This window comes from Cupriavidus sp. GW823-FHT06D04, from assembly GCF_058795055.1.
Genome location: NZ_JBXAHL010000010.1, coordinates 1 through 54208, shown reverse-complemented (window position 1 = coordinate 54208; position 54208 = coordinate 1). Strand labels below are relative to the sequence as shown.

The 54208-nt window shown below is 68.7% G+C and carries 54 protein-coding genes and 1 tRNA gene (1 of these 55 cut by a window edge); 20 read left to right on the top strand and 35 right to left on the bottom strand.

Annotated elements, in window-relative coordinates; genetic code table 11:
- The 6 genes from soxA to AC1Q7H_RS14990 all read left to right on the top strand — a co-directional run.
- Positions 1 to 545, top strand: the 3' portion of a protein-coding gene (gene soxA, locus AC1Q7H_RS15015) for a sulfur oxidation c-type cytochrome SoxA (protein ID WP_013958316.1). It extends 283 nt beyond the left edge of the window; 545 of the gene's 828 nt are visible here — the last part of the coding sequence; its start codon lies off the left edge, out of view; it ends in the stop codon at positions 543 to 545.
- Positions 546 to 564: 19 nt separating this feature from the next.
- Positions 565 to 1227, top strand: coding sequence for a sulfur oxidation c-type cytochrome SoxX (gene soxX / locus AC1Q7H_RS15010; protein ID WP_013958315.1), 663 nt, complete (start codon positions 565 to 567; stop codon positions 1225 to 1227).
- A 5-nt stretch (positions 1228 to 1232) separates the two neighbouring features.
- Positions 1233 to 1727: a TlpA family protein disulfide reductase gene (locus AC1Q7H_RS15005; RefSeq protein ID WP_013958314.1), complete on the top strand. Its 495-nt coding sequence runs from the start codon at positions 1233 to 1235 to the stop codon at positions 1725 to 1727.
- A gap of 61 nt (positions 1728 to 1788) precedes the next feature.
- Positions 1789 to 3510, top strand: a complete 1722-nt coding sequence (gene soxB, locus AC1Q7H_RS15000) for a thiosulfohydrolase SoxB (RefSeq protein WP_492381421.1) — start codon at positions 1789 to 1791, stop codon at positions 3508 to 3510.
- A gap of 74 nt (positions 3511 to 3584) precedes the next feature.
- A tRNA-Ala gene (locus tag AC1Q7H_RS14995) sits at positions 3585 to 3660 on the top strand.
- A gap of 255 nt (positions 3661 to 3915) precedes the next feature.
- Positions 3916 to 4593, top strand: a complete 678-nt coding sequence (locus tag AC1Q7H_RS14990) for an aspartate/glutamate racemase family protein (protein WP_153954257.1) — start codon at positions 3916 to 3918, stop codon at positions 4591 to 4593.
- A 79-nt stretch (positions 4594 to 4672) separates the two neighbouring features.
- Here AC1Q7H_RS14990 and AC1Q7H_RS14985 read toward each other — a convergent pair whose 3' ends face one another.
- A complete protein-coding gene (locus tag AC1Q7H_RS14985) occupies positions 4673 to 4924 on the bottom strand; it encodes a hypothetical protein (protein ID WP_010813430.1) in 252 nt (83 codons plus the stop codon).
- 150 nt (positions 4925 to 5074) lie between these two features.
- Between AC1Q7H_RS14985 and AC1Q7H_RS14980 the strand changes: the two genes are divergently transcribed.
- Positions 5075 to 6043: a cation diffusion facilitator family transporter gene (locus tag AC1Q7H_RS14980; RefSeq protein ID WP_153954258.1), complete on the top strand. Its 969-nt coding sequence runs from the start codon at positions 5075 to 5077 to the stop codon at positions 6041 to 6043.
- A gap of 415 nt (positions 6044 to 6458) precedes the next feature.
- On the opposite strand, the gene AC1Q7H_RS14975 is transcribed toward AC1Q7H_RS14980, so the two are convergent.
- The gene (locus AC1Q7H_RS14975; RefSeq protein WP_153954259.1) at positions 6459 to 7076 is read right to left on the bottom strand and encodes a DNA-3-methyladenine glycosylase I; all 618 of its coding nucleotides are present in this window, start codon (positions 7074 to 7076) and stop codon (positions 6459 to 6461) included.
- A 105-nt stretch (positions 7077 to 7181) separates the two neighbouring features.
- Here AC1Q7H_RS14975 and AC1Q7H_RS14970 point away from each other — a divergent pair, with 105 nt between their 5' ends.
- Positions 7182 to 7538: a hypothetical protein gene (locus AC1Q7H_RS14970; RefSeq protein ID WP_013958309.1), complete on the top strand. Its 357-nt coding sequence runs from the start codon at positions 7182 to 7184 to the stop codon at positions 7536 to 7538.
- Between the two features lie 76 nt (positions 7539 to 7614).
- Here the strand turns inward: AC1Q7H_RS14970 and AC1Q7H_RS14965 are convergent, their stop codons facing one another.
- From AC1Q7H_RS14965 to AC1Q7H_RS14955, 3 genes are all read right to left on the bottom strand, one after another.
- Positions 7615 to 8925: an MFS transporter gene (locus AC1Q7H_RS14965; RefSeq protein WP_013958307.1), complete on the bottom strand. Its 1311-nt coding sequence runs from the start codon at positions 8923 to 8925 to the stop codon at positions 7615 to 7617.
- Between the two features lie 81 nt (positions 8926 to 9006).
- On the bottom strand, positions 9007 to 10023 hold the full coding sequence (locus tag AC1Q7H_RS14960; protein WP_249221210.1) for a hypothetical protein: 1017 nt from the start codon (positions 10021 to 10023) through the stop codon (positions 9007 to 9009).
- A gap of 152 nt (positions 10024 to 10175) precedes the next feature.
- Positions 10176 to 10559 (bottom strand): hypothetical protein, encoded by a 384-nt coding sequence (locus AC1Q7H_RS14955; protein WP_211980398.1) that lies wholly within the window; start codon positions 10557 to 10559, stop codon positions 10176 to 10178.
- 232 nt (positions 10560 to 10791) lie between these two features.
- On the opposite strand from AC1Q7H_RS14955, the gene AC1Q7H_RS14950 reads away from it, so the two are divergent.
- A complete protein-coding gene (locus AC1Q7H_RS14950) occupies positions 10792 to 11676 on the top strand; it encodes a DODA-type extradiol aromatic ring-opening family dioxygenase (RefSeq protein WP_013958304.1) in 885 nt (294 codons plus the stop codon).
- A gap of 4 nt (positions 11677 to 11680) precedes the next feature.
- Here the strand turns inward: AC1Q7H_RS14950 and AC1Q7H_RS14945 are convergent, their stop codons facing one another.
- From AC1Q7H_RS14945 to AC1Q7H_RS14925, 5 genes are all read right to left on the bottom strand, one after another.
- Positions 11681 to 12904: an MFS transporter gene (locus AC1Q7H_RS14945; protein WP_492381420.1), complete on the bottom strand. Its 1224-nt coding sequence runs from the start codon at positions 12902 to 12904 to the stop codon at positions 11681 to 11683.
- Positions 12905 to 12997: 93 nt separating this feature from the next.
- The gene (locus AC1Q7H_RS14940; RefSeq protein WP_371827380.1) at positions 12998 to 14314 is read right to left on the bottom strand and encodes an MFS transporter; all 1317 of its coding nucleotides are present in this window, start codon (positions 14312 to 14314) and stop codon (positions 12998 to 13000) included.
- Positions 14315 to 14396: 82 nt separating this feature from the next.
- Positions 14397 to 14816 carry a VOC family protein gene (locus AC1Q7H_RS14935; protein WP_013958301.1) on the bottom strand — a complete coding sequence of 140 codons (420 nt, stop codon included), beginning with the start codon at positions 14814 to 14816 and terminating at the stop codon, positions 14397 to 14399.
- A gap of 7 nt (positions 14817 to 14823) precedes the next feature.
- Complete coding sequence (locus tag AC1Q7H_RS14930) at positions 14824 to 15174, bottom strand: GFA family protein (RefSeq protein ID WP_013958300.1); 351 nt, start codon at positions 15172 to 15174, stop codon at positions 14824 to 14826.
- Between the two features lie 32 nt (positions 15175 to 15206).
- On the bottom strand, positions 15207 to 15626 hold the full coding sequence (locus AC1Q7H_RS14925; RefSeq protein ID WP_041228224.1) for a GNAT family acetyltransferase: 420 nt from the start codon (positions 15624 to 15626) through the stop codon (positions 15207 to 15209).
- Positions 15627 to 15764: 138 nt separating this feature from the next.
- Between AC1Q7H_RS14925 and AC1Q7H_RS14920 the strand changes: the two genes are divergently transcribed.
- Positions 15765 to 16376: an HD domain-containing protein gene (locus AC1Q7H_RS14920; protein WP_211980396.1), complete on the top strand. Its 612-nt coding sequence runs from the start codon at positions 15765 to 15767 to the stop codon at positions 16374 to 16376.
- A 56-nt stretch (positions 16377 to 16432) separates the two neighbouring features.
- On the opposite strand, the gene AC1Q7H_RS14915 is transcribed toward AC1Q7H_RS14920, so the two are convergent.
- The gene (locus AC1Q7H_RS14915) at positions 16433 to 20026 is read right to left on the bottom strand and encodes an indolepyruvate ferredoxin oxidoreductase family protein (protein WP_211980395.1); all 3594 of its coding nucleotides are present in this window, start codon (positions 20024 to 20026) and stop codon (positions 16433 to 16435) included.
- Positions 20027 to 20374: 348 nt separating this feature from the next.
- On the opposite strand from AC1Q7H_RS14915, the gene AC1Q7H_RS14910 reads away from it, so the two are divergent.
- On the top strand, positions 20375 to 21676 hold the full coding sequence (locus AC1Q7H_RS14910; RefSeq protein ID WP_211980394.1) for an NYN domain-containing protein: 1302 nt from the start codon (positions 20375 to 20377) through the stop codon (positions 21674 to 21676).
- Between the two features lie 83 nt (positions 21677 to 21759).
- On the opposite strand, the gene gspF is transcribed toward AC1Q7H_RS14910, so the two are convergent.
- From gspF to gspG, 11 genes are all read right to left on the bottom strand, one after another.
- Positions 21760 to 22977: a type II secretion system inner membrane protein GspF gene (gene gspF, locus AC1Q7H_RS14905; RefSeq protein ID WP_013958294.1), complete on the bottom strand. Its 1218-nt coding sequence runs from the start codon at positions 22975 to 22977 to the stop codon at positions 21760 to 21762.
- 15 nt (positions 22978 to 22992) lie between these two features.
- Positions 22993 to 24546: a type II secretion system ATPase GspE gene (gene gspE / locus AC1Q7H_RS14900; protein ID WP_492381419.1), complete on the bottom strand. Its 1554-nt coding sequence runs from the start codon at positions 24544 to 24546 to the stop codon at positions 22993 to 22995.
- 8 nt (positions 24547 to 24554) lie between these two features.
- Positions 24555 to 26993 carry a type II secretion system secretin GspD gene (gspD, locus tag AC1Q7H_RS14895; RefSeq protein ID WP_492381465.1) on the bottom strand — a complete coding sequence of 813 codons (2439 nt, stop codon included), beginning with the start codon at positions 26991 to 26993 and terminating at the stop codon, positions 24555 to 24557.
- A 34-nt stretch (positions 26994 to 27027) separates the two neighbouring features.
- On the bottom strand, positions 27028 to 27837 hold the full coding sequence (locus AC1Q7H_RS14890; protein WP_153954266.1) for a type II secretion system protein N: 810 nt from the start codon (positions 27835 to 27837) through the stop codon (positions 27028 to 27030).
- Positions 27837 to 28445 (bottom strand): type II secretion system protein M, encoded by a 609-nt coding sequence (locus AC1Q7H_RS14885; protein WP_013958290.1) that lies wholly within the window; start codon positions 28443 to 28445, stop codon positions 27837 to 27839. The genes AC1Q7H_RS14890 and AC1Q7H_RS14885 overlap by 1 nt, the downstream gene beginning before the upstream one ends.
- Positions 28446 to 28459: 14 nt before the next feature.
- Positions 28460 to 29887: a type II secretion system protein GspL gene (gspL, locus tag AC1Q7H_RS14880; protein WP_153954267.1), complete on the bottom strand. Its 1428-nt coding sequence runs from the start codon at positions 29885 to 29887 to the stop codon at positions 28460 to 28462.
- Positions 29888 to 30157: 270 nt separating this feature from the next.
- The gene (gspK, locus tag AC1Q7H_RS14875) at positions 30158 to 31198 is read right to left on the bottom strand and encodes a type II secretion system minor pseudopilin GspK (RefSeq protein WP_211980393.1); all 1041 of its coding nucleotides are present in this window, start codon (positions 31196 to 31198) and stop codon (positions 30158 to 30160) included.
- The gene (locus tag AC1Q7H_RS14870; protein ID WP_211980392.1) at positions 31195 to 31899 is read right to left on the bottom strand and encodes a PulJ/GspJ family protein; all 705 of its coding nucleotides are present in this window, start codon (positions 31897 to 31899) and stop codon (positions 31195 to 31197) included. The genes gspK and AC1Q7H_RS14870 overlap by 4 nt, the downstream gene beginning before the upstream one ends.
- A complete protein-coding gene (gspI, locus tag AC1Q7H_RS14865; RefSeq protein WP_013958286.1) occupies positions 31877 to 32299 on the bottom strand; it encodes a type II secretion system minor pseudopilin GspI in 423 nt (140 codons plus the stop codon). The genes AC1Q7H_RS14870 and gspI overlap by 23 nt, the downstream gene beginning before the upstream one ends.
- Positions 32296 to 32796 carry a GspH/FimT family pseudopilin gene (locus AC1Q7H_RS14860; RefSeq protein ID WP_153954269.1) on the bottom strand — a complete coding sequence of 167 codons (501 nt, stop codon included), beginning with the start codon at positions 32794 to 32796 and terminating at the stop codon, positions 32296 to 32298. The genes gspI and AC1Q7H_RS14860 overlap by 4 nt, the downstream gene beginning before the upstream one ends.
- A 29-nt stretch (positions 32797 to 32825) precedes the next feature.
- Positions 32826 to 33293: a type II secretion system major pseudopilin GspG gene (gene gspG, locus AC1Q7H_RS14855; protein ID WP_153954270.1), complete on the bottom strand. Its 468-nt coding sequence runs from the start codon at positions 33291 to 33293 to the stop codon at positions 32826 to 32828.
- A gap of 218 nt (positions 33294 to 33511) precedes the next feature.
- Between gspG and AC1Q7H_RS14850 the strand changes: the two genes are divergently transcribed.
- The 5 genes from AC1Q7H_RS14850 (at position 33512) to AC1Q7H_RS14830 (ending at position 37733) form a co-directional block, all read left to right on the top strand.
- Positions 33512 to 33964: an RrF2 family transcriptional regulator gene (locus AC1Q7H_RS14850; RefSeq protein ID WP_013958283.1), complete on the top strand. Its 453-nt coding sequence runs from the start codon at positions 33512 to 33514 to the stop codon at positions 33962 to 33964.
- 94 nt (positions 33965 to 34058) lie between these two features.
- A complete protein-coding gene (locus AC1Q7H_RS14845; protein ID WP_153954272.1) occupies positions 34059 to 35279 on the top strand; it encodes a globin domain-containing protein in 1221 nt (406 codons plus the stop codon).
- A 113-nt stretch (positions 35280 to 35392) separates the two neighbouring features.
- Positions 35393 to 36076: a type II secretion system protein N gene (locus tag AC1Q7H_RS14840; protein ID WP_013958281.1), complete on the top strand. Its 684-nt coding sequence runs from the start codon at positions 35393 to 35395 to the stop codon at positions 36074 to 36076.
- 152 nt (positions 36077 to 36228) lie between these two features.
- Positions 36229 to 36834 (top strand): EF-hand domain-containing protein, encoded by a 606-nt coding sequence (locus AC1Q7H_RS14835; protein WP_492381418.1) that lies wholly within the window; start codon positions 36229 to 36231, stop codon positions 36832 to 36834.
- Positions 36835 to 37238: 404 nt separating this feature from the next.
- Positions 37239 to 37733: an Lrp/AsnC family transcriptional regulator gene (locus tag AC1Q7H_RS14830; protein WP_010813460.1), complete on the top strand. Its 495-nt coding sequence runs from the start codon at positions 37239 to 37241 to the stop codon at positions 37731 to 37733.
- Between the two features lie 89 nt (positions 37734 to 37822).
- On the opposite strand, the gene AC1Q7H_RS14825 is transcribed toward AC1Q7H_RS14830, so the two are convergent.
- Positions 37823 to 38521, bottom strand: coding sequence for a GNAT family N-acetyltransferase (locus tag AC1Q7H_RS14825; RefSeq protein WP_013958279.1), 699 nt, complete (start codon positions 38519 to 38521; stop codon positions 37823 to 37825).
- 331 nt (positions 38522 to 38852) lie between these two features.
- On the opposite strand from AC1Q7H_RS14825, the gene kefF reads away from it, so the two are divergent.
- A complete protein-coding gene (gene kefF / locus AC1Q7H_RS14820) occupies positions 38853 to 39407 on the top strand; it encodes a glutathione-regulated potassium-efflux system oxidoreductase KefF (protein WP_013958278.1) in 555 nt (184 codons plus the stop codon).
- Positions 39404 to 41218 carry a glutathione-regulated potassium-efflux system protein KefC gene (gene kefC / locus AC1Q7H_RS14815; RefSeq protein ID WP_153954274.1) on the top strand — a complete coding sequence of 605 codons (1815 nt, stop codon included), beginning with the start codon at positions 39404 to 39406 and terminating at the stop codon, positions 41216 to 41218. Before kefF ends, kefC begins: the two co-directional genes overlap by 4 nt.
- A gap of 27 nt (positions 41219 to 41245) precedes the next feature.
- Here the strand turns inward: kefC and AC1Q7H_RS14810 are convergent, their stop codons facing one another.
- The 7 genes from AC1Q7H_RS14810 to paaA all read right to left on the bottom strand — a co-directional run bounded on the left by AC1Q7H_RS14810 (position 41246) and on the right by paaA (position 46779).
- Positions 41246 to 41863 carry a TetR/AcrR family transcriptional regulator gene (locus AC1Q7H_RS14810; protein WP_013958276.1) on the bottom strand — a complete coding sequence of 206 codons (618 nt, stop codon included), beginning with the start codon at positions 41861 to 41863 and terminating at the stop codon, positions 41246 to 41248.
- Between the two features lie 8 nt (positions 41864 to 41871).
- On the bottom strand, positions 41872 to 42675 hold the full coding sequence (locus AC1Q7H_RS14805; protein WP_211980389.1) for a DUF1835 domain-containing protein: 804 nt from the start codon (positions 42673 to 42675) through the stop codon (positions 41872 to 41874).
- Between the two features lie 195 nt (positions 42676 to 42870).
- Positions 42871 to 43959: a 1,2-phenylacetyl-CoA epoxidase subunit PaaE gene (gene paaE / locus AC1Q7H_RS14800; RefSeq protein ID WP_492381417.1), complete on the bottom strand. Its 1089-nt coding sequence runs from the start codon at positions 43957 to 43959 to the stop codon at positions 42871 to 42873.
- A gap of 27 nt (positions 43960 to 43986) precedes the next feature.
- Complete coding sequence (gene paaD, locus AC1Q7H_RS14795; protein WP_492381416.1) at positions 43987 to 44547, bottom strand: 1,2-phenylacetyl-CoA epoxidase subunit PaaD; 561 nt, start codon at positions 44545 to 44547, stop codon at positions 43987 to 43989.
- A 31-nt stretch (positions 44548 to 44578) separates the two neighbouring features.
- Positions 44579 to 45430, bottom strand: coding sequence for a 1,2-phenylacetyl-CoA epoxidase subunit PaaC (gene paaC, locus AC1Q7H_RS14790; RefSeq protein WP_013958272.1), 852 nt, complete (start codon positions 45428 to 45430; stop codon positions 44579 to 44581).
- 10 nt (positions 45431 to 45440) lie between these two features.
- Complete coding sequence (paaB, locus tag AC1Q7H_RS14785) at positions 45441 to 45728, bottom strand: 1,2-phenylacetyl-CoA epoxidase subunit PaaB (protein ID WP_012354162.1); 288 nt, start codon at positions 45726 to 45728, stop codon at positions 45441 to 45443.
- Between the two features lie 31 nt (positions 45729 to 45759).
- Positions 45760 to 46779: a 1,2-phenylacetyl-CoA epoxidase subunit PaaA gene (gene paaA / locus AC1Q7H_RS14780; protein ID WP_013958271.1), complete on the bottom strand. Its 1020-nt coding sequence runs from the start codon at positions 46777 to 46779 to the stop codon at positions 45760 to 45762.
- Positions 46780 to 46990: 211 nt separating this feature from the next.
- Between paaA and AC1Q7H_RS14775 the strand changes: the two genes are divergently transcribed.
- On the top strand, positions 46991 to 47461 hold the full coding sequence (locus AC1Q7H_RS14775; protein WP_114134455.1) for a universal stress protein: 471 nt from the start codon (positions 46991 to 46993) through the stop codon (positions 47459 to 47461).
- A 52-nt stretch (positions 47462 to 47513) separates the two neighbouring features.
- Here AC1Q7H_RS14775 and AC1Q7H_RS14770 read toward each other — a convergent pair whose 3' ends face one another.
- From AC1Q7H_RS14770 to AC1Q7H_RS14750, 5 genes are all read right to left on the bottom strand, one after another.
- A complete protein-coding gene (locus tag AC1Q7H_RS14770; RefSeq protein WP_013958269.1) occupies positions 47514 to 47792 on the bottom strand; it encodes a DUF1488 family protein in 279 nt (92 codons plus the stop codon).
- A 112-nt stretch (positions 47793 to 47904) separates the two neighbouring features.
- Positions 47905 to 50022 carry an FUSC family protein gene (locus tag AC1Q7H_RS14765; RefSeq protein ID WP_211980387.1) on the bottom strand — a complete coding sequence of 706 codons (2118 nt, stop codon included), beginning with the start codon at positions 50020 to 50022 and terminating at the stop codon, positions 47905 to 47907.
- Between the two features lie 401 nt (positions 50023 to 50423).
- Positions 50424 to 51668, bottom strand: coding sequence for a nucleoside recognition domain-containing protein (locus tag AC1Q7H_RS14760; RefSeq protein WP_013958267.1), 1245 nt, complete (start codon positions 51666 to 51668; stop codon positions 50424 to 50426).
- 57 nt (positions 51669 to 51725) lie between these two features.
- On the bottom strand, positions 51726 to 52112 hold the full coding sequence (locus AC1Q7H_RS14755) for a DUF488 domain-containing protein (protein ID WP_153954278.1): 387 nt from the start codon (positions 52110 to 52112) through the stop codon (positions 51726 to 51728).
- A 40-nt stretch (positions 52113 to 52152) separates the two neighbouring features.
- Positions 52153 to 53826, bottom strand: coding sequence for an AMP-binding protein (locus tag AC1Q7H_RS14750; protein WP_211980385.1), 1674 nt, complete (start codon positions 53824 to 53826; stop codon positions 52153 to 52155).
- 136 nt (positions 53827 to 53962) lie between these two features.
- On the opposite strand from AC1Q7H_RS14750, the gene AC1Q7H_RS14745 reads away from it, so the two are divergent.
- A partial coding sequence (locus tag AC1Q7H_RS14745) for a hypothetical protein (RefSeq protein WP_492378780.1) occupies positions 53963 to 54208 on the top strand: 246 nt, incomplete at its 3' end.

Here is a 54208-nt window from a genome sequence, read left to right as displayed (position 1 = left end):
TCAAGGACGCCAGCAAGGTGATGGACCTGGAGCAGCGGCTGGCTTACTGCCGCATGACGCTGCAGGGGCTGACCAAGGAAGAGGCAACGAAGAACCCGTTCTCGTCGTCGGGCAAGCCGTCCGAGATCGAGCGCCTGGTGGCCTACCTGACCGGCGAGTCGCGCGGCGTGAAGATGAACGTGCAGCTCAGCCATCCCGAAGAAAAGCGCACCTATGCGCTGGGCGAGAAGATGTTCTTCTACCGCGGCGGCGCCTATGACTTTGCCTGCGCCACCTGCCATGCAGTGGACGGCCAGCGCATCCGCCTGCAGGATCTGCCCAACCTGCTGACCGACAAGGGCGCGCAGGCGGCCTACACCACCTGGCCCGCCTACCGCGTCTCGCAGGGCGAGGTCCGCACCATGCAGCACCGCCTGTACGACTGCCTGCGCCAGCAGCGCTTTCCCGAACCCGCCTATGGCTCGGACGTGATCACCGCGCTGACCATGTTCCTGGCGAAGAACGCCAACGGCGGGACCTACGACGGCCCGGCGATGAAGCGCTGACCAGTACGGGAGAGACAACATGCAACGACAACACCAGGCACTGGCCATCGCGGCCCTGGCCACCCTGCTGGCAACCGGCGCCAACGCGCAGGACAGCACCAAGGCCCGCACGCCCAAGGGCAAGCCCGCCGCCGTCAGCGGCGCCGACATGAAGCACCTGATCGAGGATTCGTTCTCGTCGCGCGGCCCCGTCACGGTCGAGGGCGTGCTCAACCAGGACGGCATGCAGCAGGCCTGCAGCCAGTACCCGGACCGCACCAAGGTGCCGGCAAAGCTTGCCAGGAAGATCGAAGCCGCCGAGCTCAAGCAGGTGAAATACCCCGCCGAAGACAAATGGCTGGGCGACTGGAAGGAAGGCGAAAAGGTCGCCCAGAACGGCCGCGGCATGCAGTTCACCGACCAGGTCGGCGGCACCAACGGCGGCAATTGCTACGCCTGCCACCAGATGACCAAGGCCGAGATCTCGTTCGGCAATATCGGTCCGTCGCTGTACCAGTACGGCAAGCTGCGCGGCAACTCGCAGGAGGTCATCAAGTACACCTGGGGCAAGATCTGGGACTCCAGCGCCTACGCCGCCTGCTCCAACATGCCGCGCTTCGGCCACAAGGGCATCCTGACCGAAGCCCAGATCCGCGACGTGATGGCGCTGCTGCTCGACCCGGCCTCGCCGGTCAACCAGTAAGGCCGATGCGCGCGCCTGCCGTGTTGCTGCGCTGGCTGCTGGCTTTCAGCCTGGCCGGCGCTGCAGCAGGCGCGGCAGCGCTGGAGGTGGGCGACACCGTGCGCCTGCCCGACGTGCGCACGCTCGACGGCCGCACCCTCAGCGCCGCCGCGCTGGCCGGCAAGCCGCTGGTGGTCGAGTACTGGGCCTCGTGGTGCCCTTTCTGCGCGATGCAGAACCCGCGCCTGCAGAAGCTCCATGAACGCACGCGCGGCACGCCGCTGCAGGTGCTGACCATCAGCATCGACAAGGATCCACGCGAGGCCGCCGACTACATGAAGAAGCGCGGCTACACCTTCCCGGCGACGATGGATTCGCCCGCGCTGCAGGCCGTGTTCGGCAAGCGCAAGGGGCTGCCGGAGTTGTACGTGATCGACGCGCGTGGCCGCGTGGTGCAGAAGGAAGTGGGCGAAATGCTTGAAGACGACGTGGCGGCGCTGGAGCGGTACGCGCGGCCATAGCCAGGCGATGGCGGACGCTCGCGCCACGGGCCGACCGCCACCGCCAATTCCAGGAAGAGACATGAACCGACGCGAGTTCCTGCAGGTGCTGGCCATTGCCGGCGCCGGCGGCATGACATTCCCCCATCAAGACGCGCACGCCGCGCAGGCCGCCGAGGCCATGTACGACCTGCCGCGCTTTGGCAACGTCCACCTGCTGCATTTCACCGACTGCCATGCGCAACTGCGGCCGGTGTACTTCCGCGAACCCAATGTCAACCTTGGCATCGGCGACTATGCCGGCAAGCCGCCGCACCTGGTCGGCGACGCGCTGCTGCGCCAGTACGGCATCCGCCCCGGCACGCCGCAGGCGCATGCGTTCACCTACCTGGATTTCAACGAGGCCGCGCGCCGCTATGGCAAGGTCGGCGGGTTTGCGCACCTGGCCACGCTGGTGAAACGGCTGAAGGCGGGCCGGCCGGGCGCCTTGCTGCTGGACGGCGGCGATACCTGGCAGGGCTCGGCCACCGCGCTGTGGACCAAAGGCCAGGACATGGTCGATGCCGCACTGGCGCTGGGCGTGGACGTGATGACCCCGCACTGGGAAATGACCCTCGGCGCGGACCGCGTCAAGGAGATCGTCGACAAGGACTTCAAGGGCAAGGTCGCCTTCCTGGCGCAGAACATCAAGACCAACGATTTCGGCGATCCGGTGTTCGATCCGTATGTGATCCGCGAGATCAACGGCGTGCCGGTGGCCATCATCGGCCAAGCCTTCCCGTACACGCCCATTGCCAATCCGCGCTACTTCGTGCCGGACTGGACCTTCGGCATCCAGGAAGAGAACCTGCAGCAGGTCATCGACGCAGCGCGCGGCAAGGGCGCGCAGGCGGTGGTGCTGCTGTCCCACAACGGCATGGATGTGGACCTCAAGCTGGCCTCGCGCGTGCGCGGGCTCGACGCCATCCTGGGCGGCCACACCCATGACGGCATGCCGGCGCCGGTGCCGGTGAAGAATGCCGGCGGCACCACGCTGGTGACCAATGCCGGCTCCAACGGCAAGTTCCTCGGCGTGCTGGACTTTGACGTGAAGGGCGGCAAGGTCGCGGACTTCCGCTACCGGCTGCTGCCGGTGTTCGCCAACTACCTGCCGGCCGACCCTGCCATGGACGCGCTGATCAAGAAGGTTCGCGCGCCCTATGAGCAAAAACTGGGCGAAGTGCTGGCCGTCAACCGCGGCCTGCTGTACCGCCGCGGCAACTTCAACGGCACCTTCGACCAGCTGATCCTGGACGGCCTGATGCAGGCCCAGGGCGCGCAGATCGCGTTCTCGCCGGGCTTCCGCTGGGGCACCACGCTGCTGCCGGGCGAGGCCATCACCATGGAACACCTGATGGACCAGACCGCCATCACCTACCCGTACACCACGGTGACGCAAATGAGCGGCGAGACCATCAAGACCATCCTGGAAGACGTGGCCGACAACCTGTTCAACCCCGACCCGTACTACCAGCAGGGCGGCGACATGGTTCGCGTGGGTGGGCTGCAGTACACCATCGATCCGACCGCCGGCATGGGCAAGCGCATCAGCGACATGCGCCTGGGCGGCAAGCCGCTGGAAGCCGGCAAGACCTACAAGGTGGCGGGCTGGGCCCCGGTGGCCGAAGAGGCGCGCCAGGCCGGCGGCGCCCCGATCTGGGACGTGATGGCGCAGTGGCTGCGCAGCACGAAGGAAGTCAGCGCCCGCCCGCTGAACCTGCCGCGCGTGCGCGGCATGGACGGCAATCCGGGCATGGCAGCCTGATGTTGCACAGTGCCCTCATGCGCCGCCGCGAGGATTGAAGGGCGCCGCCGTATTACGCTACAATCAACCGCCACGGGCCGATAGCTCAGCTGGGAGAGCGCTGCGTTCGCAATGCAGAGGTCGGGAGTTCGATCCTCCTTCGGTCCACCAGATATCCCGCGCAAAAGCCCCGGAAAGCCAACGCTTTCCGGGGCTTTTGTGTTTCTGCCGCCTGCGCTGTCCGCCATCTCGCGCTGGCAGCCGCCATACGCTATCGTTGACCCCTCGGCACAGGCGTACGCGCCTTGTGCCGCCGTCAATCCACACCCGCCGGGGCCTTGTTCGATCCCATGCAAGCCAACAGGAAATCGGGCCACCCGCTGGCGATGTACCTGCGCTGGCAATCCTGAATCTCAAGAGACATCCATGAGCCACATCCTGCTGATCAACCCGAATACGTCGAGCGCCACCACGCAGATGATGGTTGAGATCGCGCGCGCCTGGTTCGCGCAGGCCATGGCCGCGCCGCCGGCCGTGGTCGGCGCGACGGTCACGCGCGGGGCGCCGATGATCATCGACGAAGACGATCTTGCCGTGGCCGCTGAGGCGATCTGCGATGCAGACATGCTGCGCCTGGCCGGCGGTGCCGACGGCGTGATCGTCGGCGCCTTCGGCGACCCCGGCATCGAGGCCCTGCGCGCGCACCTGTCGGTGCCGGTGGTGGGCATCGGCGAAGCCTCGATGCATGCGGCCGCGGCCGGGCGGCGGCGCTTCGGCATTGCCACCACCACGCCGCGGCTGGCGGCGTCGATCAGCGCCAGCGTGCGCCGGCAGGGGTTGGACGAACTCTTCACCGGCGCGCGCTTCACCGAGGGGGATCCGCGCGCGCTGGGCGGCACGCCGCAGCAGCAGGAAGACCTGCTGGCGGGCGCGGTCGATACCTGCATCCGCGCCGATGGCGCGCAAGCCGTGATCATCGGCGGCGGCCCGCTGGGCGAGGCCGCCCGGGTGCTGGGCCAGCGCTTTCCGATTCCGGTCATCGGCCCGGTGCCGGCCGCGTGCGAAGCCATGTCGCAGGCGCTGCGCTATTGTCCGGCGGCGTGAGCCGGCCCGTGGGGCCAACAAGGAGCGCGAGTGATCTGCCCGGCCGTGTGGATCGCGCCAGCGTGCAGGCGCGGGTAGGCTAGGCCACCCGGGTCGGCCGGCGGGCCTTCATCGCCGACGGCCGTACCTGTTGCAGCGCGCGCAGCGACTGCAGCGCGTCCTCGACCGCCTCGATGCCGTCGCGCAGGCGGCCGATGGCATAGCCAAGGCGGCTTTGCGCGTCGGCGTCAGGGGTGGAAAGGTTCTCTAATGCATCGACTTCCGCCTGCATCTGTCCGACCAGGCGGCGCAGCTGGGATGTGCTGTGCGAGGCAAGTGACCGAATCGCCATCGTTGGGTCCTCCTTGCAGTGTCCGGGTATGCCCGTCCTGTGTAACGGTAAAGGCGACACCAAAACTTCGCCAGCGCTGTTACGAAATCGGCACGGCAGCGCCGCCATGGCCCACTCTGCCCATCGCGGATGTTGGGCTATAGTCACCCGATGGAATCGGAACACAACCCTCTGCGGCCCGCCTCCGCCGGCCTGCCGGACGACGCCACCGCCGCCAGCCCGGCCGAGGCCGACGCGCGCCACCGGGCCGGCCGGCGCAGCACGCTGGTCAGCGTGGCCGTCAATATCGGCCTCACCGCCGCGCAGGCGGTGGCCGGCGTCATCTCTGGCTCGCAGGCGCTGATCGCCGACGCCGCGCATTCCCTCTCAGACCTGCTGTCCGACTTCGTGGTGCTGCTGGCCGGCTGGCAGAGCCGCAAGGACCCGGACGCCGACCACCAGTACGGCCACCTGCGCTTCGAGACCGCGGCGTCGCTGGCGCTCGGCGCGCTGCTGCTGGCGGTGGGCGCGGGCATGCTGTGGGCGGCAGTGGACAAATTGCAGCATCCGGCCAGCCTGCAGCCGGTGCAGCCGGTGGCCTTGTGGGTGGCGCTGGCCGCGCTGGTGTCCAAGGAGCTGCTGTTCCGCTACATGCTGGCGGTGGCGCGGCGCGTGCGCTCGGGCATGCTGGTGGCCAATGCGTGGCATGCGCGCTCGGATGCGGCCTCGTCGCTGGTGGTGGCACTGGGCATTGGCGGCAACCTGCTGGGTTACCACATGCTCGATCCGGTGGCGGCCATCGTGGTGGGGCTGATGGTGGCGCGCATGGGCCTGCGTTTCGGCTGGGATGCGCTCGACGACCTGATGGACCGCGCGGCCGACGAGGAGACCGTCGCGGAGATCCGCGCGACCATGCTGGGCACGCCCGGCGTGCTGGGCCTGCACGACCTGCGCACCCGCAAGATGGGCGACCAGGTGCTGGTGGACGTGCACCTGGAGATCGATGCCACGCTGACGGTGGCGCAGGGCCATGCCATCGCGGTCGAAGCCCGGCGCCGCGCCCTGGAACATCATCACGTGCTCAACGTGATGACCCACGTCGACCCCGTATACATGACCAGCCAGGCCAGCGCTGCCTGAGCCCGGCCTGTGGATATCTTCGCAGCTTGCTGGGGATAACCGCCCGGACAAGCTGTGCCCCGCCTGGGGGCGCCTTGTGGGACGTATACGGATAACTCCGGCACCGACGCCGCCGACGTATACGCGGCTGCCGGGCTATCCCGGAGAATCAGGGTTATCCCGGGGTGGTTATCTTTGCTGCAAGTCCCTGAGCCGAAAGGGAAAAGGTGACTTATCCACGGCCTGAAGCCTCGTTTACCTACTACTACTATGTTTACATATGTAAACAATATTAAAGACATAGGTAGGACCGTTGCGCTGTTCGCGGTGGCCTGACGTTTACGCGGGCATGGCCATGCGCCGGCGTATACCGGCGCCGCCAGCCGGCGCACGCGGACGTATAGCTGGCGCGCACCGGGTATACGTCCGCGCAACGCTAGCGCGGCACCTTGAAGGCCTTGCGCGCAGCCAGTACCTCGGCACGGGTCGTGCAGCCTTCCTGGTGGTCATTGACCAGGCCCATCGCCTGCATCAGCGCGTACATGGTGGTGGGACCGACAAAGCGCCAGCCGCGCTTCTTCAGGTCCTTTGACAGCGCGGTGGATTCCGGCGAGGTCGCCATGGTGCGCAGCACCTCGGGTGTCAGCACCCTGGGCCGGCTGGCCGGATCGGGTTCGAAGCGCCAGAAGTAGGCGGCCAGCGACGATTCCGTCTCCAGCAGTTCGCGGGCCCGCTGCGCATTGTTGATGGCCGCCTCGATCTTGCCGCGGTGGCGCACGATGCCGGCGTCGCCCAGCAGGCGAGCGATATCGCGCTCGCTGAAGCGCGCCACCTTCTCGATGTCGAAACTGGCAAACGCCTTGCGGAAGGCCTCGCGCTTGCGCAGGATGGTCAGCCAGCTCAGCCCAGACTGGAAGCCTTCCAGGCACAGCTTCTCGAACAGCCGGCGGTCATCGGCGACCGGGAATCCCCACTCGGTGTCGTGGTAGTGGCAATAGTCCTCCAGCGTGCCGCACCAGCCGCAGCGCACCGATGCTTCCTTCTTGCTTGTCATGGGTACCTGTTCCCTGTTGAAAGTCCCGGACGCCGGCCAGGCTCTCGCCGACCGGCGCATTTGCTGCGATCATGCCCGCACCTGAGAGATTGCGGAAGGCTGAAAATGGACATGCGATTGACAACCCTGGACGAAGACGGATGGGAGCTCGACGACGCCGAGCCCATCGCCGCCGCCCATCCCGATACCTTCTGGATGCCGCCGCGCGAGGAACGTGATGCACTCGCACCCGGCCAGCTGGTCAAGCTGATCTTCCGCATCCTGGTCGCCGACGAGGCGGGCAGCGAAGAGGTCCACGTCGAACGGATGTGGGTGATCGTCACCGGGCGCGAGGGTAGCCTTTACACCGGCGAGCTCGACAACCAGCCGTATTGCACCGAGGAGATGAACCCGGGCATGCCGCTGTGCTTCGAGGCGCGGCATGTGATCAATATCCACCGGGACGAGGACGAAGCCGGCTAGGGGGCCTGTCAGCGGACAACAAAAAAGAAAGCCAGCCTCGCGGCTGGCTTTCTTGCTGGGAACTGGCGCAGACGGCTCAGGCCAGCTTCTTGCCCGTACGGTCGTGCATGAACACCAGCGCGATAAAACTCACCACGGCAGCAGCGATCACGTAGTAAGCCGGCGCCAGCTTGTTCTGCGTCGACTCGATCAGCCACGTCACGATCAGCGGCGCAAAGCCGCCGAAGATGGTCACGGCGAAGTTGTAGGCCAGCGACAGCCCGGTGGAGCGCACCTCGGTCGGGAACTGCTCGGCCAGCACCGCCGGGGCCGGGCCGGTGAAGGCCGCCAGCAGGATGCCCAGCACGATCTGCACCTGCAGCAGCGTCTGCGTGCTCGGCGACACATTGAGCCAGTGGAACAGCGGATAGGCCAGCACGCCGATCAGCAGCGCCACGATGCCCAGCATGCGCTTGCGGCCCATGCGGTCCGACAGCATGCCCATCAGCGGGCACAGCACCAGGATGATGGCGCCGCACAGCGCGGTCGACTTGAAGGTCGCGCCCAGCGGCAGGCCCAACTGCTGCTTGGCGTACGACGGCATGTAGAACACCAGCACGTAGGTGCACACCGTCCACAGGATGGTCACGCCCAGGCCGGCCAGCACTTCGCGCGGGTGGTCGCGCAGCACCTGCGTGAGCGGCGAGAACTTGACCTTGGCCGCCTTGCGGGCGGCCTGGCGCGCCTCGAACTCGGGTGGCTCGTCCAGGTGCGAGCGGATATACATGCCGACCGGGCCGATCAGCAGGCCGAACAGGAACGGGATGCGCCAGCCCCAGGCATCGATCTGCTCGGGCGACAGGCCGTTGGTGACCAGCGCGCCCATGGCCGCGCCCAGCATGAAGGAGATGCCCTGGCTGGCCTGCTGCCAGCTGGCGTAGGCGCCGCGCTCCGCGTCGGGCGCGTGCTCGATCAGGAAGGCGGTGGCGCCGCCCACCTCGCCGCCGGCGGAGAAGCCCTGGATCAGGCGCGCCAGCACGATCAGCGCCGGTGCCCACAGACCGATCTGGTCGTAGGTCGGGGCCAGGCCGATGATGGCCGTACCCAGCGCCATCAGCAGGATGGTCAGCGTCAGTGCCGCCTTGCGGCCCACGCGGTCGGCGTAGACGCCGAGCACGATGGCGCCGACCGGGCGCATGAAAAAGCCCACGCCGAAGGTGGCGACGGTCAGCAGGAACGAGGTCAGGTCATCGCCGGTCGGGAAGAACAGCTTGGCGATGATGACGGCAAAGAAGCTGTAGACGGTGAAGTCGAACCATTCCAGGCCGTTGCCGATAGTGGCGGCGATGATCGCCTTTCGTCGGGTGGCGGCGGAAATGTCGGGGATGGGGGCGGTAGTCGCGGTCATGAAGCGTCGGAAATGCAGGGAAACCGCAATGTTAAGCGATTCCTTAATTTTCGATCCGCCCCTGATCCGCTGTGAACGCGCTCAGAAGCTGGCCGCCAGCCCCAGCGAGACGCCCGACACGTTGTTGCCGAACACATAGCGCACCACCGCCCGGATCCGCGTGACAAAGACCTCGTGTGCGCTGGTGTCCAGTTCCAGCCCGGTGCCGAGCGTGGTCAGGTAGTTGAAGCCGAGGATGCCGGCTTGGCTGCCGAGGTAGTGTGAATGGGATAGTTCAAGCACGTACCGCACCGGCCGGTCGAACGCGTGCATCCCGGTCGGCGCCCGCCAGCGCGCCCACAGGTTGGCGGTCTGCGCCGTGGCCGTGCCCGTCACCGAGCTGGTCGTGCCGCCGAAGCTCTGCAGGTGGATATTGGTGTAGCGCAGTTCCACGTCGATCTCATAGTTCTCGCGGTAGTGCTCCCAGTCCAGCATCACCGAGCCGCCCAGCCCGTAGGCGTTCAGGCTGCCGCCGTCGAGGAAGTTGATCTGGCGGTCGGTGACCTGCTCGACCGCGAACTTGCCGATTGACAGGTCGCTGGAGACATTGCCCAGCGAGGCGTTGAAGATGGGCCGGAACACCAGTTCCTTGTTGGCCGTCAGCGGAAAGTCCCAGCCCACGCCGATGGTGCCGGAAAAGGTGTTCCAGCGGGTCGGGATGGCGCGGGACTCGGCGCCATTGGTGGCAACGAAGGTGGGATCGTAGCGGCTGTAGGCGATGGCGCCTTCCAGGTAGAGCGGGAACGACTTGCTGATCGTGAAGCCGCCGCCCAGCTGCGACATGACGATGCCGGGATCGTTGGTGCTGGTGTTGTTGATCGACAGCGAGCTGGAGGTAAGGTCCGGCACCACCGAGTACGCCATCAGCGACAGCACCGCGTTGGCGTGCCGCTGCACATTGGCCCCGGCCAGGCGCAGTCCGGGCGTGCCCTGGGCATGTGCCGCGCCGGCGGCCAGCAGCGCCGCCGCGCCCGTGGCGGCCAGGGCCGCCCGCCAAAGAGGCCGCGAGCGGCGGCTTGGCGCGGGGTGGAACCGGCGGTGTCGCTGGCGTGCGGACATGGACAATCTCTGTGCAGTCGGTGCCGGTGCGCGCTGCAGTGCGGCATGCGGCGGTCTCCCGCGCATTCTAGCGACGCAGGATAGGGTGGGAGCGTCGCGCGAAATCTTTCAGATCGGACTGTTGCCGCCTTACATCGGCGCGGCGGCGCCGGTCAGCCGGCAGGATGGCGCCGGGTTGACGGCCTGGAGGGTGAGGCAGGCGGGGAGGGCGGCGTAGCCGGCATGGCCGGACAGGCGGGCGCCGGCCGGCGGCGCATGAGCCACAGCAGCAGGGCACTGGCGGCCCAGCCGGTCACGAACACGGTGTCGCCGGCATGGTTCAGCCAGGCTGCCGCCGAGGGCGTGCCGGCCAGGGATGCCAGCAAGCCGGCCGGCAGGCGCGCCAGGATCCACAGGGCGACGGCGGGCACGCTGCCGTAGACGCCCGGTTGCCACCAGTGGGCCAGGAAGGGAGGGTGCCGCCCGGGGCGGCGCGGGATGCGCGGTACCACCGAAGTCTCCGGCCACACATGGCGCGCGGGGCGTGCCGGTGGCATCAAGGCGTTGCAGGACCCCGCCGGATGACACCGCCGGCGGACTCACGGTTGCATCATAGGCTGATCGCCCCTGGCTGCGCTGCCGGTGCCCCAGGCGCTGTGTGCGCCACGCCACGCTGAGTCCGGCCGTTCAACTTTTTTGCACGATGTGTCCGCAAATGGCGCCCGTGCCGAGCTCGGATATTTGCCAAACTGGATGCAGGTACACAAACAGTTTGAAGGTGGTCCCGCCATGCTTCCCTCGCTTTATATTTCCCACGGTTCCCCGATGCTCGCCATCGACCCCGGCCCCACCGGCGCCGCCTTCGATGCGCTGGGCGGGCAGTTGCGCGCCCGGCGCCCGCGCGCGGTGCTGGTGATCTCGGCGCACTGGATCTACAGCACGCTGGCTGTCACCAGCCGCGAGCGCCAGGAAGCCTGGCACGACTTTGGCGGCTTCCCGCGCGAGCTGTATGCACTGCGCTACGACGCCCCGGGCTCGCCGGCGCTGGCCGAGCGGGTCAAGGCCCTGGTCGAGGCGGCGGCCGTCCCCGGCGCCGGGTTTGTCGGCCAGGACGACGAGCGCCCGCTGGACCATGGCGCCTGGATGCCGATGCGCCACTTCTTCCCGGATGCCGACGTGCCGGTGGTGCAGCTGGCGCTGAACCCCTACCTGTCGCCCGCCACGCAGATCGAGATCGGCCGCGCGCTGGCCCCGCTGCGCGACGAGGGCGTGCTGGTGCTGGCGTCCGGCAGCTTCACGCACAACCTGCAGGAAGTGTTTGGCGGCGGCCGGCGCGACCAGCATGGGCCGCAGGCCGAGCCGTATGTGGAAGCCTTCCGCGGCTGGATGACGGATGCCCTGGACGAGGCCCTGGCCACCGGCGATACCGGCCGTATTGCCGACTACCGCGCCCAGGCGCCATATGCGCGCCGCGCGCACCCGACCGACGAGCACCTGCTGCCGCTCTTCGTGGCGCTGGGCGCGGCGTTGGGGCCGCAGGCTGCCAGGGGCGCAGGAGCGGCGCCGGCCAGCGTGTCGCGGGTTGCCGATGAAGTGACCTATGGCGTGCTCGCCATGGACAGCTTCGTGTTCGAGGGCCTAGGCGCCGGCGCGCCGCTGCGCGCGGCCGCCTGATGCCTTACCGCTCGGCCGCGGCCTGCGCCGCCGGCGTGCCGGCGCGCGCCGGCAGGTAGCGCCGTGCCGAGCGCGCGCCCGCCAGCGCAATCCAGCCCATGGTCAGCGCCACCAGCGCCAGCCCGATGCGCAGGTTGGCCAGGTGCGCCACCCCACCGATCAGCACCGGCCCCAGCAGCAGCCCCAGGTAGGCAAAGCGCGCCACGCGCGAAATTGCTTCGGCCGGCGCCACGCCCGGCAGCCGCGACGCGGCAACGAAGAAGATCGGCACCATATTGGCCGCGCCCAGCCCCATCAGCGTAAAGCCCGCCAGCGCAGCCAGCGGAAGCGGCACCAGCAGCGCCAGCGCGATGCCGCCAAAGCCCAGCCAGGCACTGCCAGTCAGCGTGGCGCCGTCGCCCAAGCGCGCGCGCAGGCGGTCGCCGCCGAAGCGTCCGCACGCCATCCCGCCCGAGAACGCGGCGTAGCCCAGGCTGATCCAGCCATCGGGCGCCTGCGCCACGTCGCGCATATAGACGCTGGTCCAGTCGTACATCGCGCCCTCGCCGATCAGCCCGAGGAAGGCCAGCAGCCCCAGCAGCCACAGCGCGCGCACCGCATGGTCGCGATGGTGGGCCGCCGATGGCAGCACCGGATGATCCGCCAGCAGCCCGGGCAGCGTACCGAGCGCCACCGTCGCGGTCACGCCCGCCATCATCGCCGCATGCGCCAGCGGCGCCACGCCCAGCGACAGCATCAGGCCGCCCGCGCCCGCACCCGCCATGCCGCCCAGGCTGAACATGCCGTGCAGCGCCGACATCACGGGCCGCGTGCGGCCGGCCTCGACCGTGGCGGCCTGCGCGTTCATGGCGACATCAAAGGCCGCATTGGCCATGCCGAACGCCGCCAGCGCGGGCAGCAGCAGCCAGAACGACGGCATCGCCAGGATCGCCACCGTGGCCAGCGCGAACAGCAGCCCGCCCGTCATCGACGCCCGTGCGCTGCCCGCACGTGCCACCCAGCGCCCGACGGGGCCCATCGCCAGGATGGCGCCGCCGGCCACGGCCATCATCGCCAGCGAGAGCATGGCGTCGGACAGGCCGAAGCGTGCCTTGATGGTGGGGATATGCACGCCCCACGTGGCAAAGGTGGCGCCATTGACGAAGAAAAGCGCCATGGTGCCGCGCGTGGCGCGCGACACCGCGGCCGGCAAGGGCGCGGAGGCGGTCGGGGAATGCGGATCAGGCATGGGAGGGTGCGGCAGGCGGCGCAGCGGTGCCCCTGCAAAAGCCGTCATTGTCCCGCATCGGCGTGGGGCGGGCATGACAGCACCGCACTAGCGCTACCGGCTGGCGGCATCCACGCGCAGCAGCCCGCGTCGGTGCAGCGCGTAGCCGAAGGCCAGCAGCGCGCCCAGCGCCAGCGCCACCATCACCCACAGCATCAGCCAGTAGCCGCCGGCGGCACGCCACAGCAGCGCGCCCAGCCACGGCGCGGCGGCCTGCATCAGCAGCACCGGCGTCATCATCAGCCCGTTGAGCGTGGCGTAGTGATGGCGCGAGATCAGTTCCGGCATAGCCATCGCACGCAGCATGGTGTTGACGCCATTGGCGCAGCCGTACAGCACCGCGGCCACCATCAGCCAGGCGCCGTGCCCCAGCGCAAAGCACAGCAGCCCGGCGCCCATCAGCGCATAGACCGGCAGCGACAGCCGCACCGGGTGGCGCACCCCCGCGCGCATCATCAGCATGCGGCCCGCCACCTGGGCCGGGCCGATCAGCGCGGCGACCACCAGTTGCTGCGCCACCGGCATTCCCTTTTCGGTCAGCATCGGGATCAGGTGCGCGCCCAGCAGCGAGGCCACCACGGCGGTCGCGGTAAAGGCCAGCACCACCGCCCAGAACACCGGCTGGCGCAGCGTGGCGCGTGCAATGTCGCGGCTGCCGGCCTGGCCGTCGGCGGGGGTCATGCCGGTGTAGGTGGGATGCAGCGCGTAGCGCATGCGCGCGTGCAGCGGCGCGCAGACCAGCAGGTTGAGCGCGGCAAAGCCGATCAGCGTCGGGCGCCAGCCCAGATGGATCACCAGCCATTGCGCCAGCGGCACGAAGATCGTGCTGGCAAAGCCGGCCATCAGCGTGACTACCACGATCGGCTTCTGGTACTGGTCGCCATAGGCCTGGCGCAGCACCACGAAGGCGGGCTCGTACAGTGTGGTCGCCATGGCCAGCCCGATCGGCACCCACATCAGCAGGAACACCGGCTGCGATGGCGTCCATGCCCACAGCAGCAGGCCCAGCCCGGCCAGCACCGAGCCCGCGCCCATCACCTTGCGCGCTGGTGCGCGGTCCAGCAGCCGCCCCACCGCGAACGAGCACAGCGCCCATACCAGCAGCCCCAGCGAATAGCCGCCCGCCAGGAAGGGCTTGGACCAGCCCAGGCTGCGGATCATGGGGTCGATGAAAACAGTGAAGGCGAAGAACAGCGTGCCCCAGGAGATGGTCTCGGTCAGGCCGAGGATCCAGACCAGCCGGCGCGGCGGCGTGGCGGGGTGCGCGGGTCCGGTGCGTGCCGGGCTGGCGTCTGGGTCTGTGCTGGCGGCGTCCGCGTCGGAGCTGGCTTCCAATGTTGTCATGGCGGGCCCGGCGGGGGTGGTCGCCATGGGTGGCGGCGCGTGGGGCCAGTCGGAAATTGTAGCGATCCCGCGCGCACCCTGCGCGCGGGGTGCCGTGGGGGGGCGCGCGTTACTGTGCGGTCACCGGCGCGGGCGGTCCCTTGAGCTCGACCACGTTGCCGTCCGGATCGCTCACATAGAGCGACGGTCCCTTGCCTTCGGCGCCGAAGCGCTGCGCCACCTCGCCGGCCTGCACGCCATGCCGTGCCAGTTGCGCCCGCACCGCGTCGGCATCGAACGGGTCGATGCGCAGGCAGAAATGGTCCAGGTTGCGGCCCTGCGCACCCGGTCCCGCGCCGCCGGCGCGGCCGAGCGGGCCGTCGAGCGCGACCAGGTCGATCAGCCCGCTGCCCGCGCGCAGCTGCGTCAGGCCCAGTTCGGTTTGCTCGCGCTCCACGCTGCAGCCCAGCACCTCGACATAAAAGCGCCGCAGCGCGTCCACGTCGGGGCTGCGCAGTACCAGGTGGTCGATGCCCAGGATGCGGAACATGGCGGCCTCAGTGGTGCAGCCCGTCGTAGTCGATGACCTTCAGGCTGTCCAGGTCGACATTGTCCAGGCAGCGCACATTGACCGCGGCCATCGGCTTGCCGTCCTTGTCCTGCCCGTCCGCATACGGGCCGCAGCCGCACACGGGGCAGAAGCGGTGCGCGATCTTCATGGTGTTGAAGCGGTAGGTGGAGGCATTGCTCTCCGGCGTTTCCAGCTTGAACGTCGCGCGCGGCACGAACCACAGCAGGTGGCCGCGCCGGCGGCAGATCGAGCAGTTGCAGCGGATCACGCTGGGGATGCTGTCGGCCTCCACTTCGAAGGCAATGGCACCGCAGTGGCAGCTTCCGTGGAAAGTCATGTCGTCTCCTTGTTGTCGGTCCGGCGTGCCCGCTAAATATCGGGAATCAGTCGTTTGCCCAGGCTGACCGCCTCGTCGGGCGCATAGCCCAGCTTGTCGTAGAAATCGATCACGGCGCGGTTGCCTGCGCGTACCAGCAAGTTGATCTTGGGACAGCCCCGCTCGATCAGCAGCTGTTCGGCATGCGCCATCAGCATGCGCCCGTACCCCTTGCCCTGCAGGCCGGGCTGTACCGCCAGATAGTAGACCCAGCCGCGATGCCCGTCGAACCCCACCATGGCAGTGGCGACGGGATGGCCGTCGATGTCACCGACCAGGAACAGTTCAGGTTGCTCGGTCAGCTTGCGCGCGATATCGCGCTGCGGGTCGTTCCACGGACGGGTCAGGCCGCAGGCCTGCCACAAGGCAATGACGCAGGATTGGTCTTCCGGTCGGAAAGGACGGATCAGCATGCTTGGTGGTGCGCCGCAATATGCCGGCACATTGTTAGCTTTTTGACAGTGTATCGCCGCTGCGGGTGCCACAATGCCTGCAAAACATGACGAGACGATGCGCGGCCATCGCGCACGCTCCCACAACAGGAGACCCGCATGAGCGACATCCACGCGCCTGCACGCGCCACCTTCAGCCATATGGAACACGGCACCCGCGAAGACTGGGCCGCCATCTCCGCCGAGTTCATGCCATTCGCGCGGGCGCTGCCGGAGCGTGTGCTGGCGCACCTGCGCCTGCTGGATGGCGATTACGGCGGCTTCCCCGTGGACCGGCTCACGCATTCGCTGCAGGCCGCGACGCTGGCGCACCGCGACGGCCAGGACGAGGAATACGTGGTCTGCGCGCTGCTGCACGATATCGGCGATACGCTCGGCAGCTTCAACCATCCCGATATCGCCGCCGCCATCCTCAAGCCATTCGTCAGCCCCGAGAACCTGTGGATGGTGGAAAAGCACGGCGTGTTCCAGGGCTACTACTTCTTCCATCACCTCGGCCTGGACCGCAACCTGCGCGAGCAGTACCGCAGCCAGCCCGAACTGTTCGAGCGCACCGCGGAGTTCTGCCGCAAGTACGACGGTGCCGCCTTCATGACGGACTACGACACGCTGCCGCTGTCGTTCTTCGAGCCGATGGTGCGGCGCGTGCTGGCGCAACCGCGCAACTCGATGTATGTGAAGCCGGGAGAAGCGACGCTGGCACAGCCCTGAAAGCACAACGGCCTCGCTTCATGCGAAGCGAGGCCGTTGTGTCATGCCGTGGCCAGTCAGGCCGCGCGCTGCGCCGTCTCCGGATGGCGGAACTGCTCCAGCAGCTTGGCCCAGCGTCCGCGTACCGCCTTCAGGTTGTTTTCCTTCACATGCCCGAAGCCACGAATATCGTCCGGCAGGTTGGCCAGCGTCACCGCGGTGTCGTAGTTGGCGGCATTGAGGCCCGCCACCAGTTCATCCAGCAAGGCCCGGTACTCGCCGATCAGCGCGCGCTCGGTGCGGCGCTCCTCGGTCTTGCCGAAGATGTCGAAGGCACCGCCGCGCAGGCCCTTCAGCTTGGCCAGCACGCGGAACAGCTTCATCGTCGACGGACCGAACTTGCGCTTGACCAGGTGGCCCTTGTCGTCGCGCTTTGACGTCGTCGGCGGTGCCAGCCAGAAGTTGAGCTGGTAGTCCTTGCCCGGTTCGCCTTCGAACTGCGCACGCAGCTTGTCGAGGAAGGCAGGGTCGGTGTAGAGCCGCGCCACCTCGTACTCGTCCTTGTACGCCATCAGCTTGGCCAGGTTGCGCGCCGCGGCCTCGGTCAGCGGCAGGGCCTTGCCGCTGCCAGCCAGCGTGCTCTCGGCCACGCGCACGCGGTCGATGGCTTCGCGGTAGGTGCGCGCGTAGGCGGCATCCTGGTAGGCCGTCAGGTGTTCCATGCGCCGGGCGATCAGCTTCTCCAGCATCGCGCCGCTGGAAGTCGGCATCTTGACCACTTCCGCGCCTTCCGCGGTGTTCTTCAGCTTGCCGGTCAGCGACAGCACGTGCTCGGGGTCGTGCGCCATATGGCGGCCCCAGTCGAACGCGGCCTTGTTCTTCTCGACGGCGACGCCGTTGAGTTCGATGGCGCGCTCCAGTGCCTGCAGCGTCAGCGGGATCCAGCCCTTCTGCCAGGCGTAGCCCAGCACCAGCGGGTTGGTGTAGATCGCGTCGCCCAGCAGCGCCACGGCGAGACCCGAGGCGTTGATGAACTCGCACTTCTCGCCCACGGCGGTGCGCACGTCCTGCTCGGCCGACAGACCCGGGAACTGCCACTTCGGGTTCTTGATGAAGTCGGCGGTCGGCGTCTGCGCCGTGTTGACCACGGCGCGGGTGCGGCCGGCCTGGGTCTTGGAGATGACTTCGTCGGTGGCCGACACGATCGCATCGCAGCCGATCACCAGGTCCGCCTCGCCCATGGCGATCCGGGTGGCATGCAGGTCGTCCGGGCGCGCGGCCAGCTGCACGTGCGACAGCACCGCGCCGCCTTTCTGCGCCAGGCCCGCCATATCGAGCACCGTGACGCCCTTGTTCTCCAGGTGCGCGGCCATGCCGAGCAGGCCGCCGATGGTCACCACGCCGGTACCGCCCACGCCGGTCACCAGGATGCCGTAGGCACGGCGGATCGGCGGCAGTTCCGGGTCAGGCAGCGCGGGCAGGGTGTCCATCGACACGCCGTGCTGCTCGGGCTTGCGCACCTGCGCGCCTTCGGCCGTGACAAAGCTCGGGCAGAAGCCATTCAGGCACGAGAAGTCCTTGTTGCATGACGACTGGTTGATCTGGCGCTTGGTGCCGAAATCCGTTTCCAGCGGTTCCACCGACAGGCAGTTGGACTTGACCGAGCAGTCGCCGCAGCCTTCGCACACCGCGTCGTTGATAAAGGCGCGGCGTTGCGGATCCTCCATCGTGCCGCGCTTGCGGCGGCGGCGCTTCTCGGTGGCGCAGGTCTGGTCGTAGATCAGGATGGTGCAGCCCGGCACCTCGCGCAGCTCGCGCTGCACGCTGTCGAGCTGGTCGCGGTGATAGATCGTGACGCCTTCGGGCAGCTTGATCGCGCCGTTGTACTTCTCCGGCTGGTCGCTGACGATGACGATCTTTTTCGCGCCTTCGCTGTGCACCTGCCAGGCGATGTCCCGCACCGACAGCTGGCCGTCCACCGGCTGGCCGCCGGTCATCGCCACCGCATCGTTGTACAGGATCTTGTAGGTGATGTTGACGTTGGCCGCGATCGACGCGCGGATCGCCAATAGACCGGAGTGGAAGTAGGTGCCGTCGCCCAGGTTGGCGAACACGTGCTTGTCGCCCGCGAACGGCGCCTGGCCGATCCACGCCACGCCTTCGCCGCCCATCTGGCTGAAGGTGCTGGTATTACGGTCCATCCACACCGTCATGTAGTGGCAGCCGATGCCGGCCAGCGCGCGCGAGCCCTCGGGCACATTGGTCGAGGTGTTGTGCGGGCAGCCCGAGCAGAACCAGGGCTTGCGCTCCGCCGTCACGCGCGGCGTGGCCAGCGCCTTTTCCTTGGCCTCGATGATGGCCAGGCGCGCGGTGATGCGCGCGCGCACGTCCATCGGCAGCTCGAACTTGTCCAGGCGCGTGGCGATGGCCTTGGCAATGATCGCCGGCGACAGCTCATAGTGCGCCGGCAGCAGCCAGTTGCTCTGCGGGATCGACCATTCGCCGCCCGCGTTGTCCTTCTCGTCGAACTTGCCGTAGACCTTGGGGCGCACGTCATCGCGCCAGTTGTACAGCTCTTCCTTGAGCGCGTACTCCATGATCTGGCGCTTCTCTTCGACCACCAGGATTTCCTGCAGGCCTTCAGCAAAGGCGCGGGCGCCGTGCGCCTCCAGCGGCCACACGCAGCCGACCTTGTACAGGCGGATGCCGATCTGCGAGCAGGTGGCATCGTCCAGGCCCAGGTCGGCCAGCGCCTGGCGCGTGTCCAGGTAGGCCTTGCCGCCGGTCATGATGCCGAAGCGCGCGTGCGGCGAATCGATCTCGATGCGGTCGATCTTGTTGGCACGCACATAGGCCAGGCCCGCGTACCACTTGTAGTCGAGCAGTCGCGCTTCCTGTTCCAGCGGCGGATCCGGCCAGCGGATATTCAGGCCGCCCGGCGGCATGATGAAGTCGTCCGGCAGCACGATCTGCACGCGGTGCGGGTCCAGTTCCACCGAGGCCGACGATTCCACCACGTCGGTCACGCACTTCATCGCCACCCATAGGCCGGAGTAACGGCTCATGGCCCAGCCGTGCAGGCCGTAGTCCAGGTACTCCTGCACGTTCGACGGATAGAGCACCGGCAGGCCGCAGGCCTTGAAGATGTGCTCGGACTGGTGCGCCAGCGTCGAGGACTTGGCCGAATGGTCGTCACCGGCCAGCACCAGCACGCCGCCATGCTTCGACGATCCCGCAGAGTTGGCATGCTTGAACACGTCACCGGTGCGGTCCACGCCCGGCCCCTTGCCGTACCACATGCCGAACACGCCATCGAACCTGGCATCCGGGTACATGTTGACCTGCTGCGACCCCCACACCGAGGTAGCGGCCAGGTCCTCGTTGAGGCCGGCCTGGAACACGATGTTGTGCGCGGCGAGGTGCTTCTTGGCCTTCCATAGCGACAGGTCCAGCGCGCCCAGCGGCGAGCCCCGGTAGCCGGAGATAAAGCCGGCGGTGTTCAGGCCGGCGGCACGGTCGCGCTCCTGCTGCAGCATTGGCAGGCGTACCAGCGCCTGCGTGCCGCTGATATAGATGCGGCCACGCTCCAGCGTGTATTTATCTTCGAGGGAAACGTTTTCGAGCGCGCGGCGGATGGCGTCGCTGACCGGAGGGGTCAGGGGGGCATTCATAGGTGCTCCTCTATGGGCGTGCTGTCGGGATCACCGACACCTACAGTTGTGGGCGACCGCCTCGTAGCCTCTTGTGAAGGTGTAGGGCGGTCGTGTCTCTGCGCGGCATGGTAGCACCGCCACATAATTGGCGGTACCTTGCAATGCAGCACAAAGCGTGCCCGTCGCGCCCGTGATTTCCCGTATGGACAGGGGTTCGCGTGTACACTGCGTTGCATCGAGACGGCCCGTGCCGCTGCCAGGCTGTCCGCGATGCGCCACACCTGCACAGCCAGCCTGGTGCAACCTGATTTCCGATTGCCCGTCCTGATGTACGCATGAGACGGGCAAACCAGTGACTACCTGAACATGACCAATTCCCCCCGCCAGGGCACCGCGACCCTGGCCGTGCTGATCGACGCCGACAACGCGGCGCCCGCCATCGTCGAAGGCCTGCTGGCCGAAGTCGCCAAGTACGGCGTGGCCGCCGTCAAGCGCATCTACGGCGACTGGACCCGACCCAACCTGGCCGGCTGGAAGGAGCGGCTGCTGTCGCACTCGATCCAGCCGATCCAGCAGTTCCGCTACACCGTGGGCAAGAACGCCACCGACAGCGCCATGATCATCGACGCCATGGACCTGCTCTACACCGGGCGCTTCGACGGCTTCTGCATCGTCTCCAGCGACAGCGACTTCACCCGCCTGGCCTCGCGCATCCGCGAGCAGGGGCTGACCGTCTATGGCTTCGGCGAGCGCAAGACCCCCAAGCCCTTTGTCACCGCCTGCGACAAGTTCATCTACTCCGACGTGCTGCGCGCCGACGCGGATACGGAAGGGACCGAAGGCGTCGACGGGGCTGCCGCGCCCACGCGCAAGCGCAGCACCGGCGAACTGCGCCAGGACTCGCGCCTGGTGCGCCTGCTGCAGAACGCGGCGCAGGCCGTGTCGGATGAAGACGGCTGGCTGACGCTCGGCAGCATGGGCAACCATATCGCCAAACAGGCGCCGGAATTCGACTCGCGCAACTACGGCTACGGCAAGCTTTCCGAGCTGGTGCAGGCCACCGGCCTGTTCGAGGTCGAGACCCGCAACGGCGGCAACAACAAGACCATCTGGATCCGGCTCAAGAAGCGTTCCAAGGGGGGCGGGGAGAGCGACGGGCGTGGCCAGCCGCAGCCGCAGCAATCCCAACCGCAGCAGTCGCAGCAGCAGCGCCAGGCCCAGCAGGCTCAGGCACAGCCTGAAGCGCGCCGCCAGCCGGCACCGGCGCCCGTGCCCGCGGATCCGCCTGCGCCCGTCGTGGCCCAGCCAGAGGCGGCGCCTGAGCCGGTGCCAGTGCGCGAACCCGCGATCGGGCAGTCTGTCATCGCCGCCGAAGTGGCCGAACCGGAGCCCGTTGCCGAGCCGGTGGCGGAGGCAGCGCCGCAGGCAGAGTCCAAGGCCCGCCCCGCACGCAAACGCGCCACGCGCCGCCCTGACGTGACGCTGAGCGAAACCCCGTGGCCGATCGACCAGTCGATCTTTGCCGCGCCGGGCACGACGGTGCTGTCGGCGCAGGTTGAAGCGCAGCCAGAGGCCCAGCCCCAGCCTGAGGCGGCCGCTGCCGAGGCGGCGCCCGCCCGTGCACCGGCCAGGAAGACGCGCAAGCGCCCGGCCAAGAAAGCGGAGTAATGTGGCCGGCCGGCGCCATGCCGGCCCCACCCGCCAAAAAGAAAACGCCGGCATCGCGCCGGCGTTTTCTTTTGCAGAGGTCCTTACCGCACCAGCTGGTTGATTTCGATGATCGGCATCAGCACCGCCAGCACGATCAGCAGCACCACCACGCCCATGGTCAGGATCAGCAGTGGTTCCAGCAGGCTGGTCAGGAACAGCGTGCGGCGTTCCAGTTCCTGCGCCTCGCCCTGGGCCGCGCGGTCCAGCATCACCGGCAGGTTGCCAGTGGCTTCGCCGGAGCGGATCAGGTGCACCAGCACCGGCGGGAACTGGTTCTGCGCCGCCAGCGCGCGCGCCAGCGAGGCGCCTTCGCGCACGCGGGTGTTGGCGTCTTCCACGTTGGCGCGCAGCGCCTCGTTGGTCAGCGTCTCGCCCGCGGCCTGCAGGCTGCGCAGGATCGGCACCCCGGCCGACACCAGGATGGCCAGCGTGCCGGCAAAGCGCGCGGTGTTGTAGCCACGGATCAGCTTGCCCAGCAGCGGCGCGGTCAGCAGCCAGCGGTGCCATTCCAGCCGCACCGCGGGCTGGCGCAGCAGGCGGCGGATGCTGAACGCCGCCACCGCGATCACCGCCAGCGCCGCCCACCACCAGTTGCGCACGAAGTCCGACAGCGCCAGCATGACGATGGTCAGCGTCGGCAGCTTCTGCTTGGTGTTGGCGAACACGCTCACCACCTGCGGCACCACGTACGACAGCAGGAAGATCACGATGGCGAACGCCACCACCGTGACGATGGCGGGGTAGGTGAAGGCCAGCCGGATCTTGGAGGTCAGGGTGTTGCGCGACTCGATATAGCCGGCCAGCCGCTCCAGCACCAGTCCCAGGTGGCCGGAGTGCTCGCCGGCCGAGACCAGCGCGCGGTAGATGTCGGGGAAGTCGCGCGGGTGCTGCGCCAGCGCCACCGACAGCGAGCTGCCGCCCATCACCTCGGCGCGGATGCCGGCCAGCAGCTCGTGCACATAGGCGCGCTCGGCCTGGTCGGCCAGTGCGCCCAGGGCCTCGTCCAGTGGCAGCCCGGCCACGATCAGGCTGGCCAGCTGGCGCGTGAACAGCGCCTGCTCCTGCGTCGACAGCCTGCGCGCAAACAGCTGGCTGCCGCTGCGCGGCGCCAGGCCGGCACCAGCCAGCGGGTCGACGGTCAGCGGTGTCAGCCCGCGCGCGCGCAGCTGCGAACGCGCCTGGCGCGGGCTGTCGGCCTCGATCACGCCGCGGTCGGTCTTGCCGGCGGCGTCGGCGGCTTCGTAGCGGAAGGCTGGCATTCGGGCGGCTCCGCTTTAGTCGCCCGTCACGCGCAGCACTTCCTCAAGCGAGGTCGCGCCGCTGTCGACCCAGCGCTGCGCGTCGCCGCGCATGGTGTGCATGCCGTGCGCCAGTGCCACCTGCTTGATCTCGGACTCCGGCGCCTGCCGGTGGATCATGGTGCGGATCTCGTCACCGACGGTCAGCAGCTCATACACGCCCATGCGCCCCTGGTACCCGGACTGGCCGCACTTGTCGCAGCCCACCGGGTGCCACACGGTCTGCAGCGGCTTGCCCTGCGCGTGCAGCACCTCGGCCTCGGCGGCAGTGATCTCGATCACTTCCTCGCGCTTGCAGTGCTGGCACAGGCGGCGTACCAGCCGCTGTGCCAGCACCCCCAGCAGCGATGACGACAGCAGGAACGGCTCGATCCCCATGTCGACCAGCCGCGTCACCGCCGAGGCCGAGTCGTTGGTGTGCAGCGTGGCCAGCACCAGGTGGCCGGTCAGCGAGGCCTGCACCGCGATCTGCGCGGTTTCCAGGTCGCGGATTTCGCCGATCATGACCACGTCCGGGTCCTGGCGCAGGATCGCGCGCAGGGCTTTGCCGAAGGTCATGTCGATGCGCGCGTTGACCTGGGTCTGGCCGATGCCGTCCAGGTCGTACTCGATCGGGTCTTCCACCGTCATGATGTTGGTGGTGCGCGCATCCAGCCGCGACAGCGCCGCATACAGCGTGGTGGTCTTGCCCGAGCCGGTCGGCCCGGTCACCAGCACGATGCCGTGCGGCTGGCGGATCAGGTGGTCGAAGCCGCGCAGCGTGCCGGGCGCCATGCCCAGCTTGGCCAGGTCGAGCCGGCCCGCTTCCTTGTCCAGCAGGCGCAGCACCGCGCGCTCGCCATGGCCGGTGGGCAGGGTCGAGACCCGCACGTCGACCGGGCGCCCGCCCACGCGCAGCGTGATGCGGCCGTCCTGCGGCAGGCGTTTCTCGGCGATATCGAGCTGCGCCATGATCTTGATGCGCGAGATCAGCGCGCCGTGCAGCGCCTTTTTCGGCCGCACCACGTCGCGCAGCGTGCCGTCCACGCGAAATCGCACCACCGACGACGACTCGAACGGCTCGATATGGATATCCGAGGCGCCTTCGCGCGCGGCCTGCGTCAGCAGCGCATTGATCATGCGGATGATCGGCGCGTCGTCCTCGGATTCAAGCAGGTCCTCCACCGCCGGGATGTCCTGCATCAGGCGCGACAGGTCGACCTCGCCTTCGACCTCGCCCACCACCTGCGCGGCGCTGCCGGCGTCCTGGCGGTTGTAGGCGTCGGCCATGGCGAGTTCAAGTGCATCGGGCTCAAGCACGCGCAGCCGCAGCGCGCCGTGCACGCGCGCGACCTCGGCCAGCGCGGTCGGGGACGTGGCACGGGTCACCCAGACTTCCAGTCCGTCAGGGCGCTGGTGCGCGACCAGCAGCGGCGCCTCGCGCGCAAAGCCGTACGAGACCAGCCGCGCGGCCATCGGCGAGGGCGGCTCCAGGGTCTCGGCCGGCGCGCTGGCGCCGGCGGGCAGGGCAGTTTGGACTTCGCTAGCCATGTCGGGGCCTAGTTCTGGAACGCAGACTCGCCGCGCAGGCTCAGCGGCTGGGGTGCGTTCGCCGGTGCTTGCGGCAGCTGCTGCGGAGCCGGCTGCACGGGCTGTGGCTGGCCCGGCACGCCGGGCTGCGGGGCATTCTGCGGAAGGGGCTGCTGCAGGGGCAACGGGGCGGCAACCGGGCCGTTTGCACGCGGATCGACGAACGGCGTGGACGGAGCCTCGGCCGGCGGCAGCAACGGCGTGTTGGTATCACGCACCATGATGTTAGGCGAAACAAAGCCCTGCTGCTGCGCGCGCATATAGTCGTAGCGGTCCTGCGTCAGGCGGTCGGTGGCGCCGGCCGTGCGCATCACATAGGGGCGCAGGAACACCAGCAGGTTGGTCTTGGAGCGGTTCTTGTTCTCGTAGCGGAACAGGCCGCCGATCCATGGGATGTCGCCCAGCAGCGGCACCTTCTGCACGCCGTCGCCGTATGAGTCCTCGATCAGGCCGCCCAGCACGATGATCTGGCCGTCGTCGACCAGCACATTGGTCTCGATCGATCGCACGTTGGTGGTCGGGCCCTGGATCAGGTTGGCGGTGGACTGCACCACCGACGACGATTCCTGGAAGATCTGCATCTTCACCAGCCCGCCGTCGGTGATCTGCGGCTTCACGCGCAGCGTGATGCCCACGTCCTTGCGGTCGAAGGTCTGGAACGGCGTGACCGACGCCGCGCCGCCGGTCTGGGCATAGGAGCCGGTGGTGATCGGGATGTTCTGGCCGATCAGGATCTTGGCTTCCTCGTTCTCCAGCGTGATCAGGTTCGGCGTGGACAGCAGATTGACGCTGCCGTTGGAGCCCAGCGCGCGCAGCAGCGCGCCCAGCCCCATCGCCTTGTTGACGATGCCCAGGTTCAGGCCGCCGACGTCCTTCACGAACCCTTGCGCCGCGGCGATGGCGGCGCCGCGGTTGGTGTCGGCCAGCGCCCCGGCCAGGGTCAGGTTCAGGATGTTCTGTCCGCCGGTGCCGAAGTTGGTGCCGGCAAAGACGTTGTTGTTGCCGCTCGACGAGCTGATCAGGCCCTGCCACTGGATGCCCAGCTCGCTCGCCTGGGTGGAGGTCACTTCGACGATCATCGACTCGATGTAGACCTGCGCGCGGCGCGCGTCGAGGTCGTCGATCACGCCGCGCAGGTTGCGGTAGACCGGTTCGCTGGCGGTGATGATGAGCGAGTTGGTGGACTGGTCGGCCTGGATGATGCCGCCGGTGGCCGGCTGGGTATTGGTGCCGAACGACGCGGCGAAGGCCGAGTTGCCATAGGCGCCGCCGGAGCCTCCCGCCGCGCCGGTGCCGCCCCGCATGCTGGCCTGGGTGCCGGTGGCGCCGCCGGTGAATTGCCCGCCGGCCGGCGTCGAGACATTGGTCATGCCCCCCGCGCCGCCGATGCCGCCGGCCTGCCCGCCGGGCTGGGTGGCGCTGGCAAAGCTGCTGTCGGCGGCGACAATGGCGCGCAGCGTGGCCGCCAGCTTGATCGCATCGGCGTTCTTCAGCGGCACCACCCAGATATTGCCGGGGCGCGCATAGGGCTGGTCGAGCTTTTCGATCAGCTGGCGCGCCTGCTGCAGCCGCGCGCGGCTGGTGGCGCGGATCATTAGCGAATTGCTGCGCGGCTCCGCCACCACCGAGGTGCGCAGGCTGGCGTCGACGCCCGGTGCGCCGCCGCCGGTGGCGCCCGCGGCGCCGGGGTCGAGCAGCTTCTGCAGCACCGCCGCGGTATCGCTGGCCAGGGCGTGCTTGAGCGGCACCAGCTCGACCTCGCCCGAGGCCGGCGCATCGACCGCGGCGATGATGCGCGCCAGCCGGCGCAGGTTGTCGGCGTAGTCGGTGATGACAAGCGTGTTGTTGGCCGGGTAGGCGGTGATGGTGTTGTTGGGCGCGATCATCGGCCGCAGCACCGGCACCAGGTTGTTGGCCGATTCATAGTTCAGCCGGAACACCTGCGTCACCACCTGGTCGCCGCGGCTGGGGCTGGCGCCGATCACCGTGGGCGAGCCCTGCAGCTTGGCGTCGGCCTCGGGCACGACCTTGGTGAAGCCGTTGCTCTCGACCATGGCATAGCCCTGCATGCGCAGCACCGAGCCCAGCGTCTGCAGCGCCTGCGCGCGCGAGACCGGCTGCTCGGTGACCAGGTTGACCGTGCCTTTCACGCGCGGGTCGATCACGAAGTTCTTGCCGGTGGCCTGGCCGACCGCCTTGACCACCGAGTCAAGGTCGGCGTTGACGAAGTTCAGCACCACTTGGTCGCGGTTGGACGGCGTGATGTCGGGCGGCGCGGGCGGGGTGCCGGTGCGCGCGCCGGGCTGGGCCCACAACGGCGCGGGCGCCAGCAGCGAGAGCCCGCACAGCAGGGCCACGGCGCGGGCGCAGGCGGTGTGGAAAACAGGTCGGATGGCGTGGGTTTTCATAGTCATTTCCGGGCGCTCCTGGATTGGCCAGGCATCAGAAGCGCAGCCTTGTCACATGGTTGTCTCGTCGTCCCAGCAGGCTCAGCAGGCTGGTCAGTTGCGTTGCCGCTTCGGGCTCGGCGTGCGCGGTGCCCTCGAAGCGCGCCTGCCGCCCCAGCGTGCCGCTGCCCTCCAGGTGCAGCGGCCCGGCGATGGTGCTCAGCTGCAGCTTGCCGCCACCCTCGCCGGTCCAGTCGATTTCGGCGCGGTAGCTGCCCAGCGGGCGCAGCCGGCTCACGGCCGACGACACCTGTTCGATGCGCAGCGTCATATGGCCGCGCATGCCCTGGCCCGAAAAGCGTCCCTGCAGCGTGGACCAGTCCACGCGCATCAGGCCGTCCGGGCGCAGCGTATTGAACGGCGCGCCGATGCCTTCGAGCAGCGCCGCGGGCAGCCGGATGGCGCCTGCCTGCGCACTCCAGCCGCCGGGGGTCACGGTGATGGCGACCGGCGCGGCCATGGCCTCGGAGTGGCTCACCACCAGGCGCGCGCTGCCGCCCAGCAGCGGCCAGAACGCCAGCGTCCATTGCAGCCGGCCGGGCAGCACGGTCGCGGTCTGGCTGCCGGCGCCGGCCGACAGCGCCAGCGTGGCGCTGCCATGCCAGAGCGAGCCGCTGGCATCGGCCAGCAGTACCCGTCCCTGCGTCTGCGTGGCCACGCGCGCGGCGATCCATGCCGCCGGCAGCATCGCCACCACGGTCACCGCGGCGCTCGCCAGGCCAAGCCCCAGCCAGCGCAGGCGCCGCCATGCGGCCGGCTGGCGCAGCTTGCGGCGCGGCAGGCGCAGCGTTTCCAGCCGTACCATCAGCTGCGGCCGCCCGGACCCTGCAGGGTCGCGCTGACGTTCACCAGCGCCGTGGCGCCGACATAGACGATACGGGCGTCGATCACCTTCATGCGCTGCTGCTGGCGCACGTCCTGCAGCCAGCCGCTGACCGCGCCGAACGGCACCTTGTCCAGCTGCACCTGCACGCTGTTGTCGGCGCCGGCGGCCAGCCGGGTCGCCTTCAGGCCGTGCTGGCCCAGGCTGTCCTGTAGCGCTTGCGTGAGCGCGTCGCCGCGCAGCGATGGCGCCGGCGTGGCCTTCAGGCCGCGGGCTTCCTGCGCCAGGGTTTCCATTTCGGCCAGGTCGGCGCGCAGCTTGGGCAGGTTGCGCGCCAGGCGCTCGCGGCCGTCGGCGGCCGGCTCCCACAGGACCAGGTAGCCGATCACCAGCGCCAGCACGGCGCCGCCGCCGCCCAGGATGGCCTGTTCGCGCGGGTTGCGCGCCGACCAGAAGGCGTTGAAGCGCTCCTGCCACGCCTGCGGCACGGACGGGCGCAGCCGCGCCAGGCGCGTGCGCAGCGCAGAGGTCGCGCCTGGCCGGCTGGCGCGTGGCGTCTGGCTTCGGGCTGTGTCTTTCATGGGGTTCATGCTGGTGGGCCCGCTTACAGGCCGGGCCTGACGGTCCAGCGGGAGCCGGGCGTCACCGGGGTGCCTGCGCTGCTGCTGGTACTGCCAGCGGCACTTCCGGCCTTGTCTTCTTCCATCTGCAGTCCGGCTTGGCGCGCGGCGCTGCGCAGCCCGGCCGTGTCCGTGCCCGGCTTGAGCGTCACCACCAGCATGCGGCCGCGGTACTCCAGCGCCTGCAGCGCGTCGGGCGGCAGCCTGCGCGCGGCCTGGGCAAAGCGGTCGGCCAGCGGCAGGAAGTCTTCCGGCGTGCTGCGGCCGCTGGCGGTGCGCAGCTGCTCGACCTGCCGCCGCATCTGCAGCGGCGCGTCGAGCACGGTCTGGATCTGCGGGAAGGCGCCGTGCAGCGCCTGCAACTGCGCGGCTTCCAGCCGCTGCTGCTCGCGCCGCAGCAGCAGCCAGTGCGTGTTCATGCCAATGACCTGGACCAGCACGATGCCCGCCAGCAATGCCAGCGGCACGCGCCATGCCACCAGGTTCCAGCGGTCGGCACGGCCCTGCGCGAATTCAAACTGCGCCAGGTCCAGCGCCGGCTCGCGCAGGCAGTCCTGCGCGCCTTCGATCCACAGCTGCCAGCTGGTGCGGGCGGCCTGGCGCAGGTCGGGCACCGGGGCCGCGGCGGCAGCGTCGGCATCGGCATACCAGGTGCCGGCAGGCGCAAGCGCCTGCCACGCGGCCAGGGCATCGTCGCCCAGCAGCAAGCCGTAGCCGGCGTGGGCGCCGGTGCGCACGGTCAGTTGCCACTGGCGCGCGGCGTCGGCGGCGGTGGCGGGCAGTTCGCCGCTTAACGCATCGCTCAACTCGCCGCTCCGGGCGAGGGCGCTGGCGGCGGCTTCGACCACCAGCGTGGCCGCCGGTGGCGGCGCGTCGGTGCTCGCCAGTGACGGCTCGGTGCTGGCTTGCGCGGCGGCGGCCAGCGGCACGCACAGCTGCGCGGCCAGCACATGGCGGCGCCGGTGGCGGTGTTCGGCAAAGGCGTCGAGCACGGCGCGCAGCCAGGCGCGGTCGGCCACCATCAGCAGCCGCTGGCGCGATCCGCGCGCGGCGCTGCCGTCCAGGGCAGGGCCCACGCCGATATGGCACGGCTGCGCATCGGTGGCGAGCGCGTCCTCGACCAGGTTGGGCAGCGCCTGTTTCAAACGGGCGGGCGGCAGCGGCGGCACGCTGGCGGTGGTCAGCAGTACGTCGCTGGCGGCGAGGATCAGCACCAGGCGCTCGGCCGCGGGCAGGTCAGCGATGCGGGCGTGGCCTTCGCGCAACACTTCCGGTGCCGCACGGGCCTGGCCACGCCGCGCTGCGTCGGCCGTGGCCGTGCGCACCAGCGCGAACGGCAGGGTGCCGAACTGCCACGGTTGCGGCTGGTCATGCGGCCGGTGCGGCAGGCGGACGTACAGGGTGGTGCTCAAGGTTTCCTTGCTTTGGCGTCAGTGGAACGGCTCGGGCAGGCGCATGGCCGGTTGGGATGCGCCCTGGATCGCCCCGGAGTCAGAAACTTGCCGGGGCGCGGGGATGCCGGCGGGCGGCCAGGAAGGCCGGACGGCGGCGGGTGGGCTGGGGCCACGCTCGCGCCAGCGCCGCAGCATACCTTGCCTGTGTGACTAAACCGCGTCAATACCATTCTCCCCGGTTGCTTGCGCGTGCAAATTCGGCCTGTTGCCTGGTTTGGTGGGCGCCGCTCAGCGCAGGTCCGGCAGCCGGTCCGCATCCTGGGTCCAGACCACGCGGGTGGTGTTGGCCGTGCCCAGCGGCTCGCCGCGGAAGATCAGCGACACCTGCAGCCGGGTGGCGCGCTCGTGCCGCACCAGTCCGTAGACCAGGAAGTAGTGCGTGCGCACGTCGAGCAGGTTGCCGAGGTTGGCGGCATCCGCCTGCGGCGCCACCGCGGCCAGCTGGGTCTGCAGGTTGCCCAGGTTGTTGAAGTAGGCGCGGTCGCGCTGGCGCACCAGTTCGCGCGCGCGCTCCAGCGGCAGCTTGTCGATGACCGCAGCCAGCACCTCGGCCTCGGCGGTGTTGGCGTTGACCAGCGTGCGCTCGGGCAGCACGGTAACAAAGGGCTCCAGCACCGCCACCATCTCCGGCGTGTAGCCGGGCAGTGCCATCAGCCCCTGCACGCTGTCCAGCGGGCGCGGCGCCGGCTGGCCGCTGGCATTGCCGCCCTGCGCGGCCTGCAGCATGTAGCGCGCCGTGTTCTCGGCCAGCGCCGGGTTCAGGCCGACCGTCTGCAGCAGGCGGCGGTATGCGGCCTGCGCCGCCGGGTCGACCGAGGCCGCGCGGCCTGCCTGGCCGCCTTCGCCGCCAGTGGCGGTCCACACCACCAGGTTGGCCAGGTTCAGGCGCGCCTGCGCATCCAGGATGCGGCCCGACAGGAACGAGGTCTCGCCCGCGACATCGGTGCGCAGTGCCGCGCCGAGGAAGTCCGACAGCCGCGTCTCGGCGATCGGCACCGCCCACGGCTCGCCCAGTTCGTCGACATTGGTGCGGCGCTGGTCGTCGCGCAGGATCAGCCGCGCCCAGTCCACGGCGGCACGCTCGATCCAGGTGGCCTGGGCCAGCAGCCGCTGGTTCTCGATGGCGCGGATCTGCACCTGCTGGCGCCACAGCATGCCGGACACCACCACCACGGCCAGCGTCACCATCAGCAGCGCGGTGACCACGGCCGCACCGCGCGGGCGGCGGCGCAACGGCACCAGGCGAGGCGGGCGGCCGGCTTGCCTCATAGCCCGGTCATGCAGATCTTCTGGAACTGCCGCGGCGCATCGCCATCGCCCATGCGGGCGAAGATGGTCAGTTCCACTGCGCGCACCGCGGTGTTGGGCTGTGCCGCGCCGGGCGCGGAGGCGGCCACGGCGCTGGCGGCATTGCCCGCGAACAGCACGTTGCGGATGCGCCCGCTGTCGGCCTGCCAGCCGGCGGGCTCCACCCATGCGCGCATGCTCATGCCGTCCACGTCGGCCAGCACGCGCCGTACCTGCGCGGTGTTGCCGCCGCCCTGGCGCAGGGCCAGCAGCGCCGACTGCAGGCCGGCCCTGCTGTTCACCGGCGGTGCCGCCACGCGCACCAGGGTATTGCCGTCGAGCTGGTACGACAGCACCTGCCAGGTAGGCGGCTGGCCTTCGTCGCGCCGGTCGCGCACCAGCAGCAGCCGATTCTGGCCGATCTCGACCGGGCTGGCCTGCAGCAGCGTGGGGTTGGCCAGGTGCTCGCAGTCGGCCTGGAGTTGGCCGTAGAGCACTTTCAGCGCGTCCAGGCGCGCGTCGTGGTCGGTGAGGCGCTCGCGGCTGCGCGTCAGGCTGTCCAGCGCGCGCCAGCCGATCACCGCCATCACCGCCAGCAGCGTGATGGCGACCAGCATCTCCAGCAGCGTGAAGCCGCCGGGCCGCCTTGGGCGGCGGCGCTCAGAGCACGTTGCGGGTTTCATTGGGGACTATGGTGACCAGCCACGCCAGGCGTACGGACTTGTCCGTGGCGGACGGGTAGACCGCGATTTCGACGCGGCGGAAAACGGGATTGGGCGTGCCCGAGACGGATTGCTCGCAATACAACGGCGTGCCGCCCTGCGGGCAGGCATAGCCGCTGACGCCGGGCTCGGGCCAGGTCTTGGCCAGGCGCAGCGCGGCCAGGTGATTCTCGGCACTCCACTCGGCCAGCATGCGCGCCTGCAGCGACGCGCTGGCATCGACCATCGAGCCCATCGCCCGCATTGCCGCGGTCAGCGCGACCGCCAGGATGGTCAGCGCCACCAGCACTTCGATTAGCGTAAAGCCGGCGTTGCGCCCGCGCCGGGCCGGCCGCGGCAAGGAGCGAGGGCAGGGTTTCATGGCGTGCTGGCGAAATAGCGGCCGCTGCCGTCGCCGGCAACGTCCACGCGGATATCGCCGCGCACCAGGATCAGCCGCTGCGGGGCATCGATCAGCTCGCGCCCGAAGATCAGCCGGGGCGGGCTGCTGGTCCCGGTGCTGCGGCCCCCTTCGGCCACGATCACCTGGTCCAGCGCCAGGCGCCAGTGGCCTGGGGCAAACACGTCGGTACGCATGGGGATCCAGCCATTGGGGGTCAATTCCAGGAAGCGCCAGCCGCTGGCATTGCCCTCCCAGGCGAGCGGGCGGGCGCCAAGCTGTGCCTCTTCCTGCGCCAGCTCGAACAGCCGCGCGATGCGCTGGCCGTCGTCTAGCACGCGGCCCCGTTCATTGGGCGAGGCGTTGACCGCCACCAGCGAGATCACGATGCCGGCGATCACCATGACCACCAGCAGCTCTAGCAGTGTAAAGCCGCGGCGCCGGGGGCCGGTCGCGCGGCGGCGCGGCGCCGTGGTCATGGTTGCAGGGGGGGGCGGCGGGGCGGTGCTTATTCCCAGTTGCCGATGTCGGCGTCGTTGCCGTTGCCGCCGGCCTGGCCGTCGGCGCCGAAGCTGAACACGTCGATCTCGCCGCGCACGCCCGGGTTCAGGTACTGGTACGGATGGCCCCAGGGATCCTTGGGCAGCTTTTCCAGGTAGCCGCCGCCCTTCCAGTTGTTGGGCACGGGCTCGGTGGTGGGCTTGGCCACCAGCGCGGCCAGGCCCTGCTCGGTGGTGGGGTAGCGGCTGTTGTCCAGGCGATACAGCTTGAGCGCCTGCATGATCGACGAGATGTCCTGGCGCGCGGCCACGATGCGGGCCTCGTCCGGACGGCTCATGATCTTGGGCACCACCAGCGCCGCCAGCACGCCAAGGATCACGATCACGACCATGATCTCGATCAGGGTGAAGCCACGCGCACGGCGGGCACGCACGGAACGGGCGGGGCTGGCAATCTGGGAAGTGAATCTGCGCATCGTCAGTGGACCTCTTGGCTGGAATGGCTGGGCCCGCACCGGTTGGGGGGCGGCGGGCCGGGTTCGCCAGTCAGTATAACCGGCGCCACATGACTGTTTTATGGGCGGCCCCTTCGGCACCTCAGCATTGTCTGATCCGGATCACAGTTACTGAGGACGGGCATCCGGCAGGGAAATAACTTGCATCCTGGATGCATCTTTTTTAAGATGGCGACACGATGCAACTGACCCGCTTTTCCGACTATGCGTTGCGCCTGCTGATGTACGTCGCCCGTGGCGATGGCAGCCGGCCGATCACCATTGCCGAGGTGGGGCAGCAGTTCGGCATCTCGCACAACCACCTCGTCAAGGTGGCGGCGCGGTTGTCGAAGTTGGGCTGGATCAGTGCCACGCGCGGCCGCCACGGGGGCCTGCAGCTGGGCCCCGGCGCCGAGCGGCTGACCATCGGCACCATCCTGCGCGAGCTGGAAGGGCACAAGGCGGTGATCGACTGCAACAACCCGCCCTGTGCGCTGAACGGCAACTGCCGACTGAAGCGCGCGCTGGACGTGGCCGAGCAGGCTTTCTACCGCGCGCTGGACGACGTCACGCTGGCCGATGTCACCGGCAGCCAGACGGCCGAGTCGATCATCCGCCTGCATCGCGATTTCCTGAACCGGCATTCGGCCTGAGCGGATCCTGTCCGCCCCGGGCCGGCGAGAGCCGGTTTTATTTTGAGCAAAAACATGCATTTTATTTGCATGATTTAAAACGGAGTGTTTCCTGATGCTGTCCGCCGCTTCCCGCCCCTATATCGATGCAAGCGTCCCCGTGCTGCGCGAGCACGGCCTGGCCATCACCACGCATTTCTACCGCGAGATGTTCGCGGACCGGCCCGAGCTGACGCAAATGTTCAACATGGGCAACCAGGCCAACGGCAGCCAGCAGCAGTCGCTGGCCTCGGCCGTGTTCGCCTATGCGGCCAATATCGATAACGCCGCGGCGCTGGGGCCGGTGCTCGAGCGCATCGTCCACAAGCATGCGGCCGTGGGCCTGACGCCCGCGCACTACCCGATCGTCGGCCGCCACCTGCTGGGCGCCATCTCCGCGGTGCTGGGCGAGGCCGCCACGCCGCCGCTGCTGGCCGCCTGGGACGAGGCCTACTGGCTGCTGGCCGGCGAGCTGATCGCCGCCGAGGCGCGCCTGTACCAGCGCACCGGCGTGGCCGCCGGCGAGCTGACGCCGGTGCGCGTGGTGCGACGCGAGGCGCAGGGCGACCAGGTGGTGGCGCTCACCCTGGCTGCCGCCGACGGCCAGCCGCTGCGTGCGTTCCGCCCGGGCCAGTACATCAGCGTCGAGGCGCGCCTCGACGATGGCCAGCGCCAGCTGCGCCAGTATTCGCTGTCGGCCGAAAGCGGGCTGCCGACCTGGCGCATCTCGGTCAAGCGCGAGGCGGGCGACCGCACCACCCCGGCCGGCGCGGTGTCCAACTGGCTGCACGCCAACGCCCAGGAGGGCACGGAACTCAAGGTGAGCGCGCCGTTCGGCGAGTTCACGCCGGCGCTCGACGGGCGCCGTCCGCTGGTGCTGCTATCGGCCGGCATCGGCATCACGCCGATGCTGTCGGTGCTGCGCACGCTGGCCGCGCAGGGATCGCAGCGCCAGGTGCTGTTTGCCCATGCCGCGCGCGATGGCCGCCACCACGCCCATCGCGCCGACCTGCAATGGGCGCGCGAACGCCTGCCGCAGCTCGCCACGCACATCAGCTATGAAACCCCGCAAGCGGGCGACGTCGCCGGCCGCGACTACGACCACGCCGGCACAATGCCGGTGGCCGAACTGCTGCGCCAGCCCGACCTGCAGCGCTTTGTTGACGGCAGCTTCTACCTGTGCGGACCGCTCGGCTTCATGCAGGAGCAGCGCCATGCGCTGGTCAGCGCGGGCGTGCCGGTGGCGCATATCGAGCGCGAGGTGTTCGGGCCGGACCTGCTGGACGACCTGCTCTAAGCGTCGGCGGGGCGGCACCGGCACGGCAGACAGTGTCATGGGGCTCTGGTACGCTTGGCGCGTCTGCGCTCACGCGCCATTGCCCGCCTTGTGGGTATCCAGGTCCCGATCCCATGCAACTGTCCCTCCGGCCTTCGCTCCGCTTCGATGCCTCCGCGCCCTGGCTGTCGCGCCTGGCCAGCCTGGTGTTGTTCATAGCGCTATGTGCGCTTGCCACCTACTGGGTGCTGACCTTCAGCGCGATGCGTACCATCCCGGTGCCGCAGAACGCGCGCGTAGCCCAGACCGAGGCGGTCGAGACCGGCGCGGTCGCGACGCTGTTTGGCGGCTCGGCGCAGGGCGGCCCGCGCGACGTGCAGCTGATCGGCGTAGTGGCCGAGGTGGATGGCGGCGCGGGCGCGGCAATCGTGTCGATCGATGGCGGCCCGCCCAAGGCGGTGCGCGCCGGCGCCGAGCTGTCGCCGCAGATCCGGCTGGCGGAGATCCGCCAGCGTGCGGTGGTGATCGAGCGCGGCGGCGTGCGCCAGGAAATCGTGCTGCCGCTGCAGGCCGGCGCCACGCGCGGCGCACCGGCAGCGGCCGGTGCCTTGCCCACGCCGCCCGCCGGCGCCGCGGCACCGATGGCAACGCCGATGCCGCCCCCGGCGCCGGTCGTGAGCCAGCAGCCGCAAGGCCAGGCGCCTGCGCAGCAGGCCCAGCCCGCGCAACCGCAGCCGCAACCGGTCGATCCGCGCCAGTACCAGCCGTTGATGGCACCGCAGGCGGCCGGCGAAGACCAGCTGGCGCCGAAGGACTGATACAGGGCACCAAATATTCGCGCTTGCTTGCGTTCCCTTACGGCGCGCGGGCCTTTCTGTGAGCCGGGTAACATCGTATTAAAAGCGCCAACTTCCCCGCATCGTCTGCGTTCTAATCCGTACATGCCAAACGTGATGAAAAGGAGCAAGACATGCAACGCAATCGCAAGCCGCAGATCCTGAAGCAGTTCCTGGCCGCATCGGCCGCCCTCCTGGTCGCCGGTGGCGCATTTGCCCAGGCCAGCGCCCCTGCCGCACCCGCTGCGCCGGCCGGCAAGCCCGGCATGGGTCAGCATCACCACCACGGTGGCGGCATGTGGATGAAGTCGATCGATACCGACGGCGATGGCGCGATCTCCAAGGCGGAAGCCGACGCCTGGTTCAACAAGCTCGACACCAACCACGACGGCAAGATCGACAAGGCCGAGATGGATGCGCACCGCAAGGCCGCCATGGCCGAGCATCATGCGCGCATGCAGGCAGCCTTCGACGAGAAGTTCAAGGCGGCCGACAAGAACGGCGACGGCGCGCTGACCAAGGCTGAGGCCAATGCCGGCATGCCGCGCCTGGCCAAGCGCTTCGACCAGCTCGACGCCAACCACGACGGCAAGCTGACCCGCGACGAAATCCGCGCCGGCATGGAAAAGATGCACCGCGAGCACTCGCAGCGCGGCGACCGCGGCCCGCGTGGCCAGGGGGCTCCGGGCAGCCAGCCGGCACCCGCGGCACCGGGCTCTCCGTCTACCAGCGGCGGCTGACCGGCCCTGGCAGGGCCGCGCCAGCGGACACTGCCAGCGACGCCACCAAGCGCGCGAGCCTTAGGGTTCGCGCGCTTTTTCTTTGCCTGTCCGCCTTGTTCGTGCACCAGGAAGAATCTGACCTCGCTCGCAAACGCCCGTAGAATGCCGCTTCCCTGTTTGCCGGGCTTGGCACCATCCTTGCCTGCTTCCGGCCGGCGGGGCGCGGCCGCGATTCGCGGAGGCGCCACCGCACAGGTTTGCCCAGCCCGACCGGCTGCCGCGCGAGTGACCGATAAGGCTGTCAGCTCATCAGAAGCGGCCCTGTATCGGACGTAATTGCACAAAAAATTGCGTACTTGTGCACGGCTTGCTAAATTTGCGCAAAAAAATTGCCAATAAACATATTGCGGAGCAACAATATCGTGAGCAAGGTGGAGTTGGACAAGATCGACCGGAAGATCCTGGAAGTGCTGCAGACCAACGGCCGGTTGACCAACCTGGAAGTGGCCGAGCGCGTCAACCTGTCGCCCAGCCCCTGCCTGCGCCGCATCCGGCGGCTGGAGGAGATCGGCGTGATCCGGCAGTACGCAGCGCTGCTGGAGCCCAACAAGATCGGACTTGGCCTGCTGGCCTATATCAATGTCCGGCTGGAAAAGCATGGCGGCGCGCCCAAGGGCAAGGCACCGCTGGACCTGTTCCGCGCCTCGATCGCGGTCTGGCCGGAGGTGGCCGCGTGCCACGCCATGACCGGCGAAATGGACCTGCTGCTCAAGGTCTACGTGGAAGACATGGAGCACTTCGCGCGCTTCATGCAGGAACAGCTGCTGGCGCATCCGTCGGTGATCGACGTGCGCTCCAGCTTTGCGCTGGAAAGCATCAAGGACACCACGGCGCTGCCGGTGGGTGGCGCGGCCTGATGCGGCAAACCTGAGGCCGCAAACAAAAACGGCGCATCGATGCGATGCGCCGTTGGCGTGGAATCCGCAATAAGCGGACCCCGCGGAGCTCAGGCGGTGTGCTTCTGCGGCATCATGGTGCGCCAGAAGCGCAGCCCGAAGCGGCGCGCGTCACGCAGGTTGCGGCGCACCGCGTAGTCCAGGTCGGCGAGCTGCTCGTCCAGCGCTTCAGTCAGGCGGCTGGCGGTGTCGGCCGGCGGCAGTTCCAGGTAGGCATCGGCCTCGCCATAGGCGTACTGGACCTTCATGCCGGCCTTCTTGGCAATGTGCATCATCGCTGCGTTGCGCGACAGGCAGTGCATGTACAGCGTGCGCACATTGGTGTTGCGGCCATGGATCGCGGCACGCTCGAACAGCGCGCTGCCGATGCCGCGACCGCGGGCGCTGCCCGACACCGACACGCCGAACTCCGCCACGCGGCCCTGGGCGTTGTCGCGCAGGTTGGCGAAGTGGCCCACCCCGATCAGCTCGAGCTTGTCGTCGTACACGCCGAACACGCTGTCATGGTCGAAATCGATGCTGTCGACATAGGCTTCGATCACGTGGTCGCCCACGGACTGGCCAAAACGGAGCAGGCGATCCTCCTCGCCCAGGGCGAGGAAATGCTTCAGCAGGCGCGAGCGATGGTGGGCCGCCAGCTCGCGCACCAGTACGGTGGCGCGGTGGGTGGCCTGTGCGGCTTCGGCTGCCTTGCGCAGATCTTCGTCGGTCAGTGCGCCGACGGCCTTGCTCAGTTCGAGCGGATTCACGTTAATTCCTTCCTGGTGCGGTCACAGATAAACATAGCACTGCGTTGGTGTTTTTTCAGGCACTTTTCCCTGCATCGGTGCAGGACTCGGGGAAACACCATCTTGATGCGGAGCCAAAAGTATTGTAGTGGAATTGTCAGTTCGGCGTAAGCTTCCCGCGCCGCAGCAGGCCGTTGTCTCGCCGCAGCACCATTAAAAATCGAATAAAATCAATAGCTTGAAAAAATGTGATGAATTGTTGCCGGACGCCGGATGTGGATTTGGTGCAACGCCACAATTCCGCGCTTTCCCGCAGGTTCGTCTGCTTTCCTTGCCCAGCCGATCGCCTTTGATGACCGAGCCCCCAATCGTTGTGATCTACGCGCATCCCACGCCCAGCCGTTCGCGCGTCAACCGGCCCCTGGCCGATGCCCTGGCCGCGCTGTCGCAGGTACAGGTACGCGATCTCTACCGCAGCTATGTCGACTATGACATCGACGTCGTCGCCGAGCAGCGCGTGCTGTCGGTCTCTGACACCGTCGTGCTGCAGTTCCCGGTGCGCTGGTACAGCGTGCCGGCGCTGCTCAAGCTGTGGCTCGATGAGGTGCTGGAGCCAGGCTGGGCCTATGGCCCCGGCGGCACCGCGCTGCGTGGCAAGTCCTTGCTGGCGGTGGTGAGCACCGGCGGCACAGCCGATTCCTACGGGCCGGACGGCACCCATGGCCACCCGATCGGGGACTTCCTGTTGCCGCTGGAGCAGACCGCCTTGCTGTGCGGCATGAACTGGCTGCCGCCGGTGGTGCTGCACGACGCCAACAATGCCGACGCCCAGGCGCTGGCCGAGCATATCGCCCACGTCTGCGGGCGGCTGGGCACCGGCACCGCGCCGGCGGGGAGGCAGGCATGAACCAGCACGATTTCCTGATTGCGCTGCTGGTGTTCTTGGTAGCGGCGGTGGTGGCGGTGCCGCTGGCGCGGCGCGGCGGCCTGGGCGCGGTGCTGGGCTACCTGCTGGCGGGGGCGGCGATCGGGCCGTTTGCGTTGCGCCTGGTGACCAATGTCGAATCGATCCTGCATTTCTCCGAGTTCGGCGTGGTGCTGATGATGTTCGTCATCGGCCTGGAGTTGGAGCCGCGCAAGCTGTGGGCACTGCGGCGGAGCATATTTGGCTATGGCGGCGCGCAGCTGGCCGCCTGCGCGCTGGTGATTGGCGCGGTGGCGGCGCTGGCGGGCGCGCCGTGGCAGGTGGCGCTGGTGGCGGGCCTGGGGCTGGCGTTGTCGTCCACCGCGATCGCGCTGGCGACACTGACCGAGCGCAACCTCTTCGGCACGCCGGCGGGGGCGGCGAGCTTCGGCATCCTGCTGTTCCAGGACATCGCCGCGATCCCGATGATCGCGCTGTTGCCGCTGCTGGCCACGCAGGGCGCAGAAGGCGCGGGTCCGGGCGCGGCCGGCTGGCTGGCGGCAGGCAAGGCGGTGGCGGTGATCGGTGCGGTGGTGGTCGGCGGCCGTTATCTGGTGCGCCCGGCGCTGCGCTTTATCGCCCGCACCGACATGCGCGAGATGTTCACCGCGTTTGCGCTGCTGCTGGTGGTGGGCATTGCGTTGATGATGGACGCGGTGGGCTTGTCGATGGCGCTGGGCACCTTCCTGGCCGGCGTGCTGCTGGCCGATTCGGAATACCGCCACGCGCTCGAGGCCGACCTGGAGCCGTTCAAGGGCCTGCTGCTGGGCCTGTTCTTCATGGCCGTCGGCATGTCGATCGACTTTGCCGTGCTGGCGCGCTCGCCCTGGCTGGTGCTGGGTCTGGTGGCCGCCTTCGTGGTTGCCAAGACCGCGTTGCTGGCGCTGCTGGCGCGGTATTTCGCCATCGCTCGCGGCCAGCGGCTGCTGTTTGCGCTGCTGATCTCGCAGGGCGGTGAGTTCGCCTTCGTGGTGTTCGGCGTGGCCGGCACCGCCGGCCTGCTGCCGCGCGAGACCGAGGCCCTGCTGGTGCTGGTGGTGGCGCTGTCGATGGTGGCCACGCCCTTGCTGCTGCTGGCCTATGACCGGCTGGTAGCGCCGCGCCTGGGCAGCGGCAAGGCCCGGCCGGACGAGGCCATCACGCCGCAGCACAATCCGGTGCTGATCGCCGGCTTCGGGCGCTTCGGCCAGATCGTCGGCCGCCTGCTGTACACCCAGGGCGTGGGCGTGACAGTGCTGGACCACGACCCCGACCAGATCGAGTTCCTGCGCCAGTACGGCTTCAAGGTCTTCTATGGCGACGCCACCCGGCTGGACCTGCTGGAGGCCGCGGGCATTGCCGACGCGCGCATCCTGGTGGTCGCCATCGACGGCATGGACGAGGGCCTGGAACTGATCGACCGCGTGCGCCAGCGCTTTCCGGAACTGCAGATCTACGCCCGGGCGCGCCATGTGTCGCATGTCTACCAGCTCAAGGACCGCGGCGTGCACCTGTTCGAGCGCGAGATGTTCGAGGGCTCGCTGATGCTGGGGCGCCGCGTGCTGGAGGGGCTGGGCTTCGATCCGGCCGAGGCCCGCAACGTGGCACTGCGTTTCCGGCGCCACAACATCCAGGCGATCGACCGCTTCTATCCGCACTACACCGACCAGAAGAAGCTGGTCTCGCTGGCGCGCCAGGCGCGCGACGAACTGGAAGAGATGTTCCGCCAGGACCGCGAGCAGCGGCGCCAGCGCGAAGAGGCCGAGTGGATGTAAGTGGCAGGGCGACGGGCCAGCGCCGCGTCAGCGCGCGGCCGCGGCCCGGCCGGGCAGGCCGCCTTCGAGCAGGTCGACCACCATCTCGGCAAACGCTGCATAGGACAGCCGGCCGCCCGGCTTGAGCCAGGTGAAGGTCCAGTTGATCATGCCAAAGATGGTCATGGTCAGCGCGGTCTGGTTCTCGCGCGTGACGCGCTCCGGGTAGGCCCGGCGCAGCAGGCGCGAGAAGGCCGCGACCACGTCGCGCTCGCGGCCCAAGATCAGGTCGCGCTGGGTCTCGGCCAGGAACTTGACGTCGTTGATCAGCGCGATATGGCGCGTCTGCGAGGTCTCGTACTCCGCCAGGAAGGCACGTATCAGGTTGCCGAAGGCTTCCTTGTCGGTGCGCGCGTGGCGCTCGGCGTCGGCCTCCACTTCAGTGACTAGCAGCATCAGCCGGCGCGTGTAGCGGTCCAGCAGGTCGAACAGGATCGCTTCCTTGCTCTCGTAATAGTGGTACAGCCGCGCCTTGGAGGTGCCGCAGGCGGCGGCCAGGTCGGCCATCGAGGTGCTGGGGTAGCTGCTGTTGGCAAAGGCGGCGGCGGCCAGGTCCAGGATCTGCTCGCGCTGCGCCTCGAAATCGGGTGCCTTGGTACGGGCCATATTCTCGTTTATTCGCCGCCGGTGCCACCGCTGCCGACATGGCGGCGCAGTTCGCAGGTATCGAGCGAGTCAGCATTGCCGCGCAGCACCAGCTGGCCCATGGCGATCAGCTCGCGGCAGCGCCAGAACACGAACCAGTCGCTGGCCAGCAGACCTTCGATCGCGCCCATCACGCTGCCCACCACCTGCGCCGCGGGCGTCCACTCGGACGGGGCGCGTTCCATGATGATCTCGTCGATGGTGTGATAGGCCGCCGGTACCAGCGTGTTGCCCTTCCAGAGCCGCACGTCGGCGTTTTCCTTGACGTTCTGCTGCCACTCGTAGCCGAGGCGGCCCAGGCGCAGCACCGAGACCGGGGCGATGGTGGAAAAGCGCCGCGCCAGCCGCGCGGGCGTGTACATGCCGATCGCCGCCAGGTTGCCCTGCGCGGGCATTTCCAGCTCGCGCAGGTCCATGGCGACTTCATTGATCCGCTGCGGCGCCTGGTACAGGTGGAATACCACCCGGCGCAGCATCAGCTGGTCGGCCGCGCTCTGGCCGTGCCAGATGGCCACTTCCATGTCGTCCTGGCGCAGCGCCTGGAGCTGGTCCAGCGCCTGGCGCATCTCGGCGCCGAAATCGATGTCGGTATGCGGGGCGACCCGCTGCCAGAAGCCGGAGCGGATCAGGCCGGTGCTGTCGATGTCGGCCAGCGGTCCCACCGCCAGGTCGTCGCGCAGCACCACGACAGGGTCCGGCCGTGCAGCCTGGGCCAGGGCCTGGCGCAGGGTCGTGCCTGCTACATCACCATTGACGACGTGGATATATTGCATGGCCGTGATTGTATATGGGTGGGACGGTTCGCTGGCACCGCCGCGGCGGCGATGCGACAGGCGGGGTCGCCGCCCGCCCGGTCGCTGCCCTGCAAGCATCGCGCCAGCAGGAAGCCGCCTGCCGCCATTGTAGTCACGGCCCGTGCTGGCCAATGTCGGCAATTGTCTGAATACGCACGCGCCGGCGTGCCCGGATCAGCGTTCGTCGTAGCTGACCACTACCCGCGGCGTGAGCGCCCGCGCCTGGCAGGTGAGCACGAAGCCCTTTTCCATCTCCCACGGCTCGAGCGTGTAGTTCTTTTCCATTTCCACCTGGCCTTCCAGCACCTTGGCGCGGCAGGTACAACAGACGCCGCCCTTGCAGGCGTAGGGCAGGTCCAGCCCGGCGGCCAGCGCGGTGTCGAGCACGTTGGCGTCTTCCAGCGGCAGGCGCATGCTGTGCTGCTTGCCGTCGAGCACCACCACCAGTTCGGCGGTGCCGGCATGGTCGGCGTGCGCGGGGGGCGGCTTGCGCCTGGCCTGGGCCAGCGGCACGCCGAAGCGCTCGGCGTGGATGCGGTGCGGGTCGAGGCCCGCATCGCGCAGCGCCGCCTCGGCCTCGTCGATCATCGAGGCCGGCCCGCAGACAAAGGCCGCGTCGATGTCTTCCACCGGGATCAGGGTCTGCAGGAAGGCCGTCACGCGGGCATGGTCGAGCCGGCCGTGCAGCAGGTCCACCTCCTGCGGCTGGCGCGACAGCACGTGGTAGAGCGTGAAGCGCGCCAGATACTGGTTTTTCAGGTCTTCCAGCGCCTCGGAGAAGATGATGCTGTCGACGTTGCGGTTGCCATAGACCAGCGTGAAGCGGCTGTGCGGCTCGGCCAGCAGCGTGGTGCGGACGAGCGACAGCACCGGCGTGATGCCGCTGCCGGCGGCAAAGGCCACGTAGTGGTGCGCCGCGCCAGCATCGAGCGGCACGTGGAAGCGCCCGTCGGGGGTCATCACGTCGATCACCTGGCCCGGGGCGATGGAGTCATGCAGGTGCGTGGAAAAGAGTCCGTCCTCGACCAGCTTGACCGCCACGCGCAACTCGCCGTGCGCGTCGTAGTCCTGCACGGCCGAGCAGATCGAGTAGGAGCGGCGCAGGTCCTTGCCGTCGACCGGCGCCCTCAGCGTCAGGAACTGGCCCTGGGTGAAGCGGTAGGCATCGCGCAGCGTGTCCGGCACCTCGAAGGCGATCGATATGGTGTCGGCGGTCTCGGGGCGCACCTTCGCCACGCGCAGCGGATGGAACTGTGGAGTCATGGCAGCCTGGCTTCGGCCCGGCGGGGCTCAGTAGGGTTTGAAATAGTCGAACGGCTCGCGGCAGTCCAGGCACCGGTACAGCGCCTTGCAGGCGGTCGAGGCAAAGCGCGAGATTTCCTGCGTATGCACGCTGCCGCAGCGCGGGCAGGCCACGACATCCGGTGCGCCCGCGCGGGCGGCGCTAGGCACAAAGCGCAGCGGCTGCGCCTCGGCCGGCATGCCGCACTGGCCCGGCGGCGCAATGCCGAAGGCGCGCAGGCGCTCGCGCGCGGCCGGGGTGATCCAGTCGGTGGTCCAGGCCGGCGCCAGCACGGTGCGGATGCGCCACGGCGCCAGCCCTGCGCCGTCCAGCGCCCGGCCGATGTCCTCGGCGATCTGCGACATCGCCGGGCAGCCGGAGTAGGTGGGCGTGATGACGATCTCAAGCGCGCCGTCGGCGCCGGTCAGGACATCGCGCAAGATGCCCAGGTCGCGGATCGACACCACCGGGATCTCCGGGTCTGGCACCGCCTCCAGCGCCGCCCATGCACGCGCGATGCGGCCATCGATGGCGCGGTCGTTGCGTAGGGGGAGGGCGGCCATGGTCATGTTGGTCAATCCTTTGCGGCGAAGCGGGCGCTTACCATTGCGCGCCCGGATGGGCCCGCGCCAGCCCCTGCATCTCGCCCAGCAGGTAGCTCATGTGTTCGGAGTGCACGCCGTGCTTCCCGGTCGAGACAAAGCGCGTGGCCTGGGGCAGGGTTAGCGTGGCAGCCTGCAGCGTCTCGGCGACGGTGGCATCCCAGGCGGGGCGCAGCGTGGCCGTGATGACGCCGATGCCCTGCGCGGCGGCCTCGGCTTCCACCGCGTCTTCGGCAAAGCACTCGTTCATATAGGGCAGCAGGTGTTCCAGCGCGCGCTGCATGCGCGCGTGCGATGCCTCGGTGCCGTCGCCCAGGCGCACTACCCAGCCAGCCGCGTGGTGCAGGTGGTAACGCGCTTCCTTGACCGACTTGGCGGCGATCGCGGCCAGTTGGTCATCGCGGCTGGCCAGCAAGGCTTCCCAAAGCTCGACCATCAGCGCGCTGTACAGGAAGTTGCGCATGATGGTGACGGCGTAGTCGCGCTCGGCGGCGGCGTTGCCGGCCAGCGGGCCGCGGTGCGGCAACTCCAGCAGTGTCCAGTTGCGGAAGTCGCGCTCGGCGCGCCAGTAGGCGTAGTCGTCCTCATGGTGGGGCAGGCCGGTCAACTCGCCTTCCAACTCGCCGGCGCGGCCGTACAGCAGCCGCGCCTGGCCGATCAGGTCCAGGCTGATGTTGGCCAGTGCGATGTCCTCTTCAAGCACGGGGCCGTGGCCACACCATTCGGCGTTGCGCTGGCCCAGGACCAGGGCGTTGTCGGCCAGGCGCAGCACGTAGCGCAAGGCCGCGGTGCGCGCCGGCGGCAGGTGGTCGAGCGAGGCGGGCACAGTCGGCTGTGGGGACGCGGTCATGGTGCGGGCCTTACATGTGGTTGACTTCGTCGGGCAGCTGGTAGAACGTCGGGTGCCGGTAGATCTTGTCGGCCATCGGGTCGAACAGCTCCGGTTTTTCCTCGGGTACGCTCGCGGTGATGGCCGCGGACGGCACCACCCAGATCGACACGCCTTCCTGGCGCCGCGTATAGACGTCGCGCGCCATGTGCAGCGCCTGCTGCGCATCGGCGGCGTGCAGGCTGCCGCAATGCTTGTGTTCCAGGCCTTGCTTGCTGCGTACGAACACTTCCCACAGCGGCCATTCCTTGCGTTGCATCGTTTGTCTCCTCCGCCCTCGGGCGCGGGGTTCAGGCCGCGGCGCGGCTTGCGCGGGCTTCGCGTTCGGCCACCTTGGCGGCGTGCGCCAGCGCGGCCTCGCGCACCCAGGCGCCGTCCTCATGCGCTTTCACGCGGGTGGCCAGGCGCTCGCGGTTGCAGGGTCCGTCGCCGTTGATCACGCGCCAGAACTCATCCCAGTCCAGCGGGCTGTAGTCATAGTGGCCGCGCTCGGCATTCCATTGCAGGCCGGGGTCGGGCAGGGTCACGCCCAGCACGCGGGCCTGCTCGACCGTGGCATCGACAAACTTCTGGCGCAGGTCGTCGTTGGAGATGCGCTTGATGCCCCAGGCCATGGTCTGCGCGCTGTTGGTCGAGGCAGCGTCGGGCGGGCCGAACATCATCAGCACCGGGAACCACCAGCGGTTGACCGCATCCTGCACCATCTCGCGCTGGGCCTCGGTGCCGCGCATCATCGCCAGCAGCGCGTCGAAGCCCTGGCGCTGGTGGAATGACTCTTCCTTGCAGATGCGGATCATGGCGCGTGCATACGGGCCGTACGAGCAGCGGCACAGCGGGATCTGGTTCATGATCGCCGCGCCGTCGACCAGCCAGCCGATCACGCCCACGTCGGCCCAGGTCAGCGTCGGGTAGTTGAAGATCGACGAATACTTGGCCTTGCCGCTGTGCAGCGCGTCGACCAGGTCATCGCGCGAGGCGTCCAGCGTCTCGGCGGCGGAATACAGGTAGAGCCCATGGCCGCCTTCATCCTGCACCTTGGCCAACAGGATGGCCTTGCGCTTGAGCGACGGGGCCCGGCTGATCCAGTTGCCCTCCGGCAGCATGCCGACGATCTCCGAGTGCGCATGCTGCGAGATCTGGCGCACCAGGGTCTTGCGGTAGGCCTGCGGCATCCAGTCCTGCGGCTCGATCTTGCCGTCGGCGGCCATGCAGGCGTCGAACGCGGCCTGGCAGGCGGCTTCGTCCTGGGGCGCGCTGGCCTGCGCCGCATCGGCGTGCTGGCCGGGCAGGTCAAGACTCTGCGTGTACATATTGTCTCCTCTGGCGGGAATGCCGCTCGGATCGCGGACAGCAACTGGCCCTATTATATATATGCCGACCGGTCGGTCAATTTAAGGGAAAGCCCGCTACCGTGACCCGTGCTTGATCCTGCTCGCCACGTGGCGGCTGCCGCACGGGTAGTATCGAAGGCAGGCGGCGTTACCGCCGCCATCCCTTTCCCTGTCAACGGAGGCAATACCTATGACTAGCACGGCATACAGCAAGATCGTGGTGGCGGTGGACGGCAGCAGCACGTCCGACCTGGCGCTGGGCGAAGCCATCCGCGTGGCGGCTCCGGGCGGCGCCACCGTGCTGGCCCTCTATGTCGTGGACACCGGCACGCCCATGTTCGATGCCGGGTACTACGACCCGAGCCAGCTGCAGAAGGCGTTCGAGGAAAGCGGCCAGCGCGCGCTGCAGGCTGCCTCGCAGCGGCTGGCCGCAGCCGGTGTGGCGCATGAAACCCGGCTGGTGACCGAAGCGCCGGTGCCCGGCGACATGGGGGCGTCGATCAACGAGGCCGCGCGCCAGTGGGGCGCCGACCTGCTGGTGATCGGCACGCACGGACGCCGCGGCGTGCGCCGGCTGGTACTGGGCAGCGTGGCCGAGGCGGTGATGCGGCAGTCCACCATGCCGGTGCTGCTGGTGCGCGGCGAGGCGAAGGCCGACTGAATGGCCGATGAAATCACGCCCCCGATCGGGGGCGTCAGGACACTGACGGGATTCAGCCGGCGAAGCGGAAATGGCCGCTGCGCAGCACGATCTCGCGCGCCTCGGTCAGCTCGAACAGGCTTTCGGCCAGGCGCTCGATGCGCTGGCGGTTGCTGGTGAAGGCTGCGACCAGGTCTTCCTCGCGCGGCGAACGCGCGCCGAAATGGGCCTCGAGGGCCTCGGCGGTGACGGAATACAAGGTGGGACTGCCGTTGACCGTCGCAGGGCAGGACAGCGTGAGGCTGGCTGCGCAGTAGGTCGGGAGGCTGCGAGGGAACGTGATGTCGGACATGGCGTGCCTCGTGCTGGCGGCGGGCGTATTCAATCAATATAGGCCATCGCCGCATTCCGTAAAGCCCGGCCAGTCCGCTGGCCGGTCCGGCAACCTTCTTTTTTGGTTCCGCTCAGCCGCTGTGCGCCCGCCGCCGCCCCGGCAGCTTGCGCGCGGCCGCGCCCAGCGTGCGCAGGTCCGCCACCGCGGCATGGGCGGCGGCGATATGCGCGGCGGCGTAGTCGGCCTGTTCCGCCAGGAAGGCGTCGAGCGCGGCAGCGGCTGGTAGCGCGGGGCGCTCGGCGCTGCCGGTAGTGTCTGCCAGGCCCGGCCGCATCGCCAGCTCGGCCAGTTGCGCTTCCAGTTGCGTCAGGAGCATGCGCACTTCAGCACCGGCGGGCAGCGTGAAAACGCCCGACTCCACCCCGGCTCGCACCACGCCGGCCAGCGCGGCCATGCGGCGCGCGCACGCATGCACGCGCTGGTAGGCCTCGGCATAGTCGGGTGCGAGCGCGCCGGCGGCCTGTGCCAGCGTGAGTTCGGCGCGGGTGGAAGCCCGGCCGGCGGCAATGCGCAAGGCTTCCAGCCGCGGCACGGCGCGCGGCGTCGCGGCCTCAGCCACGCGGCTGGCGGCGAAGGCGGCACGCAGGTAGACCGCGTTGACCGCCACCGCGTCGACGGCATGGCGGAACACGCGCGACATTTCCACGCGCGGTGCCAGCACAAAGTAAGTCGCCAGCGCGATCAGGCAGCCGAGCGCGGTGTCGATGCCGCGCAGCGCGGCAAAGTGGCTGCTGTCGACGGCCGGCGCGCCCACCCATGAGAACAGGATCACGGCCGGCGTCAGGCAGAACGCGAATGCCCCGGGCTGCCCGGCGAGGCGGCTGGCATAAGCCCCGGCCAGGAAGGCCGCGCTGATGCCCAGCGCCACCACCGGCGCCGGATGGAGCAGGCCAATCACACAGGCGCACAGGGCGCCCGCCAGCGAGCCCGCAAAGCGTTTCACGGAAACCTGCCGGGTGGTCTGCAGTTGGGGGCTGAGCACCATGATCACGGTCACCGCCACCCAGTAGCCGTGGTCCAGCCGCCACCACTGCGCGGGCACGAGGCTGAGGCTGCCGGCCAGCGCCAGCCGCAGGGCGTGGCGCGTGACCAGGGCATCGCCTGCGGCGTGGTCGGCCAGCCCGCGCAGCATCTGGGCTAGCCCGTGCCCGATGCCGCGCCGCGGCCAGCGGAAGCTTGCGCGCCATCGGTCGAAGTCCGGATGGTGCGCCAGGGCGGATAGTGCCGACTGATAGGGGGGCGGTGCGCTGGCATTGGCCACGGGCGCGGTCAGTCGCCGCAGTTCGTGGCGCAGCGCCGCGCTCAACGCCGGCAGGTCGGGCGCGTGCCGCGCCAGTGCCTGGCCGACTTGCTCCCGGGCGTCGGCGACACAGCGCGCGATATGACGCAACGGCGGCTGCATCGGCAAGCCTTGGGCGGCGCCGGCGCGCTCGCGCAGTTCGCCCGCGACGATAAGCAGCGCAAACAGGGCGTCGGCGACACCCACGGCATAGGCATAGTGCAGGAGACTGCTGGGGTCGTGCAGGCTGCGTCGGGCCTCGATGGCCCGGCGCGCGGCCTCGATGCGGTTGCGGATGTCCTGCTTGCAGGTGGCGAGGTCATTGCCGTGGCGGGTGTCGGCGAGTGCCGTGGCGAGCCGGACCAGCGCGTCGTAGGCGGCCACGATCTCGGTGCGCGGCCGGTCGTCGCGGGCCGAAGGGATCAGCGCCAGGCAAGCTAGGCACGCGAACACGCCGCCGCGTAGGAAGTCGAGCCCGCTCTGCAGGGCCTGCACGGCCAGGTCAGGCCCGGCCGCAGGCTGCAGGCACGCGGCCACCAGCACGACATACAGCAGCTTGGCCGCGAGCGCACTGGCCGGGCCGCGCGTCTCTGCCAGGCCTGCGGCAAGCCCTCCCGCCATCACCACCAGCACGGCCAGCCAGGGCGTCGGCGCCACGGCCGCGCCCAGCGCGCTGGCCACCGCCCCGCCAATGCCGACCGCTCCCAGGCTGGAAAGCCGTGCCGACGCCGTGCCTTGCCGGTCCGCCAGGCAGGCCCAGATCGAGGCCGTGGCCGACCACAGGTAGCCTGCATCCCCGGTCAGCCAGCCAATACCGGCAAGGGCCAGGAACGACAGCGCATAGATGATCCCGCGCCGGAGCAGCATGGGGTCAGGCCAGTAGCGGGCAAGGAGGGCGGAAGCGAACATGCGGGGCCAGGATCCACGCGAGCCAGCCAGGTCGGGCGCCCGTCGTGAGACCACTCTACGATACCGTTTGCTGCGTTGCAACAAAACTGGTTTGTTGCCCACAGCAGCGGCTCGCCGCACCACGTTGGAGCGAGAAAGCCGCGTGGCGAGGCCCCAAGCACGATTGCAGCGCCAGCAGGGGCAAACGTGCACAGGGGTTGTGACCGTTCCGGCGCGAAGGCGAAAAAAAACCCACGCAGGTTGTGCGTGGGTTGGAATCCACCGAGGTGGTGGAGGAGACAGACTCCACTATACCTGGTTTGCTGCGACGCACCAAGCGGTCATGTGTCAATGTCTGACAATACGCACAATGACGTTGTATCGATGCAACAAATTCCGGTTTCCAACGATCGAGCCGTGTCCTAACGGAACAGATAGGCGGCACCTACCGCACACACGATCCCGGCAGCATCGGCCACCAGCGCACAACCGAGCGCATGGCGCGTATTGCGCACATTGATGCTGCCGAAGTAGACCGCGAGCACATAGAAAGTGGTCTCGGTCGAGCCCTGGATGATCGCGGCCAGCCGTCCCTGGAACGAGTCCACCCCATAGGTCGTCATCACATCCACCATCAGCCCGCGCGCGCCGGCGCCGGACAGGATCTTCATCAGCCCGACCGGCAGCGCCGGCACGAAGTCCGTATTGACGCCCAGCTGGGCAAAGCCCAGCGTCAGCCAGCCCATCAGCACGTCCATGCAGCCGGTGGCCCGGAACAGGCCGATGGCTACGAGGATCGCCACCAGGTAGGGAATGATTTGCACGGCGACGCCAAAGCCTTCCTTGGCGCCATCGATAAAGGCTTCATAGACATTGACCCTGCGCAGCGCGCCGCAGACCAGGAACAGCGTGATCAGTGACAGGATGAAGCCGGCGCCGGCCAGTGCCGTCACGCTGCCGACCTGCTCCGGCGGCGCGTGCCGCAGCCAGGCGAACATCCCGCCCAGCAGCGCCGCGACCAGCCCGAACGCCACCAGCACGGCCGGGCGCAGCAGGTTCAGCCGCTGCACCCACGCCACTGCCAGCAGGCCGGCCAAGCATGAGCCGCCGGTGGCCAGCAGCGTCGGCAGGAAGATATCGGCCGCATTGAAACCCACCAGCCCCTGCTTGACCGCAATGGCCTGCCGGATCGCGATCACCGAGGTCGGAATCAGCGTCAGCCCGGCCGTATTCAGCACGATGAACATGATCTGCGCATCGGTGGCGACGTCCGGGCGCCGGTTCAGCGTCTGCAGCTCGCGCATGGCATTCAGGCCGAGCGGCGTCGCGGCATTGTCCAGCCCGAGCAGGTTGGCCGACACGTTCATCATCATCGCCCCCTGTGCCGGATGGCCCTGCGGCACGCCGGGGAAGAAATGGCGCAGCAGCGGGTTCACCAGCCGGGCGAAGGCATCGACCACGCCGGCGCGCTCGCCGATGCGCATGATGCCAAGCCACAGGCTCATCACCCCGGCCAGGCCGAGCGCGATCTCGAAGGCCGTGCGCGCGCTGTCGAACAGGCTCGCCAGCATGGCGGGGAACACGGTGAGATCGCCGCTGGCCAGGCGGACGCAGGCGGCGACAAAGGAAATCAGGAAGAAACCAAGCCAGACAACGTTCAGGGCCATCGGAATGCGGGAAGCGGGGGAATCAAAGCCGGGGAGATCCCTGGCACGGCGTGCAGCTCAGCCGATCACGGCCCCGCGTTCGGCCAGCAGCTCGCGCAGGACCGAGCGGTGGCAGTGCGCCTCATTCTCGCAGTAGCAGCCTACCGAGAAATTGGTCTGGTGCGACAGCGCCGCCAGCAGGTCTAGCGTGCGGCTGGGGTCCGGCGCGGCCATTTCCTTGCGGAAGTGCTGCACGAACGCCCGCCATTGCTTGTCATCGGTGGCCTGCAGCGCCTGGGCCACCAGTTCGGGCGATGGCGACAGCACGGGATACCAGACATCGTAGAAATCGCGGCTGGCAAACTCGGTTTTGGGCACGCCCCGCGGCGGCCGGCGCACGGTGCCGATGCGCAGGCCTTCATCGGCCGCGCGCGGCGCGCCGAGTCTTACGATTCGGATGGTCATGGAGGATCCCGCTCATGTCTGCCGACGCGAGTGCGTCCGGCTAAAGTCCCAGATCATGAATCATGGTGTCGCGCATGACAAACTTCTGCACCTTGCCCGTCACAGTCATCGGCATTTCCGAGACAAAGCGGATATAGCGCGGAATCTTGTAGTGGGCGATCTGGTCACGGCAGAACGTCCGGATCTCGTCCTCGGTGGCGGACTGGCCGGGTTTGAGCACAATCCAGGCGCAGACCTCCTCGCCGTACTTCTGGTCAGGCACGCCAAAGACCTGCACCGCCTGCACCTTGGGATGGCGGAACAGGAATTCCTCGATCTCGCGCGGGTAAATGTTCTCGCCACCGCGGATCAGCATGTCCTTGACCCGGCCGACGATGTTGCAGTAGCCCTTGTCGTCAATGGTGGCGAGGTCGCCGGTGTGCATCCAGCCGTCGCGGATGGCCTCGCGGGTGCGCTCGTCGTCTTCCCAGTAGCCTTGCATCACGGAATAGCCGCGGGTGCAAAGCTCGCCGGTGGCGCCGGTCGGCACGACCTCGCCGAGGGCGTCGACCACCTTGCATTCCAGGTGCGGCTGCACCCGCCCGACGGTGGCGACGCGCTTGTCCAGCGGATCGTCGGTGGCGCTCTGGAACGAGACCGGGCTGGTTTCGGTCATGCCATAGGCAATGGTGACCTCGGACATATGCATGTCGGCCACCACGCGCTTCATGACCTCGATCGGGCAGGGGGCGCCGGCCATGATGCCGGTGCGCAGGGTCGAGAAGTCGAAGCGGCTGAACTCCGGATGGTCCAGCTGGGCGATAAACATGGTCGGCACGCCATGCAGGGCGGTACAACGTTCCTCGCTGGCCGCCTGCATGGTTGCGAGCGGATCGAAGGCCTCGCCCGGGAACACCATGCAGGCGCCGACCGAGACGCAGGCCAGCACCGACAGCACCATGCCGAAGCAGTGATAGAGCGGTACCGGGATGCACAGTACGTCACTGTCGCCAAGGCGCATCGCCATGGCGACAAAGCGGCCGTTGTTGACCACGTTGTGATGCGTCAGGGTGGCGCCCTTGGGGTTGCCGGTGGTGCCGCTGGTGAACTGGATATTGATGGCATCGTGCGCGGAGAGCGTCGCGGTCACCGCGTCCAGGCGCGCAGTATCGGGTTCGGCCAGGAGTGCATCGTAATTGAGCATGCCGGGCGTCGCCTCGGATCCCATGCGGACCACCCACTGCAGCCGAGGCAGCCGTGCGGCGCGCAGCGCACCCGGCTCGGCCTCGGCCAGTTCCGGCGCCAGCGCCTGCAGGGTGGCCAGGTAGTCGCTGCTCTTGAACCGCGCGGCCGTGATCAGCATGCGCACGCCCGCCTTGTTCAGCGCATATTCCAGCTCCGCCTGGCGGTAGGCCGGGTTGATATTGACCAGGATGGCGCCGATGCGCGCGGTGGCGAACTGAGTCACCAGCCATTCGGGCCGGTTCGGCGCCCAGATGCCGACGCGGTCGCCCGGTTGGATGCCGCGCTGGAGCAGGCCGCTGGCCAGGCGATCGACCTGGTCGCTGAACTCCGCCCAGTTCCAGCGCACGCCATGCTCGCGGAACACCACGGCAGGGCCGTCCGGGTTTGCGGCGACCGAGCGCGCCAGCAGTGCCGGAATCGTCTGATCAGACAGGGGGATGTCGGTGCTGCCGGCGACCAGGGAGAGGCCGGGCGTCACGGGTCGGGTCATCTTGTCTCCTTCAACTGCTCTGCTTGGCATTCGACGCCTATATAGAGGAAGGCGTTTCGGGTTGGGCCAACGCCCACGGCGCCAGCTTAAGCCGAGGCGTTGCTGAATGTTGTCACCAGCGCGACATTTGCGCCCCATGCGCCGCTTTTTCGAGTACTTCGAATTATTTCGCGAAATCGCTTGCCAGTCGGTCCTGCGTCCCTTAATATTCGCCCCCTCGCAACACAACGCAGCGCTGCAAAGCAGACGGGGCGCGGGTTGCGGGGTCGACCGGATAGGTTGGCGCAGCGAAGTTAGCGCGCTGACCGCAGCGAAAAAAGTTGCTGAAACGGTTGACGAAACGAAGAAAGCTCTGCATAATCTCGTTTCTCTGCTGCAGACA

Bases quoted from the DNA above. Each gene is read 5' to 3' on its own strand.
- AC1Q7H_RS14750 (WP_211980385.1), bottom strand. From the start codon at position 53,826: ATGACCCGACCCGTGACGCCCGGCCTCTCCCTGGTCGCCGGCAGCACC.
- AC1Q7H_RS14990 (WP_153954257.1), top strand. From the start codon at position 3,916: ATGAGCCACATCCTGCTGATCAACCCGAATACGTCGAGCGCCACCACG.
- AC1Q7H_RS14810 (WP_013958276.1), bottom strand. From the start codon at position 41,863: ATGGCCCGTACCAAGGCACCCGATTTCGAGGCGCAGCGCGAGCAGATC.
- soxB (WP_492381421.1), top strand. From the start codon at position 1,789: ATGAACCGACGCGAGTTCCTGCAGGTGCTGGCCATTGCCGGCGCCGGC.
- AC1Q7H_RS14850 (WP_013958283.1), top strand. From the start codon at position 33,512: ATGCAACTGACCCGCTTTTCCGACTATGCGTTGCGCCTGCTGATGTAC.
- AC1Q7H_RS14840 (WP_013958281.1), top strand. From the start codon at position 35,393: ATGCAACTGTCCCTCCGGCCTTCGCTCCGCTTCGATGCCTCCGCGCCC.
- paaB (WP_012354162.1), bottom strand. From the start codon at position 45,728: ATGCAACGCAAGGAATGGCCGCTGTGGGAAGTGTTCGTACGCAGCAAG.
- kefF (WP_013958278.1), top strand. From the start codon at position 38,853: ATGACCGAGCCCCCAATCGTTGTGATCTACGCGCATCCCACGCCCAGC.
- gspE (WP_492381419.1), bottom strand. From the start codon at position 24,546: ATGGCTAGCGAAGTCCAAACTGCCCTGCCCGCCGGCGCCAGCGCGCCG.
- AC1Q7H_RS14980 (WP_153954258.1), top strand. From the start codon at position 5,075: ATGGAATCGGAACACAACCCTCTGCGGCCCGCCTCCGCCGGCCTGCCG.
- AC1Q7H_RS14950 (WP_013958304.1), top strand. From the start codon at position 10,792: ATGCTTCCCTCGCTTTATATTTCCCACGGTTCCCCGATGCTCGCCATC.
- AC1Q7H_RS14955 (WP_211980398.1), bottom strand. From the start codon at position 10,559: ATGCCACCGGCACGCCCCGCGCGCCATGTGTGGCCGGAGACTTCGGTG.
- AC1Q7H_RS15005 (WP_013958314.1), top strand. From the start codon at position 1,233: ATGCGCGCGCCTGCCGTGTTGCTGCGCTGGCTGCTGGCTTTCAGCCTG.
- gspK (WP_211980393.1), bottom strand. From the start codon at position 31,198: ATGAGGCAAGCCGGCCGCCCGCCTCGCCTGGTGCCGTTGCGCCGCCGC.
- paaC (WP_013958272.1), bottom strand. From the start codon at position 45,430: ATGACCGCGTCCCCACAGCCGACTGTGCCCGCCTCGCTCGACCACCTG.
- gspG (WP_153954270.1), bottom strand. From the start codon at position 33,293: ATGCGCAGATTCACTTCCCAGATTGCCAGCCCCGCCCGTTCCGTGCGT.
- AC1Q7H_RS14890 (WP_153954266.1), bottom strand. From the start codon at position 27,837: ATGGTACGGCTGGAAACGCTGCGCCTGCCGCGCCGCAAGCTGCGCCAG.
- AC1Q7H_RS14985 (WP_010813430.1), bottom strand. From the start codon at position 4,924: ATGGCGATTCGGTCACTTGCCTCGCACAGCACATCCCAGCTGCGCCGC.
- AC1Q7H_RS14845 (WP_153954272.1), top strand. From the start codon at position 34,059: ATGCTGTCCGCCGCTTCCCGCCCCTATATCGATGCAAGCGTCCCCGTG.
- AC1Q7H_RS14960 (WP_249221210.1), bottom strand. From the start codon at position 10,023: ATGTCCGCACGCCAGCGACACCGCCGGTTCCACCCCGCGCCAAGCCGC.
- AC1Q7H_RS14760 (WP_013958267.1), bottom strand. From the start codon at position 51,668: ATGGCCCTGAACGTTGTCTGGCTTGGTTTCTTCCTGATTTCCTTTGTC.
- AC1Q7H_RS14870 (WP_211980392.1), bottom strand. From the start codon at position 31,899: ATGAAACCCGCAACGTGCTCTGAGCGCCGCCGCCCAAGGCGGCCCGGC.
- paaE (WP_492381417.1), bottom strand. From the start codon at position 43,959: ATGACTCCACAGTTCCATCCGCTGCGCGTGGCGAAGGTGCGCCCCGAG.
- soxX (WP_013958315.1), top strand. From the start codon at position 565: ATGCAACGACAACACCAGGCACTGGCCATCGCGGCCCTGGCCACCCTG.
- AC1Q7H_RS14925 (WP_041228224.1), bottom strand. From the start codon at position 15,626: ATGCTGATCCGTCCTTTCCGACCGGAAGACCAATCCTGCGTCATTGCC.
- paaD (WP_492381416.1), bottom strand. From the start codon at position 44,547: ATGACCATGGCCGCCCTCCCCCTACGCAACGACCGCGCCATCGATGGC.
- paaA (WP_013958271.1), bottom strand. From the start codon at position 46,779: ATGTACACGCAGAGTCTTGACCTGCCCGGCCAGCACGCCGATGCGGCG.
- AC1Q7H_RS14860 (WP_153954269.1), bottom strand. From the start codon at position 32,796: ATGACCACGGCGCCGCGCCGCCGCGCGACCGGCCCCCGGCGCCGCGGC.
- AC1Q7H_RS14755 (WP_153954278.1), bottom strand. From the start codon at position 52,112: ATGACCATCCGAATCGTAAGACTCGGCGCGCCGCGCGCGGCCGATGAA.
- AC1Q7H_RS14915 (WP_211980395.1), bottom strand. From the start codon at position 20,026: ATGAATGCCCCCCTGACCCCTCCGGTCAGCGACGCCATCCGCCGCGCG.
- AC1Q7H_RS14975 (WP_153954259.1), bottom strand. From the start codon at position 7,076: ATGACAAGCAAGAAGGAAGCATCGGTGCGCTGCGGCTGGTGCGGCACG.
- AC1Q7H_RS14805 (WP_211980389.1), bottom strand. From the start codon at position 42,675: ATGCAATATATCCACGTCGTCAATGGTGATGTAGCAGGCACGACCCTG.
- AC1Q7H_RS14945 (WP_492381420.1), bottom strand. From the start codon at position 12,904: ATGCCTGATCCGCATTCCCCGACCGCCTCCGCGCCCTTGCCGGCCGCG.
- AC1Q7H_RS14835 (WP_492381418.1), top strand. From the start codon at position 36,229: ATGCAACGCAATCGCAAGCCGCAGATCCTGAAGCAGTTCCTGGCCGCA.
- AC1Q7H_RS14910 (WP_211980394.1), top strand. From the start codon at position 20,375: ATGACCAATTCCCCCCGCCAGGGCACCGCGACCCTGGCCGTGCTGATC.
- AC1Q7H_RS14930 (WP_013958300.1), bottom strand. From the start codon at position 15,174: ATGACTTTCCACGGAAGCTGCCACTGCGGTGCCATTGCCTTCGAAGTG.
- AC1Q7H_RS14965 (WP_013958307.1), bottom strand. From the start codon at position 8,925: ATGACCGCGACTACCGCCCCCATCCCCGACATTTCCGCCGCCACCCGA.
- gspI (WP_013958286.1), bottom strand. From the start codon at position 32,299: ATGAAACCCTGCCCTCGCTCCTTGCCGCGGCCGGCCCGGCGCGGGCGC.
- AC1Q7H_RS14935 (WP_013958301.1), bottom strand. From the start codon at position 14,816: ATGTTCCGCATCCTGGGCATCGACCACCTGGTACTGCGCAGCCCCGAC.
- AC1Q7H_RS14920 (WP_211980396.1), top strand. From the start codon at position 15,765: ATGAGCGACATCCACGCGCCTGCACGCGCCACCTTCAGCCATATGGAA.
- gspF (WP_013958294.1), bottom strand. From the start codon at position 22,977: ATGCCAGCCTTCCGCTACGAAGCCGCCGACGCCGCCGGCAAGACCGAC.
- AC1Q7H_RS14770 (WP_013958269.1), bottom strand. From the start codon at position 47,792: ATGTCCGACATCACGTTCCCTCGCAGCCTCCCGACCTACTGCGCAGCC.
- AC1Q7H_RS14775 (WP_114134455.1), top strand. From the start codon at position 46,991: ATGACTAGCACGGCATACAGCAAGATCGTGGTGGCGGTGGACGGCAGC.
- gspD (WP_492381465.1), bottom strand. From the start codon at position 26,993: ATGAAAACCCACGCCATCCGACCTGTTTTCCACACCGCCTGCGCCCGC.
- AC1Q7H_RS14940 (WP_371827380.1), bottom strand. From the start codon at position 14,314: ATGGCGACCACCCCCGCCGGGCCCGCCATGACAACATTGGAAGCCAGC.
- AC1Q7H_RS14765 (WP_211980387.1), bottom strand. From the start codon at position 50,022: ATGTTCGCTTCCGCCCTCCTTGCCCGCTACTGGCCTGACCCCATGCTG.
- kefC (WP_153954274.1), top strand. From the start codon at position 39,404: ATGAACCAGCACGATTTCCTGATTGCGCTGCTGGTGTTCTTGGTAGCG.
- AC1Q7H_RS14885 (WP_013958290.1), bottom strand. From the start codon at position 28,445: ATGAACCCCATGAAAGACACAGCCCGAAGCCAGACGCCACGCGCCAGC.
- AC1Q7H_RS14970 (WP_013958309.1), top strand. From the start codon at position 7,182: ATGGACATGCGATTGACAACCCTGGACGAAGACGGATGGGAGCTCGAC.